This window comes from Streptomyces sp. NPDC049541, assembly GCF_044465725.1.
Classification (GTDB): Bacteria; Actinomycetota; Actinomycetes; order Streptomycetales; family Streptomycetaceae; genus Streptomyces.
On record NZ_JBITLY010000009.1, the window covers coordinates 115,343 to 170,317 of the forward strand.

The 54,975-nt window shown below is 70.1% G+C and carries 59 protein-coding genes, 3 pseudogenes and 1 riboswitch (2 of these 63 only partly in view); of the genes and pseudogenes, 18 read left to right on the forward strand and 44 right to left on the reverse strand.

The features are described from left to right. The 5 genes and pseudogenes from ACIBW9_RS30460 to ACIBW9_RS30480 all read right to left on the reverse strand — a co-directional run. Positions 1-751 carry the 5' portion of an ABC transporter permease gene (locus ACIBW9_RS30460; RefSeq protein ID WP_398960255.1) on the reverse strand. It extends 50 nt beyond the left edge of the window, so the window shows 751 of its 801 coding nt (coding positions 1-751); its start codon is at positions 749-751; its stop codon lies beyond the left edge, outside the window. Continuing rightward, on the reverse strand, positions 752-1,681 hold the full coding sequence (locus ACIBW9_RS30465; protein ID WP_398960256.1) for an ABC transporter permease: 930 nt from the start codon (positions 1,679-1,681) through the stop codon (positions 752-754). It lies immediately after the preceding gene. Continuing rightward, positions 1,681-2,826 (reverse strand): ABC transporter ATP-binding protein, encoded by a 1,146-nt coding sequence (locus ACIBW9_RS30470; protein WP_398960257.1) that lies wholly within the window; start codon positions 2,824-2,826, stop codon positions 1,681-1,683. Before ACIBW9_RS30470 ends, ACIBW9_RS30465 begins: the two co-directional genes overlap by 1 nt. A gap of 5 nt (positions 2,827-2,831) precedes the next feature. Then, a complete protein-coding gene (locus ACIBW9_RS30475; RefSeq protein ID WP_398960258.1) occupies positions 2,832-4,079 on the reverse strand; it encodes a PotD/PotF family extracellular solute-binding protein in 1,248 nt (415 codons plus the stop codon). Between the two features lie 53 nt (positions 4,080-4,132). Continuing rightward, positions 4,133-5,667 (reverse strand): annotated as a pseudogene (locus ACIBW9_RS30480) (gamma-aminobutyraldehyde dehydrogenase). Positions 5,668-5,878: 211 nt separating this feature from the next. On the opposite strand from ACIBW9_RS30480, the gene ACIBW9_RS30485 reads away from it, so the two are divergent. After that, positions 5,879-6,463 (forward strand): NADAR family protein, encoded by a 585-nt coding sequence (locus ACIBW9_RS30485; RefSeq protein WP_398960259.1) that lies wholly within the window; start codon positions 5,879-5,881, stop codon positions 6,461-6,463. Positions 6,464-7,115: 652 nt separating this feature from the next. On the opposite strand, the gene ACIBW9_RS30490 is transcribed toward ACIBW9_RS30485, so the two are convergent. Then, positions 7,116-7,814 carry a DUF4190 domain-containing protein gene (locus ACIBW9_RS30490; RefSeq protein ID WP_398960260.1) on the reverse strand — a complete coding sequence of 233 codons (699 nt, stop codon included), beginning with the start codon at positions 7,812-7,814 and terminating at the stop codon, positions 7,116-7,118. Between the two features lie 109 nt (positions 7,815-7,923). Here ACIBW9_RS30490 and ACIBW9_RS30495 point away from each other — a divergent pair. Beyond that, positions 7,924-9,080: pseudogene (locus ACIBW9_RS30495) on the forward strand (adenosine deaminase); the annotation flags it as partial. A 34-nt stretch (positions 9,081-9,114) separates the two neighbouring features. Beyond that, positions 9,115-9,816 carry a glycerophosphodiester phosphodiesterase gene (locus ACIBW9_RS30500; protein WP_398960261.1) on the forward strand — a complete coding sequence of 234 codons (702 nt, stop codon included), beginning with the start codon at positions 9,115-9,117 and terminating at the stop codon, positions 9,814-9,816. Here the strand turns inward: ACIBW9_RS30500 and ACIBW9_RS30505 are convergent. Next, positions 9,805-11,484 carry an RNA polymerase sigma factor gene (locus ACIBW9_RS30505; protein ID WP_398960262.1) on the reverse strand — a complete coding sequence of 560 codons (1,680 nt, stop codon included), beginning with the start codon at positions 11,482-11,484 and terminating at the stop codon, positions 9,805-9,807. The genes ACIBW9_RS30500 and ACIBW9_RS30505 overlap by 12 nt on opposite strands. Positions 11,485-11,837: 353 nt before the next feature. Between ACIBW9_RS30505 and ACIBW9_RS30510 the strand changes: the two genes are divergently transcribed. Further along, a complete protein-coding gene (locus tag ACIBW9_RS30510; RefSeq protein ID WP_398960263.1) occupies positions 11,838-12,974 on the forward strand; it encodes a serine hydrolase domain-containing protein in 1,137 nt (378 codons plus the stop codon). On the opposite strand, the gene ACIBW9_RS30515 is transcribed toward ACIBW9_RS30510, so the two are convergent. The 5 genes from ACIBW9_RS30515 to ACIBW9_RS30535 form a co-directional block, all read right to left on the reverse strand. After that, on the reverse strand, positions 12,953-13,477 hold the full coding sequence (locus tag ACIBW9_RS30515) for a hypothetical protein (protein WP_398960264.1): 525 nt from the start codon (positions 13,475-13,477) through the stop codon (positions 12,953-12,955). The two genes, ACIBW9_RS30510 and ACIBW9_RS30515, sit on opposite strands and share 22 nt — an antisense overlap. A 46-nt stretch (positions 13,478-13,523) precedes the next feature. Next, on the reverse strand, positions 13,524-13,979 hold the full coding sequence (locus ACIBW9_RS30520; RefSeq protein WP_398960265.1) for a hypothetical protein: 456 nt from the start codon (positions 13,977-13,979) through the stop codon (positions 13,524-13,526). Continuing rightward, a complete protein-coding gene (locus tag ACIBW9_RS30525; protein WP_398960266.1) occupies positions 13,963-14,454 on the reverse strand; it encodes an RNA polymerase sigma factor in 492 nt (163 codons plus the stop codon). The genes ACIBW9_RS30520 and ACIBW9_RS30525 overlap by 17 nt, the downstream gene beginning before the upstream one ends. 99 nt (positions 14,455-14,553) lie before the next feature. After that, the gene (locus tag ACIBW9_RS30530; RefSeq protein WP_398960267.1) at positions 14,554-15,168 is read right to left on the reverse strand and encodes a class F sortase; all 615 of its coding nucleotides are present in this window, start codon (positions 15,166-15,168) and stop codon (positions 14,554-14,556) included. After that, positions 15,165-15,542, reverse strand: a complete 378-nt coding sequence (locus ACIBW9_RS30535; protein WP_398960268.1) for an LPXTG cell wall anchor domain-containing protein — start codon at positions 15,540-15,542, stop codon at positions 15,165-15,167. The genes ACIBW9_RS30530 and ACIBW9_RS30535 overlap by 4 nt, the downstream gene beginning before the upstream one ends. Before the next feature lie 221 nt (positions 15,543-15,763). On the opposite strand from ACIBW9_RS30535, the gene ACIBW9_RS30540 reads away from it, so the two are divergent. Beyond that, positions 15,764-16,423 (forward strand): YceI family protein, encoded by a 660-nt coding sequence (locus ACIBW9_RS30540; RefSeq protein ID WP_398960269.1) that lies wholly within the window; start codon positions 15,764-15,766, stop codon positions 16,421-16,423. 36 nt (positions 16,424-16,459) lie between these two features. On the opposite strand, the gene ACIBW9_RS30545 is transcribed toward ACIBW9_RS30540, so the two are convergent. Together ACIBW9_RS30545 and ACIBW9_RS30550 are read right to left on the reverse strand one after the other, a co-directional pair. Then, positions 16,460-17,650 (reverse strand): spermidine/putrescine ABC transporter substrate-binding protein, encoded by a 1,191-nt coding sequence (locus tag ACIBW9_RS30545; protein ID WP_398960270.1) that lies wholly within the window; start codon positions 17,648-17,650, stop codon positions 16,460-16,462. 138 nt (positions 17,651-17,788) lie between these two features. After that, the gene (locus ACIBW9_RS30550; RefSeq protein ID WP_398960271.1) at positions 17,789-19,228 is read right to left on the reverse strand and encodes a gamma-aminobutyraldehyde dehydrogenase; all 1,440 of its coding nucleotides are present in this window, start codon (positions 19,226-19,228) and stop codon (positions 17,789-17,791) included. 176 nt (positions 19,229-19,404) lie between these two features. On the opposite strand from ACIBW9_RS30550, the gene ACIBW9_RS30555 reads away from it, so the two are divergent. The 7 genes from ACIBW9_RS30555 (at position 19,405) to ACIBW9_RS30585 (ending at position 26,148) form a co-directional block, all read left to right on the forward strand. Continuing rightward, positions 19,405-19,923 (forward strand): Lrp/AsnC family transcriptional regulator, encoded by a 519-nt coding sequence (locus tag ACIBW9_RS30555; RefSeq protein WP_389078908.1) that lies wholly within the window; start codon positions 19,405-19,407, stop codon positions 19,921-19,923. Positions 19,924-19,942: 19 nt separating this feature from the next. Continuing rightward, a complete protein-coding gene (locus ACIBW9_RS30560; protein WP_398960272.1) occupies positions 19,943-21,307 on the forward strand; it encodes an aspartate aminotransferase family protein in 1,365 nt (454 codons plus the stop codon). A 198-nt stretch (positions 21,308-21,505) separates the two neighbouring features. Next, positions 21,506-22,246 carry an ABC transporter ATP-binding protein gene (locus ACIBW9_RS30565; protein ID WP_398960273.1) on the forward strand — a complete coding sequence of 247 codons (741 nt, stop codon included), beginning with the start codon at positions 21,506-21,508 and terminating at the stop codon, positions 22,244-22,246. After that, entirely contained in the window at positions 22,228-23,625 is a 1,398-nt protein-coding gene (locus ACIBW9_RS30570) for a hypothetical protein (RefSeq protein WP_398960274.1), read from the forward strand. The genes ACIBW9_RS30565 and ACIBW9_RS30570 overlap by 19 nt, the downstream gene beginning before the upstream one ends. Positions 23,626-23,722: 97 nt before the next feature. Continuing rightward, positions 23,723-24,130 carry a VOC family protein gene (locus ACIBW9_RS30575; RefSeq protein ID WP_398960275.1) on the forward strand — a complete coding sequence of 136 codons (408 nt, stop codon included), beginning with the start codon at positions 23,723-23,725 and terminating at the stop codon, positions 24,128-24,130. A gap of 38 nt (positions 24,131-24,168) precedes the next feature. Beyond that, positions 24,169-25,290, forward strand: coding sequence for an LOG family protein (locus ACIBW9_RS30580; RefSeq protein ID WP_398960276.1), 1,122 nt, complete (start codon positions 24,169-24,171; stop codon positions 25,288-25,290). A gap of 171 nt (positions 25,291-25,461) precedes the next feature. After that, a complete protein-coding gene (locus tag ACIBW9_RS30585; protein ID WP_398960277.1) occupies positions 25,462-26,148 on the forward strand; it encodes an LAETG motif-containing sortase-dependent surface protein in 687 nt (228 codons plus the stop codon). A gap of 62 nt (positions 26,149-26,210) precedes the next feature. Here ACIBW9_RS30585 and ACIBW9_RS30590 read toward each other — a convergent pair whose 3' ends face one another. From ACIBW9_RS30590 to rlmN, 5 genes are all read right to left on the reverse strand, one after another. Beyond that, positions 26,211-26,999 (reverse strand): maleylpyruvate isomerase family mycothiol-dependent enzyme, encoded by a 789-nt coding sequence (locus tag ACIBW9_RS30590; RefSeq protein ID WP_398960278.1) that lies wholly within the window; start codon positions 26,997-26,999, stop codon positions 26,211-26,213. A 24-nt stretch (positions 27,000-27,023) separates the two neighbouring features. Further along, positions 27,024-28,043, reverse strand: coding sequence for an ABC transporter ATP-binding protein (locus ACIBW9_RS30595; protein WP_398960279.1), 1,020 nt, complete (start codon positions 28,041-28,043; stop codon positions 27,024-27,026). Continuing rightward, positions 28,044-29,645: an ABC transporter permease gene (locus ACIBW9_RS30600; RefSeq protein ID WP_398960467.1), complete on the reverse strand. Its 1,602-nt coding sequence runs from the start codon at positions 29,643-29,645 to the stop codon at positions 28,044-28,046. 44 nt (positions 29,646-29,689) lie between these two features. Beyond that, complete coding sequence (locus tag ACIBW9_RS30605; RefSeq protein ID WP_398960280.1) at positions 29,690-30,769, reverse strand: thiamine ABC transporter substrate binding subunit; 1,080 nt, start codon at positions 30,767-30,769, stop codon at positions 29,690-29,692. A gap of 87 nt (positions 30,770-30,856) precedes the next feature. Beyond that, positions 30,857-30,964: riboswitch (TPP riboswitch) on the reverse strand. A 23-nt stretch (positions 30,965-30,987) separates the two neighbouring features. Next, positions 30,988-32,094 carry a 23S rRNA (adenine(2503)-C(2))-methyltransferase RlmN gene (rlmN, locus tag ACIBW9_RS30610; protein WP_398960281.1) on the reverse strand — a complete coding sequence of 369 codons (1,107 nt, stop codon included), beginning with the start codon at positions 32,092-32,094 and terminating at the stop codon, positions 30,988-30,990. Positions 32,095-32,277: 183 nt separating this feature from the next. On the opposite strand from rlmN, the gene ACIBW9_RS30615 reads away from it, so the two are divergent. Next, entirely contained in the window at positions 32,278-32,622 is a 345-nt protein-coding gene (locus tag ACIBW9_RS30615; protein WP_398960282.1) for a hypothetical protein, read from the forward strand. A 155-nt stretch (positions 32,623-32,777) separates the two neighbouring features. Here the strand turns inward: ACIBW9_RS30615 and ACIBW9_RS30620 are convergent, their stop codons facing one another. Beyond that, the gene (locus ACIBW9_RS30620; RefSeq protein ID WP_398960283.1) at positions 32,778-32,975 is read right to left on the reverse strand and encodes a hypothetical protein; all 198 of its coding nucleotides are present in this window, start codon (positions 32,973-32,975) and stop codon (positions 32,778-32,780) included. Between the two features lie 50 nt (positions 32,976-33,025). Then, a pseudogene (locus ACIBW9_RS30625) lies at positions 33,026-33,229 on the reverse strand (hypothetical protein); the annotation flags it as partial. Positions 33,230-33,333: 104 nt separating this feature from the next. Here ACIBW9_RS30625 and ACIBW9_RS30630 point away from each other — a divergent pair. From ACIBW9_RS30630 to ACIBW9_RS30645, 4 genes are all read left to right on the forward strand, one after another. Beyond that, on the forward strand, positions 33,334-33,786 hold the full coding sequence (locus ACIBW9_RS30630; protein ID WP_398960284.1) for a hypothetical protein: 453 nt from the start codon (positions 33,334-33,336) through the stop codon (positions 33,784-33,786). A gap of 491 nt (positions 33,787-34,277) precedes the next feature. Then, entirely contained in the window at positions 34,278-34,517 is a 240-nt protein-coding gene (locus ACIBW9_RS30635) for a hypothetical protein (RefSeq protein ID WP_398960285.1), read from the forward strand. Between the two features lie 198 nt (positions 34,518-34,715). Next, complete coding sequence (locus tag ACIBW9_RS30640) at positions 34,716-34,994, forward strand: hypothetical protein (protein ID WP_398960286.1); 279 nt, start codon at positions 34,716-34,718, stop codon at positions 34,992-34,994. A gap of 110 nt (positions 34,995-35,104) precedes the next feature. Next, positions 35,105-35,374 (forward strand): hypothetical protein, encoded by a 270-nt coding sequence (locus ACIBW9_RS30645; RefSeq protein WP_398960287.1) that lies wholly within the window; start codon positions 35,105-35,107, stop codon positions 35,372-35,374. 353 nt (positions 35,375-35,727) lie between these two features. Here ACIBW9_RS30645 and ACIBW9_RS30650 read toward each other — a convergent pair whose 3' ends face one another. The 6 genes from ACIBW9_RS30650 to rpsB all read right to left on the reverse strand — a co-directional run bounded on the left by ACIBW9_RS30650 (position 35,728) and on the right by rpsB (position 40,993). Next, a complete protein-coding gene (locus ACIBW9_RS30650) occupies positions 35,728-36,177 on the reverse strand; it encodes an SRPBCC family protein (RefSeq protein WP_398960288.1) in 450 nt (149 codons plus the stop codon). 153 nt (positions 36,178-36,330) lie between these two features. Next, the gene (locus ACIBW9_RS30655; RefSeq protein WP_398960289.1) at positions 36,331-37,467 is read right to left on the reverse strand and encodes a phosphatidate cytidylyltransferase; all 1,137 of its coding nucleotides are present in this window, start codon (positions 37,465-37,467) and stop codon (positions 36,331-36,333) included. Then, the gene (frr, locus tag ACIBW9_RS30660) at positions 37,467-38,024 is read right to left on the reverse strand and encodes a ribosome recycling factor (RefSeq protein ID WP_030943211.1); all 558 of its coding nucleotides are present in this window, start codon (positions 38,022-38,024) and stop codon (positions 37,467-37,469) included. Before frr ends, ACIBW9_RS30655 begins: the two co-directional genes overlap by 1 nt. Positions 38,025-38,171: 147 nt before the next feature. Continuing rightward, the gene (pyrH, locus tag ACIBW9_RS30665) at positions 38,172-38,933 is read right to left on the reverse strand and encodes a UMP kinase (protein WP_398960290.1); all 762 of its coding nucleotides are present in this window, start codon (positions 38,931-38,933) and stop codon (positions 38,172-38,174) included. A gap of 185 nt (positions 38,934-39,118) precedes the next feature. Beyond that, a complete protein-coding gene (tsf, locus tag ACIBW9_RS30670) occupies positions 39,119-39,955 on the reverse strand; it encodes a translation elongation factor Ts (RefSeq protein ID WP_398960291.1) in 837 nt (278 codons plus the stop codon). 156 nt (positions 39,956-40,111) lie between these two features. Continuing rightward, the gene (gene rpsB, locus ACIBW9_RS30675; protein ID WP_398960292.1) at positions 40,112-40,993 is read right to left on the reverse strand and encodes a 30S ribosomal protein S2; all 882 of its coding nucleotides are present in this window, start codon (positions 40,991-40,993) and stop codon (positions 40,112-40,114) included. Positions 40,994-41,266: 273 nt separating this feature from the next. Here rpsB and ACIBW9_RS30680 point away from each other — a divergent pair, with 273 nt between their 5' ends. Continuing rightward, complete coding sequence (locus tag ACIBW9_RS30680; RefSeq protein ID WP_398960293.1) at positions 41,267-41,833, forward strand: M23 family metallopeptidase; 567 nt, start codon at positions 41,267-41,269, stop codon at positions 41,831-41,833. Between the two features lie 415 nt (positions 41,834-42,248). Here ACIBW9_RS30680 and ACIBW9_RS30685 read toward each other — a convergent pair whose 3' ends face one another. From ACIBW9_RS30685 to ACIBW9_RS30765, 17 genes are all read right to left on the reverse strand, one after another. Beyond that, a complete protein-coding gene (locus tag ACIBW9_RS30685; protein ID WP_115905632.1) occupies positions 42,249-42,806 on the reverse strand; it encodes a TetR/AcrR family transcriptional regulator in 558 nt (185 codons plus the stop codon). A 74-nt stretch (positions 42,807-42,880) separates the two neighbouring features. Continuing rightward, a complete protein-coding gene (whiG, locus tag ACIBW9_RS30690; RefSeq protein WP_344404831.1) occupies positions 42,881-43,723 on the reverse strand; it encodes an RNA polymerase sigma factor WhiG in 843 nt (280 codons plus the stop codon). A 272-nt stretch (positions 43,724-43,995) separates the two neighbouring features. Beyond that, positions 43,996-45,156 (reverse strand): DNA-processing protein DprA, encoded by a 1,161-nt coding sequence (dprA, locus tag ACIBW9_RS30695; RefSeq protein WP_398960294.1) that lies wholly within the window; start codon positions 45,154-45,156, stop codon positions 43,996-43,998. Then, the gene (locus ACIBW9_RS30700; protein ID WP_398960295.1) at positions 45,153-46,778 is read right to left on the reverse strand and encodes a YifB family Mg chelatase-like AAA ATPase; all 1,626 of its coding nucleotides are present in this window, start codon (positions 46,776-46,778) and stop codon (positions 45,153-45,155) included. Before ACIBW9_RS30700 ends, dprA begins: the two co-directional genes overlap by 4 nt. Then, on the reverse strand, positions 46,778-47,182 hold the full coding sequence (locus ACIBW9_RS30705; protein WP_398960296.1) for a YraN family protein: 405 nt from the start codon (positions 47,180-47,182) through the stop codon (positions 46,778-46,780). Before ACIBW9_RS30705 ends, ACIBW9_RS30700 begins: the two co-directional genes overlap by 1 nt. Before the next feature lie 87 nt (positions 47,183-47,269). Further along, complete coding sequence (locus ACIBW9_RS30710) at positions 47,270-47,578, reverse strand: DUF2469 domain-containing protein (protein WP_003965949.1); 309 nt, start codon at positions 47,576-47,578, stop codon at positions 47,270-47,272. A gap of 56 nt (positions 47,579-47,634) precedes the next feature. Then, positions 47,635-48,168: an NUDIX hydrolase gene (locus ACIBW9_RS30715; protein ID WP_398960297.1), complete on the reverse strand. Its 534-nt coding sequence runs from the start codon at positions 48,166-48,168 to the stop codon at positions 47,635-47,637. Continuing rightward, positions 48,158-48,934 carry a signal peptidase I gene (lepB, locus tag ACIBW9_RS30720; RefSeq protein WP_398960298.1) on the reverse strand — a complete coding sequence of 259 codons (777 nt, stop codon included), beginning with the start codon at positions 48,932-48,934 and terminating at the stop codon, positions 48,158-48,160. The genes ACIBW9_RS30715 and lepB (ACIBW9_RS30720) overlap by 11 nt, the downstream gene beginning before the upstream one ends. 91 nt (positions 48,935-49,025) lie before the next feature. Continuing rightward, a complete protein-coding gene (gene lepB, locus ACIBW9_RS30725) occupies positions 49,026-50,033 on the reverse strand; it encodes a signal peptidase I (RefSeq protein WP_398960299.1) in 1,008 nt (335 codons plus the stop codon). Then, positions 49,921-51,036 carry a signal peptidase I gene (lepB, locus tag ACIBW9_RS30730; RefSeq protein WP_398960300.1) on the reverse strand — a complete coding sequence of 372 codons (1,116 nt, stop codon included), beginning with the start codon at positions 51,034-51,036 and terminating at the stop codon, positions 49,921-49,923. Before lepB (ACIBW9_RS30730) ends, lepB (ACIBW9_RS30725) begins: the two co-directional genes overlap by 113 nt. Continuing rightward, positions 51,029-51,757 carry a signal peptidase I gene (lepB, locus tag ACIBW9_RS30735; RefSeq protein ID WP_398960301.1) on the reverse strand — a complete coding sequence of 243 codons (729 nt, stop codon included), beginning with the start codon at positions 51,755-51,757 and terminating at the stop codon, positions 51,029-51,031. The genes lepB (ACIBW9_RS30730) and lepB (ACIBW9_RS30735) overlap by 8 nt, the downstream gene beginning before the upstream one ends. A gap of 45 nt (positions 51,758-51,802) precedes the next feature. Beyond that, the gene (rplS, locus tag ACIBW9_RS30740; protein WP_030866123.1) at positions 51,803-52,153 is read right to left on the reverse strand and encodes a 50S ribosomal protein L19; all 351 of its coding nucleotides are present in this window, start codon (positions 52,151-52,153) and stop codon (positions 51,803-51,805) included. A 133-nt stretch (positions 52,154-52,286) separates the two neighbouring features. Then, positions 52,287-53,120: a tRNA (guanosine(37)-N1)-methyltransferase TrmD gene (gene trmD, locus ACIBW9_RS30745; RefSeq protein WP_398960302.1), complete on the reverse strand. Its 834-nt coding sequence runs from the start codon at positions 53,118-53,120 to the stop codon at positions 52,287-52,289. 3 nt (positions 53,121-53,123) lie between these two features. Then, positions 53,124-53,666 (reverse strand): ribosome maturation factor RimM, encoded by a 543-nt coding sequence (gene rimM / locus ACIBW9_RS30750; protein ID WP_398960303.1) that lies wholly within the window; start codon positions 53,664-53,666, stop codon positions 53,124-53,126. A 94-nt stretch (positions 53,667-53,760) separates the two neighbouring features. Next, the gene (locus tag ACIBW9_RS30755; RefSeq protein ID WP_003973401.1) at positions 53,761-54,000 is read right to left on the reverse strand and encodes an RNA-binding protein; all 240 of its coding nucleotides are present in this window, start codon (positions 53,998-54,000) and stop codon (positions 53,761-53,763) included. 2 nt (positions 54,001-54,002) lie between these two features. Further along, a complete protein-coding gene (gene rpsP / locus ACIBW9_RS30760; RefSeq protein WP_398960304.1) occupies positions 54,003-54,422 on the reverse strand; it encodes a 30S ribosomal protein S16 in 420 nt (139 codons plus the stop codon). A 378-nt stretch (positions 54,423-54,800) separates the two neighbouring features. After that, positions 54,801-54,975 carry the end of a hypothetical protein gene (locus ACIBW9_RS30765; protein WP_030943152.1) on the reverse strand. The gene runs 422 nt beyond the window's last position, so only the last 175 of its 597 coding nucleotides appear in the window; its start codon lies beyond the right edge, outside the window — the gene reads right to left on this strand; the stop codon is at positions 54,801-54,803.

Sequence of the window (54,975 nt, forward strand, 5' to 3'; positions counted from 1 at the left end):
CGAAGAACACGGCGACGAGGAACATCGTCGTACCGATGACATTGATCTGAACGGGCGTGCCGCGCTGTGCCGAGCCCCAGACGAACATGGGGAAGGTGACGGTCGAACCCGCGTTGAAATTGGTGATGATGAAATCGTCGAAGGAGAGCGCGAAGGAAAGCAGCGCACCCGCGGCGATTCCGGGGGCCGCGATGGGCAGGGTGACGCGCAGGAAGGTCTGCGCCGGGCCGGCGTAGAGGTCCTGTGCGGCCTGCTCCAGACGCGGGTCCATGGACATCACGCGCGCCTTGACGGCGACGACGACGAAGCTGAGGCAGAACATGATGTGGGCGATCAGGATCGTCCAGAAGCCCAGCTGGGCACCCAGGTTGAGGAACAGGGTGAGCAGCGAGGCCGCCATGACGACCTCGGGCATCGCCATCGGCAGGAAGATCAGCGAGTTCACGGTGCCCCGCGCGCGGAACCGGTAGCGGACCAGCGCGAAGGCGATCATCGTGCCGAGGACGGTGGCGCCGATCGTCGCCCAGAGGGCGATCTGGAGGCTGATCGACAGCGAGCCGCACATGTCGGCGACACCGCAGGGATCCTTCCAGGCGTCCGTGGAGAACTGCTGCCACTGGTAGTTGAAGCGCCCCTTCGGCTTGTTGAAGGAGAACACCGTGACAATGACGTTCGGGAGCAGGAGATATCCGAGCGTCAGCAGTCCCGCGATGACGACGAGATGGCGCTTGAGCCAGTTGAGGACGGACATTTAAACCAGATCCTCCGTCCCGGACTTGCGAATGTAGAGGGTGACCATGAGGAGAATCGCGGCCATCAGGATGAAGGAGAGGGCCGCCGCCGTCGGATAGTCCAGAATGCGCAGGAACTGGGTCTGGATGACGTTTCCGATCATGCGGGTGTCGGTCGAACCGAGCAGTTCGGCGTTGACGTAGTCGCCGGCCGCCGGGATGAAGGTCAGCAGCGTGCCGGAGACCACGCCCGGCATCGACAGCGGGAAGGTGACCTTGCGGAAGGTGGTCCAGGGTCTGGCGTACAGATCGCCCGCCGCCTCGTGCAGCCGCCCGTCGATGCGCTCCAGCGAGGTGTAGAGCGGCAGGATCATGAACGGCAGGAAGTTGTACGTCAGTCCGCAGACGACGGCGAGCGGGGTGGCCAGGACGCGGTCGCCGGAGGTCCAGCCGAGCCAGTTGGTGACGTCCAGGACGTGCAGCGTGTGGAGGGTGCTCACCACCGGGCCGCTGTCCGCGAGGATCGTCTTCCAGGCGAGGGTGCGGATCAGGAAGCTGGTGAAGAACGGCGCGATCACCAGCACCATGATCAGGTTCCGCCAGCGGCCCGCACGGAAGGCGATCAGATACGCCAGCGGGTAGCCGAGGAGCAGGCACAGGACGGTCGCGGCGGCCGCGTAGGCGACCGAGCGCAGGAACTGCGGCCAGTACTCGGACAGCGCGTCCCAGTAGGTGACGAAGTGCCAGGTGACCTTGTAGCCCTCCTCCAGGGAGCCCGTCTGCACGGAGGTGGAGGCCTGGTAGATCATCGGCAGCGCGAAGAAGACGATCAGCCAGAGGATGCCGGGGAGCAGGAGCCAGTACGGCACCAGGCGGCCGCGTTTGCGCGGGGGCTTCTTCTCGGGGGCGGTCGGGGAGAGAGGCGGCGGCGCCTCGGTGAGGGTCGCCATCAGACCGTCGCCTCTTCCTCGATGCCGGCGTCGATGTCCTGGGCGGCATCCAGGCCAAAGGTGTGGGCCGGATTCCAGTGCAGGACGACCTCGGCGCCAGGCACCAGCCGGGCGTCGCGGTCGATGTTCTGGGCGTAGACCTCGAACTCGGGGCAGACGGGGCTGTCGATGACGTACTGCGTGGAGACACCGATGAAGCTGGAGTCGGCGATCTTCCCGGTGATGCGGTTGCGGCCCTCGGCGATCTCACCGGCGTCGTCGGCGTGGGTGAGGGAGATCTTCTCCGGGCGGACGCCGACCAGGACCTTGCCGCCGGTCGTCGTGGGTGCGGAACATCGCGCCTCGGGCAGCACCAGCTTGCCGCCACCCGCCTTGAGGACGATGTCGTCGCCGTTCTTGGTGTCGACCTCGGCCTCGATCAGGTTGGAGGTGCCGAGGAAGTTGGCGACGAAGGTGGTCTTCGGGTTCTCGTAGAGGTCGGTGGGCGAGCCGAGCTGCTCGACACGGCCCGCGTTCATCACGGCGACGGTGTCGGCCATCGTCATGGCCTCCTCCTGGTCGTGCGTGACATGGATGAAGGTGATGCCGACCTCGGTCTGGATGCGCTTGAGCTCCAGCTGCATCTGGCGGCGCAGCTTGAGGTCGAGGGCGCCGAGGGGCTCGTCGAGGAGGAGCACCTTGGGGTGGTTGATCAGGGCGCGGGCCACGGCCACGCGCTGCTGCTGGCCGCCGGAGAGCTGGTGCGGCTTCTTGCGGGCCTGCTCGCCGAGCTGGACCAGCTCCAGCATGTCCTCGACCTGCTTCTTCACCGACTTGATGCCGCGACGGCGCAGACCGAAGGCGACGTTCTCGAAGATGTCGAGGTGCGGGAAGAGGGCGTAGGACTGGAAGACCGTGTTCACCGGCCGCTTGTACGGCGGCAGATGCGTCACCTCCTGGTCGCCGAGGTGGACGGTGCCACCGGAGGGCTCCTCCAGCCCGGCGATCATGCGCAGGGTGGTGGTCTTGCCGCAGCCGGAGGCGCCGAGCAGGGCGAAGAAGGAGCCCTGCGGCACGGTCAGGTCGAGCGGGTGTACGGCGGTGAAGGAGCCGTAGGTCTTGCTGATGCCCGAGAGGCGGACGTCACCGCTGTTGTCTGTCGTCATCTTCGTCACGCCCCTGTGAGCTTCGCGAACTTCTGCTGGTAGGCCGTCTCTTCCTTCGAGCTCAGCGAGCGGAAGGCGTGGGACTTCGCCTGCATGGCCTGGTCGGGAAGGATCAGCGGGTTGCTCGCCGCCGACTTGTCGATCTTGGCAAGGTAGGGCTTCACGCCCGCGACCGGGCTCACGTAGTTGATGTACGCGGCGAGTTCGGCGGCCGGCTCCGGCTCGTAGTAGTAGTCGATGAGCCGCTCGGCGTTGGTCTTGTGGCGCGCCTTGTTGGGGATCAGCATGTTGTCGGTCGACGTCATGTAGCCGCTGTCGGGGATGACGTAGCCGACGTCCGGGTTGTCCGCCTGCAGCTGGACGATGTCGCCGCCCCAGGCGACACACGCGGCGAAGTCGCCCTTGGTGAGGTCGGAGGTGTAGTCGTTGCCCGTGAAGCGGCGGATCTGACCCTTGTCGACGGCCTTCTGCAGACGGGCGATCACCGCGTCGAAGTCGTCGTCGGTGAACTTCGCCGGGTCCTTGCCCATGTCGAGCATCGTCATGCCGATGCTGTCGCGCATCTCGGTCAGGAAGCCGACCCGGCCCTTCAGCTTGGGGTTGTCGAGCAGATCGGAGATCGACTTCACCTCGACGCCGTCGAGAGCCTTCTTGTTGTACGCGATGACGGTCGAGATGCCCTGCCAGGGGTACGAGTAGGCGCGCCCGGGGTCCCAGTCGGGGCTGCGGAACTGGTCCGAGAGGTTGGCGAAGGCGTGCGGCAGGTTGGAGGCGTCCAGTTTCTGGACGTAGCCCAGGCGGATCATGCGGGCGGCCAGCCAGTCGGTGAGCACGATGAGGTCGCGTCCGGTGTCCTGGCCCGCGGCGAGCTGCGGCTGGATCTTGCCGAAGAACTCGTCGTTGTCGTTGATGTCCTCGGTGTACTTGACCGTGATGCCGGTCCGCTCGCGGAACGCGTCCAGCGTGGGGCGGTGCTTGCCGCTGTCGTCCACGTCGATGTACTCGGGCCAGTTGGAGAAGTTGATCACCTTCTCCTTCGCCGAGTGGTCGTCGGCGGACACACCGCCCTGTGTCTTGCCCGCCGCGGGGATCCCGCAGCCGCTCAGCGCCGCGAGTCCCCCGACGGTGAGCGCGCCGCCCGCGGAGGCGCGCATCAGGGACCGCCGGGTCATCGCCGCGCGGCCGTTGCTCAGGCTGCGCCGCATCGCGGCCGCCACGGCCGGTGTGGGGCGGTCGGGCTCGTACTGCTCCATGCGCGTGGTTGCCCTTTCGGGAGTGTGGCCGCCGGTCGTGCGGCACGGTTCGGCTAGCGGTCCCCGAAGACGGTGCGGTGCCAGTCCTTCCTGGCCACCGCCGTATTGTCGAACATGACGTGCTTGATCTGCGTGTACTCCTCGAACGAGTACGCGGACATGTCCTTGCCGAAGCCGGACGCCTTGTACCCGCCGTGCGGCATCTCGCTGATGATCGGGATGTGGTCGTTGATCCACACGCAGCCCGCCTTGATCTCGCGGGTGGCGCGGTTCGCGCGGTAGACGTCGCGGCTCCAGGCGGAGGCGGCGAGTCCGTACGGGGTGTCGTTGGCGAGCCTGATTCCATCGTCATCGCTGTCGAAGGGCAGGACCACCAGAACCGGTCCGAAGATCTCCGACTGGACGATCTCGCTGTCCTGCGTGGCGTCGGCGACCAGGGTGGGCCGGTAGTAGGCGCCGTTCTCGAGCTCGCCCTTGGGGGCCTCACCGCCGGTCACCACGCGCGCGTAGGCACGCGCCCGGTCCACGAAGCCGGCGACGCGGTCGCGCTGGACGTGCGAGATGAGCGGCCCGAGGTCGGTGCCGGGGGCGAAGGGGTCTCCCAGCCGTACGGTCTCCATCAGGGCGGCGGTCCGCTCGACGAACGCCTCGTAGAGCGGGCGCTGCACGTCGCGCGCGTGGCGGCCGTGCAGTCCTGCCCGGTGTTGATGAGCGCGCCCGCGACCGCGCCGTGGACGGCGGCCTCCAGGTCCGCGTCGTCGAAGACGACGAAGGGCGCCTTTCCGCCGAGCTCCAGGTGGAGGCGCTTGACGGTGGCGGTGGCGATCTCGGCCACGCGCTTGCCGACGGCGGTGGAGCCGGTGAAGGAGGTCATGGCCACGTCGGGATGGCCGACGAGGCGCTCACCGGCCTCCTTGCCGGTACCGGTGACGATGTTGATCACACCGTCCGGGATTCCGGCGTCGGTGGCGGCCTGCGCGAACAGCAGGGAGGTGAGCGGGGTCAGCTCGGCGGGCTTCAGCACGATGGTGTTGCCCGCGGCGATCGCCGGGAGGATCTTCCAGGCGGCCATCTGGAGGGGGTAGTTCCAGGGCGCGATGGACCCGACGACCCCGATGGGCTCCCGTCGCACGTACGACGTGTGGTCCCCGGAGTACTCACCGGCCGACTGCCCCTGCAGATGCCGGGCGGCGCCCGCGAAGAAGGCGGTGTTGTCGATGGTGCCCGGGACGTCGAACTCGCGGGTCAGCTTCAGCGGCTTGCCGCACTGCAGGCTCTCCGCGCGGGCGAAATCCTCGGCGCGTTCGGCGAGTACGGCGGCGAAGCGGTGCAGCGCGTCGGAGCGCTCGCCGGGGGTGGTGGCGGCCCAGCCGGGGAAGGCCTCGCGCGCGGCGGCCACGGCGGCGTCGACGTCGTCGGGGCCGGCCAGTTCGTACGTGTACACCTCCTCGCCCGTCGACGGGTCGACGACCGCGTGCGTACGGCCGGAGGTGCCCTTCGTCAGGCGGCCCGCGATGAACTGCGCGCCGTCCGCGAAGCGGTCCTGTGCGGGGAATCGTTCCGGGGTGGCGGTGCCCGGGTTCTGCATGTCGCTCTCCTCCGCCGTCGCCCCGCGGCTCCAGGGGGCGGGTGGCGTAGCTCCAGCTCGATTTGAGTGCCGATCCTGACAGAGCTATGGCACTCCTACAAGGGATTCCGTTGTTGCCTTTCGGTTACGCGACGGAATCTGTCGACCAGGTGTCGAGTGAGCTCGGAAAAGGGGGGACGGAGTGTCAGTGGTGGCTGCGAGACTCGCATGCATGGAAGAGATGACGGGGGAGTTCACCACCGGGAGGATCGGCTCGCGGGAGGCACTGGTCAGGGCGGTCAGCGCGGGGGCCCGGGTCAAGTACCTGCACTTCTGGGGCCACCGGGCGCGGGCGGACGGCCGGGTGGGGCCGAGCTGTCTGAGCCAGTGGTGGCCGTCCCCGTTCACGGTGGACGGGGTGGACTACGCGACCGCCGAACACTGGATGATGGCGGCCAAGGCGCGGCTGTTCGACGACCCGGAGGCCGAGCAGCGGGTGCTCTCCGCGGGCCATCCGTCGCAGGCCAAGAAGGCGGGGCGGCTGGTGCGCGGCTTCGACGAGGCGGCATGGCAGCGCGAGCGCTTCGGAATCGTGGTCGAAGGCAGCGTCCACAAGTTCGCCGCGCACACGGATCTGCGGGAGTTCCTGGTGAGCACGGGCGATCGGGTCCTGGTCGAGGCGAGCCCCGTGGACCGGGTGTGGGGCATAGGCCTCAGGGCGGACGACGAGGCGGCAACCGACCCGACCCGCTGGCGGGGCCCGAACCTGCTGGGCTTCGCCTTGATGGAGGCCCGGGAGCGACTGCGCGAGCAGTGAGCGGGCCGACCTGCACCCCGCCCGCGCCGGGGCGGGGGCCCAAGCTGGGGGCGAGGCGGGCGACCGGGCTGCACGGGCCACGGCAGGCGAGCGCCCGCGCGAGGCGAGCCGGACCAGGCAGGCGGGACGAGACGGGTCAGGCAGTCCGCCGGACCAGGCCAGAGGGACGAGCCGGGCCGGACCGGACGAGACGAGCCAAGCCGAGAGAGGCAGGCGGGCGACGCGAGCCGGACCCGGTCGGCGGGTCCAGCCGGGCCGGACGAGGCAGCCGAGCCGAGCGGGCGACCGGACGACACGAGCCACGCCAGGCGGGCGCGCGACCGGACCAGGCAGGCGGGACGAGAGGGACTCGGCAGGCCGCCGGACCAGGCCAGAGCAGCGCCGAACCAGCCGAGCCGAGCGGGCGACCGGACGACACGAGCCAAGCCAGGCGCGCCAGGCGGGCAGCCGAGCGGCACTTGCCAAGCCGGGCCGGGCGAACGGGCGAACTAGCCAGGGGAGGCAGCCGGGCAACACTGGCCAAGCCGAGCCGGGCAAGCGGACGGGCGGCGAGCGGACGACACGAGCCAGGCCAGGCGCGCCAGACCCGGCCGGTGGGACGAGGCGGGTCGGCGGGCGAGGCAGGGGGACTGGACGGGCCGAATCGGGTGGGTCAGGTGCCGGTCACCTGTGGGGCCGACAGCGTGGGGGCGGAGTTGTAGGAGGGGCCCTCGTCCACGTTGTTCCGCTCGTTGTGCACGGTGGCGACGAGCGCGATGATCATCAGGGTCATCGTGGCGATGCCGAGGACGATCCCGACGATGCCCGTGATGAAGCCCGCCTGGGCCTGGCCGCGGTTGTTGGCCTCGCCCCGGTCCGCCCGCCGCTTCCCCTTGACGCCGAAGACGACCGCGAGGACACCGAGGACCAGGGAGACGATGCCGTAGAGGCAGAACAGGCAGCAGGACAGGATGCCCAGCACCATCGCCGCGGTGCCCATGCCGTTCTGCGGGTACGGCTGCATACCGGGCCAGCCGTAGCCCTGCGGGTAGGCGGGGTAGCCGTATCCGCCGGGTGCCGCCGGGCCCTGCGGGCCGAAGCCGGGGCCGGTCGGCGCTATCGGCGGGGGCGGTACGGCGGACTCGGACCAGCCGCCGGGGGCGCCGAACCCGGGCGGGGCGAAGCCGTCGCCCGGCAGGGACGTCACCGTGGCCTGGTCGTGCACCTGCGGCGGCTGCTGGTCCTGCGGGAGGGGCTGCTGCCCGGCCGCGGCCGGCTGCCCGCCCTTCTCCAGCGAGGTCTTGTGCTCGGGCGGCGCCCACGGGTCGTGGTCTGCTCCTGCGCCCCCGCGCGGCTGTATCTGGTCCGCCACGTCCCTGTCCCCCTCGGTCGACCGTCACGCCATCGTAAAGCCTCGTCGTGGCGGCTTTGCCGCCTGCCCCGGCACCGGCTTCCCCTCCGGCGGCACCCCCGCCCCGGACCCGGCCTACGATGATCCCGATCCACCGATCAGCCGATCACCCGCGTCCCGCTCGGGCCAGCCGCCCCGGGGCGCCGTTCCGGGGAGGAACCCTTGACCCAGCACCTGGGCGCTTTCGCCGCCGCGCCGCGCGACCTGCACACCTTCATCGCCGGACTGCCCAAGGCCGAACTGCATGTGCACCACGTCGGCTCCGCCTCCCCCCGGATCGTCTCGGAGCTCGCCGCCCGGCACCCCGACTCCAAGGTGCCCACCGACCCCGAGGCCCTGGTCGACTACTTCACCTTCACAGACTTCGCGCACTTCATCGAGGTGTACCTGTCCGTCGTGGACCTCATCCGCACCCCGGAGGACGTACGGCTGCTGACGTACGAGGTGGCCCGGGACCTGGCCCGGCAGCAGGTGCGCTACGCCGAGCTGACCGTCACCCCGTGGTCCTCCACCCGCCGCAACATCGAAGAGCGCGCCTTCATGGACGCCATCGAGGACGCCCGCAAGGCGGCGGAGGCCGAGTTCGGGACGGTGCTGCGCTGGTGCTTCGACATCCCCGGCGAGGCAGGTCTCGAGGCCGCCGAGGAGACGACGCGGCTCGCCACCGACGACCGGCTGCGGCCGGAGGGGCTGGTGTCGTTCGGGCTCGGCGGGCCCGAGATCGGGGTGGCGCGACCGCAGTTCAAGCCGTATTTCGACCGGGCGATCGCGGCGGGGCTGCGCTCCGTGCCGCACGCCGGCGAGACCACAGGACCGGAGACGGTGTGGGACGCGCTCACCCATCTGCGGGCCGAGCGCATCGGGCACGGCACCAACTCCTTCCAGGACCCGAAGCTCCTCGCGCACCTCGCCGAGCACCGGATCCCGCTGGAGGTCTGCCCGACCTCCAACATCGCCACCCGCGCGGTCCGCAGCCTCGACGAGCACCCGATCAAGGAGTTCGTGAAGGCCGGGATCGTCGTCACGATCAACTCCGACGATCCGCCGATGTTCGGCACCGACCTCAACAACGAGTACGCCGTCGCCGCCCGCCTGTTGAACCTCGACGCAGAGGGCATCGCCGCGCTCGCCAAGAGCGCCGTCGACGCCTCCTTCCTCGACGAGGCCGGCAAGGCCGCGATCCAGGACGAGATCGACTCCTACACCTCGGCCTGGCTCGCCCCCTGACCCCCTTCGGCAGGACGACCTCCACAATGGGGCCATGCAGAACGTGACCGCCGTGGCCCATCGCGGCGACCCCTACCGCGTCCGCGAGAACACGATCGACTCGCTGCGTTCCGCGCTCCGGCAGGGCGCGGACGCGGTCGAGATCGACGTACGGCTCACCAAGGACGGCGTGCCCGTGCTGCTGCACGACGAGACGCTGAAACGGCTGTGGGAGCACGAGCGGCCGCTGCGCTCGCTGTCCGCGGCCGAGGTGCGCGGCCTCACCGACGGCGGGGTGCCGACACTCACCGAGGCGCTCGCCGCCACCGACGGCACCCGGCTGATGCTGGACCTGCCGGGGCTGCGGGACGAGCGGTCGGCGCGCCGCATCGTGGACGCCGTGCGGGAGGCGGGGGCGGCCGACCGCGTGTACTACACCGCCGACGCCACCGCGATGCTCGCCGTCCGCGCCGCCGACACATCCGCCGAGATCGCGCTGACCTGCACCAGTCTGGCGCCGCCGCGCCCCGCGCTGCTCGCGGCGGTGAAGCCGCGCTGGCTCAACTACCGCTTCTCCCTGGTGGATCGCGACCTGGCCGCCCGGGTCCACCACGACGGGTATCTGCTGTCGGTCTGGACCCCGGACACCCGCCGCTCCATGCGCCGCCTCATCGGCCTCGGCGTCGACTCGATCACGACCAACCGGGTCGACGTCCTGTGCGCCCTGCGGGGCGGCGGCGGACGGCTACACCCGTGAGCGCTGGGCCACCGTCGCCGGGTCGGACGGGGTCGCGCGGGTGACGTACTGCGGGACCGGGGTGTCGTCCTTGCCGGTGTCGCGGACCAGGCCGTACCGGATCGCCCCCTGGGCGGGGCCGGTGGTGATGTCCTTCTCGACGGCGTCCCAAGTGGTCGGGGAGACGTACAGGTTGTAGTCGGCGCCGCGTTCGTTCACGGTGAGCGTGACGCTGCCGTCGACGTAGAAGTACTCGTTCTGCCACATCTGCTGGGTGCCGGGCGGCAGGACGTCGAAGCCGGTGGCCTTGCTGCCCATGCCGGTGGCCGTGAGGTCGGTGCTGCTGACACGGTCGTCCATACGGCGGCCGCCGCCCGAGGCCACGTGGAAGAGCCTGCCCTTCAGGCCGGTCCAGCTCGGCGGGACCAGGGCGCCGGGCCGGTACTGCGGTGCGATCTGCCAGCGGACCTGGACATAGCCCTGGCCGGTGAGCGTCACGCTGTCGCCGCGGTGGTTCAGCTGGGCGTGCGCTCCGCCGGTGCTCGTGATGCCGGACGCGGGCCGGTGCGGGAGGGCGGCGGGCGGTCTGTCCGGAGCGGGCGCCGTGTCGACGGCGTCGACGACGCTGCCGTAGAGCGCGGGCTTCTGCTTCGTCCTCGTCGCCGAGGGGGACGGGGAGGGCGTGGGCGGGGCGGACGGGGGCGGAGGGCGGTGGGTGCTCGACGCCGTGGGGGTGCCGGAGGCGCGCGGGGGCGGGGTGTGCGGGGTCTGGGTGACGACGTAGGCGCCGCCCGCGACGATGGTCGCGCTCGCCGTGACGGCGACGGCGGGCTTGGTCAGGACGCCGAGCACCTTGGCGGACCAGCCGACCGAGCCGGCGGCCACGGTCGTCTTGCCGCCGAGGGCCAGGGAGAGCGTGAAGCCGACCGGGACCGGTACGAGCGCGATGCCGGCCAGCAGCCGCTCCGCCGGTACGACCGACTCGCGGGCGTCGCCGCAGTAGGCGCAGCCCCTGATGTGCCGGGCCAGCCGCTTGCGCCAGACCGAGTCGGGCCGCCCGTCCCAGCGGCCGGTCAGCTCCCGCAACTCCGGGCACGCCCCGTCCAGCGCGCGCACGATCCCGCGGGAGGTCTCCAGGCGCTCCTTCATCCGCTGGACGCGTACGGCGGCGTGCTGCCGGCTGACACCGACGGCCGCGGCCAGCTCCCGCCGGGTCAGCTCGCCCGCGACCTCCAGCCACCACAGCGACAGCAGCTGCCGGTCCTCGTCGTCCAGCCAGCGCACCGCCTCCGCGACCTCGCGCCGCTGCCCCTCCAACTGCAGCCGCAGCACGGTGAGTTCCGCGAAGTCGGTGGCCTCCCGGGCGGCGCCCTCGTCCAGTTGCCGGGGGGACCTGCGGCGCGCCCGGTCCCGTATCTGCCGCATGGCGATCGCCATCAGCCAGGACCGGAAGCTGTCCGGGTCACGGAGCGAGCCGAGGTTGTCGACGGCGCGCAGCATGGTCTCCTGGACGACGTCGTCGACGTCGGCATGGCCGTTCAGGGCCCGCCCGACGACGTTGTAGACCAGCGGCAGCCAGCCCGCGACGAGATCGTCCAGCGCTTGCCGGTCACCGGCCTGTGCCGCCGCGATGGTGGAGCGCCACTGATGCCCGGCCCTCTCGTCCACGTCCGTCCTCTCCCGGGTCATATGCCGCCGGACCGCACCTTCTCAGCCGTACCGGGGGTGCCGGCTATGTCGGGGATCACAGTGGGCGCCGGGTGCGGGCGGGGCATGTGGGGCTCCCGGGTGTGGGGGGAATGGGGGACGCGAGAGGAGACGCGGTGGAGAGGGGCGGGATAACACTTTTTCGGCGAGCCGCGCCCGACGGGCCGGTGACCGTCAGTGCCCGTAAGGGTGATCCCCCGCAACGCCCGCACTCCGTAAGGGACTTGCTCCGGGACCGGTCAGGGATTCATGCCCTCCTCAACGACGATCCGTGCCGCCTCCGCCACCCCGAGGATGATCTACGACCCCTGCCACCGAGCCCTCAGGAGCAGCCGATGCGCGCCCGCACCTCGACGATCCTCGCCGCCTCCCTCGTCCTCGCCCTGACCGCCGGTCCGCTGGCCGCGCCCGCGTTCGCCGCGACCGCGCCAGGCTCCGTGTCCGCCCCCGCCGCCACCGGCCCCGACACCGACGCCCTGCGTGCCGCCATCGCGGGGCTGCCCGACACGGACGCGACCTCCGCGGCCATCCGCGTCGGCGGCAACGGGACGTGGCACGGCACGTCCGGCGTGCGGGACGTCGGGACCGGGGCACCGGCGCTGGAGAACGGGCGCTTCCGGGCCGGTTCCGTGACGAAGGTGGTCACCGCGGCGATCGTGCTGCAACTGGCCGCGGAGGGCCGTATCCACCTGGACGGCACCGTGCAGCAGTATCTCCCCGGCCTTCTCACCGAGGAGTTCGAGCCCGTCACCGTACGGGAGTTGCTGAACTACACCAGCGGTCTGCAGTCGGGCGCCTCCCTCGGGGACACGGTCGAGGACGGGTACCCGCACCGTTTTGAGACGCTGACCCCGCGGCAGGTCGTGGCGGCCTCCGTCGCCAAGGGGCCGGCGTACGCACCCGGCACACGGCAGGACTACGACAACATCCACTACACGGTCCTCGGCATGCTCATCGAGAAGGTGACCGGCGACTCGCACGCGCACCAGGCCGCGGTACGGATCTTCCGGCCGCTCGGCATGCGGGACAGCTCGTTCCCCGTCGGCGCCGACCCCCGCATCCACGGTCCGCACAACCGCGGGTACGACTGGATCGACGGCAGGCTGGTGGACGTGACCGACTGGAACATGTCCGACCGGTTCGCGGCCGGGGACCTGATTTCCACGACCGCCGATCTGCAGCGACTGCTGGTGGGGCTGTTCCGTGGCAGGGTCGTGCCCGAGCCGCAGCTCAGGGAGATGTTCACGCTTCCCGACGTGCCCGGCGCACGGTACGCGGCGGCGCTGGAGCGGTTCGAGCTGAACGGCAAGGTGATCTGGGGCAAGACCGGCTCGCGGCCCGGCTACGCCACGGTGATCGCCGCCACCCCCGACCTCTCCCGCACCCTGGTCTACTCGGTCACCTCGACCGACGCCAAGGGCGACGGCCAGGGGACCGCCGAGCGTTTCGCCTACCCCGCCTTCAACCGCTGAGACGCCCCCACACCCAGCCCCTCCAGCCGCTTGATCTTCTTCCGTACGACGTACAGCGGGAGCACCCCGAAGACCCCGAACGACATGTCGATCACCGACCACCAGAAGGGGATTCCCCGGAGCGGTCCGCAGATCAGGGCGAGCGGAATGATGCCGGCGCAGGCGATCATCGCGAACTCGACGACCCAGATGTTGCGGACCGGGTCGCGGTAGGGGCCGTAGAAGGCGACGGCGATGACGAGGTGGGCGAAGGCGAGCCAGTCCGTGCCGTAGAGCAGGAAGGGGTAGTCGGCGTCGGCGGTGTCGAGTCCGTGCCGGACGCGCTCGATCCAGTCCATGAGGGCGGGGACGTGGTCCGGGACGGACAGCGCCCTCAGCAGGTCCTCGGTCCAGCGCAGTTCGTGGACCAGGGGGAAGGCCGTGGCGCCGCTGAGCACCAGGCAGACGACGAAGAAGGCCAGCCAGGCGCGGATGCCCTTCAGCAGGGCGGCTCTGTCGCTCATGGCAGCAGCGTACGCCGTTGTTGAACGTGTTCAAAACCGCTGTCGGTCATCTGCTGGAGGGGATGGCACCTCCGGTACGGGCCGACTGCGCGAACGTCGGCACGGAGCTTGCCGACGGCTGGGCGGTGCGGGGGGTCGAGGGACGGTGGGGGACGGTGGAGGGGCTGTCGCTGGGAGTGGGAGTGTCCGGGGCCGGGGCCGGGGCCGTCGTCGAGGGCGGCAGCGTCGAGGGGCTGCTCGCGGGCGGCGGGGCGAGCGGGACCACCGGGGAGGCCGGGCCGTCGGAGGCGGTCAGATGCAGGGGCAGCGCTACGAGAACGGCGACACCGCAGGTCAGGGCCGCTCCGGCGGCCGCGCGCAGAAGACGGCGGCGGGAGGCACCTCGGCGGATCTCCTCGTAGCGGCCGGGGGGTGCGCCGAGATACTCCGCGGGAGGCCGCAGGAGAACGGTGAGCGGGTCCTCGGGGTCGAAGTCCGGGCCCTCGTCAGAGTGTGTGATCAAGGCTTCTCCTCAGGTGGGCGCGGAGCAGTTCGCGGGCCGTGTGGAGGTCGGCCTTGACGGTTCCTTCCTTGCGTCCGGTCAGCACGGACACCTCCCGGATCGGCATGTCAGCGTAGTAGTGCAGCAGGATCGGGACGCGCAGTCGTTCCGGGAGGGACTGCACGAGCAGCCGTACCGAGGGGTCCGTCTGTTCGGGATGCGGGGCCACCGCGGCCTCCGAGGTCGCCCGGCGCACGGCTCTGCGTTCGCGCTCCAGCTTGCGCCAGTGGTCGCGGACGAGGTTGGCCGCGGTGACGTAGAGGAAGCCGCGCGGCTCCGCGACGGACGTCCAGCGGGCCCAGAGCCGGGTGAACGCCTCCGAGGCGATCTCGTGCGCCGTCTCGTCGTCGTCGACCAGCCGGCGACACCAGCCGGCGAGACGCGGATAGAGGGCGGCGAACAGCTCGGACGCGGCCTTCTCACGGGACCGTTTCAACGTTCTCCAGGGTCGTGGGGGCACTGGTAGGGGCGCTTGTGGAGGAAGACCCCGAGCCGGCGGCGTACGTTCCGCCGGCCCGGGTTCCGGGTGGCCGGGTCAGGGGCCGGCGGAGCTCAGCGTCGCGAAGACGATCACGTTGTCGAGGTAGCCGTCACCGGTCCGCTTGCCGCCGCAGGTGATGAGCCGCAGCTCCGGCCGGTTCACGTTCCCGTAGACCTCGGCCGACGGGAAGTGGGCCTTGGCCACCGTGCGGACTTCGGTCACGGCGAACACCGCAGCCGTGCCGTTCTCCAGGCGCGTCACGATCTTCTCGCCCCGGTGCAGCTCCCCCAGGCGCCGGAAGACTCCGTCCCCGTAGGCGCCGACCGTGACATGGCCGAGGATCACCGACGGACCGGTCTGGCCCGGCGTCGGGGAGTGCTCGTACCAGCCCGCCCGGTCGTGCGCCGCGATCGGCGGCACCTGCACGCTGCCGTCCGCCGCCAGGCCCAGCTTCATCACCGGGGTGTCCACCCCGATGGCCGGTATCCGGAGCCCGACCGGGATCGATCGCCCCACCGCGGACACCGACTTGGCGGACTTGGCCGGGGGCGGCGCGGAGGCGGACGGCGGGCTCGCGGAGGTCCCGGTCGTGGCGCCGGGGCCGCCGCAGGCGACGAGCAGCGCGGCCAGCGCCATGACGGCGAGGGCGCGCCCGGAGCGCGGGCTCATGCCCCGTTCGCCTGCCGGCGGCGTACGAGGAACACGGCACCGCCGCCGAGGACGACGGCCGCGGCGGCGCCCCCGCCGACCAGCGCACCCGTGTGGGAGGAGTCCGAAGTCGTCGGCGGCACACCGGTGTTGGGCGCACCGCTCGGCACGACGGAGACCTGGCCCGAGGACGGCACCCGGGTCGGAGCCGCGCTCGGCACGTCACTCGGCGCGGTACTGGCGCTGGGACGCGCACTGGGAGCGGAGGTGGGCGCCTGGCTGGCGCTGGGGACGGGGCTCGGGCTCGTCTTCGCCCCGTCGGCGAACGCGGGCACCGCGCCCGCCAGCACGGCGGTGCACGCAAGTGCCATGGCACTGAGGCCGGTTCGGCGCATGAATCGCTCTCTTTCGTCGGTTCCGCCCGGTGGTCGACCGGCGGGCTGTGTGACTGATCGAGCGGAGAGACGAGGCAGCGCGGAGGCCGGTTGTAAAGAGATGGCAAAGCCGCTCGGGGGTGTGGGATCCGGCCTTTTGATCGGGGAATCGGTGACGACCGTGTGCGCGGGTCTTGAAGGTGTCTTGCGGCCGTTCTTGTCATGACGTAGGTACGTGAATCATGAACCTGTTCACCCGTGCTGCGTCTCTGCGCCGCCCGGCTCCCCCCACCGCCCCGCAACACCCCCTCGGACCCCCCGCGTTCGCCCCCACAGCGAACCGTGCGGATCCCGCTCTCGCGGCGCTGACCGGAGAGTGGCTGATCGACCCGGCACACAGCCGCATCGGCTTCTCCGTCCGCCATGCCATGGTGACCACCGTGCGCGGGTCATTCACCGAGTACCAGAGCCGGCTCTACTTCGACGGCCGCGATCCCTCCCGCTCCCGCGCCGAGATCGTCCTGTCCACGGCGTCCGTCGACACCGGCGTGGAACAGCGCGACGCGCACCTGGTCGGCCGTGACTTCCTGGACGCGGCGAACCATCCGCGGATGCGCTTCGTCAGTACGACGGTGCAGCTCGTGGAGCCCGACGTCTACCGCATGAACGGCGAGCTCACCATCAAGGACATCACGCGCCCCGTCGACCTGGAGCTCACCTACATCGGGCATGTCGTCGACGCGTTCGGGGACGAGCGGGTGGGTTTCGACGGCACGACCACCATCAACCGCTCCCAATGGGGCCTGACATACAGCCAGAAACTGGCGGAGGGCGGCGCCATGGTGAGCGAGAAGGTGCGCCTCCAGTTCGACATCGCAGCCATCCGAACGCTGCCCGCCTGACCGGCGGGCGGTGCCGCTGCCGCCCGCCCCCGCGCCTCACAACCCCACGATCTTGTTCCACCGCTTCGCGAACTCCACCCGCTCCGTCGACGTGATGTCCCGGGCGATCACGAGCCGTTTGCGCATCTCGGCGTCCGGGAAGATCAGCGGGTTCTCGGCGAGGGCCGCGGTGTCCTTGTCCTTGGCGGCCGCGAGGACGTGCTGGGCGGCGGGGACGGGGCAGACGTAGTTCACCCAGGCGGCGAGTTCGGCGGCGACCTCGGGCGCGTAGTAGTAGTCGACGAGCCGCTCGGCGTTCCTTTTGTGCGCCGCGCGGTCCGGGATCATCAGGGAGTCGGCCCACAGCTCCGCGCCCTCCTCGGGCACGACGAAGCGGATGTGCGGGTTGTCGGCCTGGAGCTGGATGACGTCACCGGAGTACGCCTGGCAGGCCAGGACGTCGCCGCTGACCAGGTCCTTGGTGTAGTCGTTGCCGGTGAAGCGACGGATGTGGCCCCGCGCGACGTACTTCTCGACCTGGTCGCAGACCTTGTGGAAGTCGGCCGCCGTCCACCTGGTGATGTCGACGCCGTCGCCCTGCATCAGCAGCGCGAAGGCCTCGTCCAGGCCGGACAGCAGGGTCACCCGCCCCTTGAGGTCGCCCGCCCACAGGTCCGAGACATGGCGGATCTCGCGGCCGAGCCTGCGGCGGTCGTACGCGATGCCGGTGATGCCCGACTGCCACGGCACCGAGTACCTGCGGCCCTGGTCGAAGGCGGGCGAACGCAGCTGCGGGTCGAGGTACTCGGCCACGTTCGGCTGCCTGGCCCGGTCCATCTCCTGGACCCATCCGAGCCGCACGAACCGCGCGCACATCCAGTCGCTCATGACGATCAGATCGCGGCCCGTGCGCTGATGGTTCATCAGGGCGGGGCTGATCTTGCCGAAGAACTCGTCGTTGTCGTTGATCTCCTCGGTGTACTCGACGGAGATCCCCGTGCGCTTCTCGAAGGCCTCCAGCGTGGGCCGCCGGTTCGGGTTGTCGTCGTCGGTGTCGATGTACAGCGGCCAGTTCGCCCAGGTCAGCCGCTTGTCACGGGCGGACAGATCGGCGCCGGCACGCTCGCCCGGCCGCACATACGCGGCGGGCACCCCGCAGCCGGCCAGGCCGCCGAGCACCGCACCACCACCCAGCGCGCGCAGCAGGGACCGACGGGAGGGGGCGGAGGTCTTCGGCGTGAGGGGCATGGGCGCAGCATGCCGTCCCTGCCTGTACGCCGACAATCGACGCAGCGTCGAGTACGCCCTCACCCGCCGGACACCCTGTCGAACGGCGCGGCCCCGGACGGTGGTTGATCCGTCCGGGGCCGCGTCACGGGGTGGGGACTAGGCGTCCAGCGAGGTCATCACGTGCTTGATCCGCGTGTAGTCCTCGAACCCGTACCCCGACAGGTCCTTGCCGTAGCCGGACTTCTTGAACCCGCCGTGCGGCATCTCCGCGACCAGCGGGATGTGCGTGTTGATCCACACGCAGCCGAAGTCCAGCTTCTTCGACATCCGCATCGCACGGCCGTGGTCCTTGGTCCACACCGAGGAGGCGAGCGCGTACTCGACGCCGTTGGCCCACTCCACGGCCTGGTCCTCGTCCGTGAAGGACTGGACGGTGATGACGGGACCGAAGACCTCCTTCTGGATGATCTCGTCGTCCTGCTTCAGCCCGGAGACCACGGTCGGCGCGTAGAAGTAGCCCTTGTCGCCGACCTGGTGGCCGCCGGCCTCGACCTTGGCGTGCGCGGGCAGCCGCTCGATGAAACCGGCCACCTGCTTGAGCTGGTTGGGGTTGTTGAGCGGGCCGAACAGCACGTCCTCGTCGTCCGGCTGCCCGGTCTTCGTCTCGGCGGCCGCCTTGGCGAGCGCGGCGACGAACTCGTCGTGGATGCCCTCCTGCACGAGGACGCGGGTGGCCGCCGTACAGTCCTGGCCGGCGTTGAAGAAGCCCGCGACGGAGATGTCCTCCACGGCCTTGGCGATGTCGGTGTCCTCGAAGACGACGACCGGCGCCTTGCCGCCCAGCTCCAGGTGGACCCGCTTGAGGTCCTTGGACGCCGACTCGGCGACCGACATGCCCGCCCGCACCGAGCCGGTGATGGAGGCCATCGCCGGGGTGGGGTGCTCGACCATCAGCCGGCCGGTGTCACGGTCGCCGGTGATGACGTTGAAGACGCCCTTGGGCAGGATCGACCCGATGATGTCGGCGATCAGGACGGTGGACGCCGGGGTGGTGTCCGACGGCTTCAGCACGACCGTGTTGCCCGCCGCGATCGCCGGCGCGAACTTCCACACGGCCATCATCATCGGGTAGTTCCACGGCGCGACCTGCGCGCAGACGCCGACCGGCTCACGGCGGATGATGGACGTCATCCCGTCCATGTACTCACCGGCGGAGCGGCCCTCCAGCATCCGGGCCGCGCCCGCGAAGAAGCGGATCTGGTCGACCATCGGGGGGATCTCCTCGGACCGCGTGAGCCCGATCGGCTTGCCGGTGTTCTCCACCTCGGCCGCGATGAGTTCCTCGGCCCGCTCCTCGAACGCGTCCGCGATCTTCAGCAGGGCCTTCTGGCGCTCGGCGGGGGTGGTGTCGCGCCAGCCCGGGAAGGCGGCGGCGGCCGCGGCCATGGCGGCATCCACATCCGCCTGGCCCGACAGCGGCGCGGTCGCGTACGCCTCGCCCGTCGCGGGGTTGACCACCTCGGTGGTCCGTCCGTCGGCGGCGTCCCGGAACTCACCGTCGATGTAGTTGCGCAGACGACGCAGCTCGGTGCTCACTGCCGGCCCTCCAAGTTCGAGTGGATCCAACGTGTCCATTGAATGAGACACCCACACTAATCCGATCGCCCACGTTTTCAACACCCCCAGTCGCACCAAGGCTGCGAAATCCGCAGGTCTCGCTCATGTAAACAACGAATTTCATCGGTCTGCCCTTGCGGAACCGTCGAGACGTCGTGCACAGTGAGGTCGTGGCCAGTCGAAGCGCAGAGCAAAGGGACTCGTCCCGCGAGTCCAGGAACGGCAGTCCCCATCTGGACGCCGTCTCCCTCGCCATCATCGAACAGCTCCAGGAGGACGGCCGCCGGCCGTACGCCGCGATCGGCAAGGCCGTGGGCCTGTCCGAGGCGGCCGTGCGCCAGCGCGTCCAGAAGCTGCTCGACCAGGGAGTGATGCAGATCGTCGCCGTCACGGACCCGCTCACCGTGGGCTTCCGCCGGCAGGCGATGGTCGGCGTCAACGTCGAGGGCGACGTGGAGAAGATCGCCGAAGCGCTGACTGACATGTCGGAAGTCGAGTACGTGGTGATGACCGCGGGCTCGTTCGACATCCTCGCCGAGATCGTCTGCGAGGACGACGACCACCTGCTGGACGTCATCAACAAACGCATCCGGGCGCTGCCCGGCGTGCGCTCCACCGAAAGCTTCGTCTATCTGAAGCTGAAGAAGCAGACATACATGTGGGGAACCCGATAACCGTGAGGACCCGATAACCGTGAGCTCCAAGGACCTCAGCAAGACCGCGTACGACCACCTGTGGATGCACTTCACCCGCATGTCCTCGTACGAGAACTCCCCCGTGCCGACGATCGTGCGCGGCGAGGGCACCTACATCTACGACGACAAGGGCAAGCGCTACCTCGACGGTCTCGCGGGCCTGTTCGTGGTCCAGGCCGGTCACGGCCGCACGGAGCTGGCCGAGACCGCCTTCAAGCAGGCGCAGGAGCTGGCGTTCTTCCCGGTGTGGTCCTACGCCCACCCGAAGGCCGTGGAGCTGGCCGAGCGTCTCGCCGACCAGGCCCCGGGCGACCTGAACAAGGTCTTCTTCACGACCGGCGGCGGCGAGGCGGTCGAGACCGCCTGGAAGCTGGCCAAGCAGTACTTCAAGCTGGTCGGCAAGCCCACCAAGTACAAGGTCATCTCCCGCGCGGTCGCCTACCACGGCACCCCGCAGGGCGCCCTGTCGATCACCGGCCTGCCGGGCTTGAAGGCCCCCTTCGAGCCGCTGGTCCCGGGCGCGCACAAGGTCCCGAACACCAACATCTACCGCGCGCCGATCTACGGCGACGACCCGGAGGCCTTCGGCCGCTGGGCCGCCGACCAGATCGAGCAGCAGATCCTCTTCGAGGGCCCGGACACGGTCGCCGCGGTCTTCCTGGAGCCGGTGCAGAACGCGGGCGGCTGCTTCCCGCCGCCGCCCGGGTACTTCCAGCGGGTGCGCGAGATCTGCGACCAGTACGACGTGCTGCTGGTCTCGGACGAGGTCATCTGCGCCTTCGGCCGCCTGGGCACCACCTTCGCCTGCGACAAGTTCGGCTACGTCCCGGACATGATCACCTGCGCCAAGGGCATGACCTCGGGCTACTCCCCGATCGGCGCCTGCATCGTCTCCGATCGCCTGGCCGAGCCGTTCTACAAGGGCGACAACACCTTCCTGCACGGCTACACCTTCGGCGGCCACCCGGTCTCGGCCGCGGTCGGCCTCGCCAACCTCGACCTGTTCGAGCGCGAGGGCCTCAACCAGCACGTGCTCGACAACGAGGGCGCCTTCCTCTCCACCCTGCAGAAGCTGCACGACCTGCCGATCGTCGGCGACGTCCGCGGCAACGGCTTCTTCTACGGCATCGAGCTCGTGAAGGACAAGGCCACCAAGGAGTCCTTCAACGACGAGGAGACCGAGCGCGTCCTGTACGGCTTCCTCTCCAAGGCCCTCTTCGACAACGGCCTGTACTGCCGTGCCGACGACCGCGGCGACCCGGTGATCCAGCTCGCCCCGCCGCTGATCTCCAACCAGGAGACCTTCGACGAGATCGAGCAGATCCTGCGCGCCACCCTGACGGAGGCCTGGACGAAGCTCTGACCTCCCGGCGGTTCAGCCGTTTATACGGCCCGGGGTGCACCCGTTCGAGTGAGAAGGGTGCATGCCGGGCCGCGTGCTGTCCGGCGTCGGCGCCACCGCTCCTTAGCGTGCCTGGTAACCGATCGGCCCTGTCCTCGTTCCCCCGCACGGGGGAACAAAGATCACGGGAACCACAGATCCGAACCGAGGTGTACGCCCATGGAGGCCCCGCCGGACAACGACGTGCTCTGGGCACGCTCACTGCATTTCCAGCACAGTGACGGCTCGCCCGCGCTCAGCGGCGTCTCGTTCGGTGTCCGGGAGGGCGAGATCCTCGCCGTCAGCGGCCCCCGGGGCAGCGGGAAGACGACCCTGCTGCGCTGTCTGTCCGGTCTGGTGACGGCCCAACGGGGCGAGGTCTGGTTCAACAGCGTGCCGGTGCACACCATGTCCCAGCCGGCCCGGGAGCGGCTGCGCCGCGACCGCTTCGGCTGGATCGACCCGGCCCCCGTGCTCGTACCCGAACTGAACGCCTGGGAGAACGCCGCCCTCCCGCTGATGCTCCGCGGCACCAGCCGCGAGCGCGCCAGGACGGCCGCCCTGGAGTGGCTGGAACGCCTCGACGTCGGCGACCTGTCCCGTCGGCGCCCGCACGAGATGAAGCAGGCCGAGCGGCAGCGCGTGACGATCGCCCGGGCCCTGGCCCTGGGTCCCACAGTCCTGTTCGCCGACGAGCCCACGGCCCCCCTGCACCGCGCCGACCGCGCCCACGTCCTGCGCACCCTCACCACGGCGGCCCGCTCGCACGGCATCACGGTCGTCGTCGCCACCCACGACCAGGAGACCGCGGCCATCGCCGACCGCACGCTGTCGCTGCTGGACGGCCGCTGCGTGAACACGGTCCACCTGCCGCCGGTGGCCGAGACGGAAGGCCGGGCCCCGTGCTCGCTCTCCGTCTGACCCGCGGCGCCCACCCGGCCGTACAACTGCGCCGCCTCCTGGTGGCGGTGGCCTCGGCCGGCACGGGCTTCCTGCTGCTGTGCGCCCTCGGTTACGCGATGAGCCACCCGGGCAACCCCGGCGGCTCGGCCCTCCGTCTCGCCTGGTGCCTGACTCCCCTCGCCGCCACCGCGCACTTCGCGGTCGCGGTGGCCCGCACGGACCCGGGCACGAAACCCCGCAGCGGCCTCTCGGCCATCGGTCTGGGCCCCTTCCGCCTGATGGCGGTGTCGGCCACGACGACGGCCTTGTCCTGCACGCTCGGCTCGCTGCTGGCCCTGCTCGTCTTCCTCGACCTCCGGGGCGACCTCACGGGCGCCCCCTTCGACGGCGCGGCCTCGGTGTTCCTCGCCGCCGACCAGCCACTGCCCGTCCCCGCGGCCCTCACCCTGCTCGCGCTGGTCCCGGCGACCGCGTCGGCAGCGGTGGCGCTGGTCCTCCTCCCCCGGGACGCGCGGCCGGCCGCGGCGCGGGCGGTGGCACGGCACTACGGCCGCTTCGGGGCATACGGCCGGACGGTGGCACGGGAGACCTTCGGGACGTACGGCCGCTTCGGCGCACGCTCCCGTACCCGGCCCACGGACAGTCGTACCGGCGGCGCGGCTGGTGAGCCGAAGACAGGCGGCACCCCGCACGCGCGGGCAAGCGAACCCACCCCCACGACACCGCCTACCGGCGACGACTCGGCCGCTGCTCAGCCGAACCCCGTCGCTGATCACTCCCCCGCACCCAGCACCGCCCCCGCGGGCCTCCCCTGGGGCGTCTCCGTCCTCACCGCGGGCCTGGCCGTGCAGGCCTACGCCACCCGTGCCTCGGCCACCCCCGCCCCCCGCCTCCCCGGCGGCCTTGCCGTCGGCGCCCCCGCGGTCCTGCTCGGCTGGGTGCTCACCACCCTCGGCCTCGCGGTCGCCGGCCCCGGCCTCGCGCATCTGTGCGGCCGGCTCCTCCAGGCGGGGCGCCCCGGCGCCCTCCGGCTGCTGTCCGGTCGGGTCCTCATGGAGGAGGCCACCCGCATCGGCCGCCCCCTCGGCATCGTCTGCGCGGTCGCCTCCGGCACCTACGCCATGGCCGCCCTGTACGAGACGAGCACCCCCGTCTTCGGGCCGCTCACCACCCTCGGCACGCTCCTCGTGTCCGGCTGCACCGTCGCCACGCTGCTCACCGCGGCCGTGGAGGCCAAGCACGCCCGGGCCGACACCACGGCAGCGCTGCTGCGCCTCGGCGCCCCCGCCACGATGCTGCGCAGCGCCGCCGCCCTGCGCGTGGGCGCACTGCTCGCCCTGTTCGTCCCGCTGACCCTGATCGTGGCGGAGCTCGCGGCCCTGCCACTGGCCCGCTGAAAATTCGTACGACCAGTTTTCCCGCGAGCCGATGAGTTCCGCGCGGGCCCCCGGTCTACCCCTGCGAACAGCACGCATCCGATGGGAGAGACCGCACATGTACCAGCAGATGATCTTCGTGAACCTGGCCACCGACGACGTCGAGGCGTCGAAGAAGTTCTTCACGGAGCTCGGCTACACGATCAACCCGCAGTTCAGCGGCGACGACTGTGCCTGTGTCGTGATCAGCGACACCATCGTCACGATGTTGCTCAGCAAGCAGCGCTACGCGGACTTCACGAAGAAGGAGATCGCGGACTCGACGAAGACCAGCGAGGTGCTGATCTGTCTGAGCGCAGAGAGCCGCGAGAAGGTCGACGAGCTGGTGGGCAAGGCGGTCGCGGCCGGCGGCACCGCAAACGACGACGTCCAGGACCACGGCTACATGTACGGCCGTTCCTTCGACGACCTCGACGGCCACAGCTGGGAGGTCGTGTGGATGGACCCGGCGGCGGTCCAGGGCTGACCGGAAACCTGGGGGAACGGCGTGCCTAGCATGGGCCCGTGCAGACGAGCCCGGCCCATGCGGCCCACCACGACGAGCGTGAGATCGAGACGCTGGAGGACTTCGACGCGACGGTGTCGGCCCGCGGCACCCTCGCCGGCTACCGCGTACAGGCCGTCGATCTGACGGACCGTACAAGGGAGTTGCTCACCACCGACACCGCCGAGGCGGTCTTCCTCGGCTGCCCGATGCGGGAGGAGGCGGCGACGAAGGTCCGCGCCGACGGGGCACTGGTCTTCCCGCCGGTCCCGCATCTGCCCTTCGATCCGTACCGCGGGCACCTGTACACGCCCGACGAGCTGTTCGCCTCGCTGGAGAAGGGGTACGAGCAGACACCGGACGCCCTGGCCTACGCCTGGTTCCAGCGCACCAAGGCCGACGGCGACATATTCGCCTCGATGCTGCGTGCCGTGCATGACGACTCCATCTCCGACGCCCTCGACGAACTGCTGCGCGGCGCACGGGTGGTGGGTGTGATGGGCGGCCATGCGATGGCGCGCGGAACGGACGCGTACGCCGGGGCGGCGCGCCTCGGCCGGGAGCTGAGCCGCGCCGGTTTCGTGGTCGCGACCGGCGGCGGGCCGGGCGCCATGGAAGCGGCGAACCTTGGCGCGTACGCGGCGCCGTACGAGGACGGCATGCTGGAGGAGGCCTGCCAACTCCTCGCGAAGTCACCGTCGTTCGTGCCCTCGATCACCGAGTGGGCCCGCGCCGCCTTCGAGGTGCGCACCCGCTGGCCGAAGGGCAACCACTCCATCGGCATCCCCACCTGGTTCTACGGCCATGAGCCGCCGAACCCCTTCGCCTCCCACATCGCCAAGTACTTCGCCAACGCCACCCGCGAGGACGGCCTGCTGGCCCGCTCGAACGCGGGTGTGGTCTTCCTGCCGGGCGCCGCCGGGACCGTACAGGAGATCTTCGACAACGCGACGCCCAACTACTACGAGTCGCGCGGCGAACCGACGCCCATGGTGCTCGTCGACCACACGCACTGGACGGAGCACCTGCCGGCCTGGCCCCTCTTGCAGTCACTCGCCCGGGAACGCTCGATGGAGTCCCGTATCGCCCTCGTTGACCGGATCGAGGAGGCTCCGGCGGCGCTGAAACGTCTCGGCGGTTAATAAGAGTGTAAAGCCAACGACCCTGGCACGCGTGTGCATTGACACTACTTATCGAACGCTTATAAACCTTTGAGTCTCCTGGGGAGTGTGAGGCTTCACCTCCACTGTCGCTTCACGTCCCTCCCGGCCAGGACTCCCCCGCCGCAGTTGCACCTCCCGTGAAGGGCAAACGTGTCCATATCTCGCCGTACCGCACGTCGTTCCGTGCAGATCCTGGGCGTCGCCGCCGCGTCCTCCGCGCTCGCCCTGAGCGCCGCGGGCTCCGCGCTCGCCTGCAACATCAATGAGTTCTCCGCCGAAGCCAAGTGCGAAGGCGGCAAGGGCAGCATCGTCGTCACCGACGTGGACGCCTCCGGCACCCCGGCCACCATCACCGTGTTCCTGAAGGGCCCCGCCGGCAACGAGACTCCGGTCGGCCAGGCGCAGGAGATCAAGGGTTCGGCGAAGGGGGCGACTGTCTCCTTCGACGACGACTGGAAGGCGAACGCGACCTACCGGGTCCACGTCGTGGTCGACAGCCGCGGGATCAACATCGACAAGGACATCCCGCTGCTGACCACCCCGGCCGAGGGCTGCGCGAAGGACGAGTCGACCCCGCCTGCGACCCCGTCGCCGTCGGAGTCCGCCTCGACCCCGGCCGAGTCCCCGAGCCCGACCCCGTCGGCCTCTGACAGCACCCCCCCGGCGGACACCTCGTCCAACGCCCCGTCCCCGGCAGCCGGTGACTCCAACCTCGCCGAGACCGGTGCGAACTCCAACACCGGCCTGATCGCCGGTATCGCGGGCGCGCTGGTCGTGGTCGGCGGCGGCGCCGTCTTCTTCGGCATGCGCCGTCGTGGGGCGAACAGCAGCCGCTGACGCCTCCCGCAGAACAACATCGCGGCCCGTCCCCGTATCCCCGGGGGACGGGCCGCGGTCGTTCACCCGAAGCTCGCCCGCTCCAGCCAGAACTCCAGCAGCTTGCGGTCGCCGAGAATCTCCAACTCGGGACTGTCCAGGGGCAGTCGGCGGTAGAAGGCGAGCAGCAGCGAGGTGAGCGGTCCGCGCAGGGCGACGGCTGCCTTCTCGTGGCCGCGGCGCCAGGCGAAGCCGTCCTCAGTGCCCTCGATCACCCACTCGGCATTCGACTCGGGCGTGGTGTCGGTGGCGTGGAGGTGAATGCTTTCTCCGGCGCCGACCGGCGCTTCCTTCCTTTCCTCCTGCCCCACCCACCCCACGATCTCCAGCCACTCGTCGATCGCGTCCGCGGCGATCTCGGGGACCACTTCGTACGGCAGCCCCGCGGCAAGCGTGGCGTCGGCACGGTGCACGGTGATCTCGTGGGCCATGCGGCGGGCCCAGAAGCCTGCGGTCCGGGACCCGGCCCAGCCCCACACCTTCGCGTCGGGCCCGGCCTCGCGCAGAGCGCCCACGGCCAGCTCGCCGGCCTCCGCCAGCCAGGCGTCGAGGGCGGCGGCGTCACCCGGGGTCTCGGGGCCGTCGCCGCGCGGTACGTCCTCGTCGGGGATGTTCTCCTGTGCCCGGGTGCGCACCAGCGTCCCGGACCAGCGCAGGGCTCCGCCCATGTGCAGGACGAGCATCTCCAGGGTCCAGTCCGGGCAGGTCGGCACGGTCGCGGTCAGATCGGCGCCGCTCGTCACCACCGCCCTCAACTGCTCCACCTGGTGGGCGATTTCCTCGCAGTAGCGATCATGCTCAAGAAGTGTCATCCCGCGCACCCTAGACGGGATGCCTCAACCGAGCACCACGATTTCCGCCGCGTCGAACTCCACCCCGACCGCGTCCCCGACCTCCGGCGCCTCCCGCAGCGCCACCGCCGCCTCCAGCCGCGGCGCCTCCTCCGGCTGCACCTGTACGGCGACATGAGTGCCCTTGAAGGTGCGGGCGGCCACGGTGCAGCGCAGGCCCTCGTCGGCGGGGACGAGCCGGACGCCGGCGGGCCGCACGAGCAGTGTGCGGGTGCCCTGCGGGGCGTCCTGGGGCACCGGCAGCTTGCCCCAGGGGGTGTCCGCGGCCTCTCCGCCCACCATGCCCTCGACCACGTTGTCGAAGCCGAGGAAGCGGGCCACGAACTCGTCCGCGGGACGCTGCCACACCTCCAACGGCGTACCGGACTGGGCGATCCTGCCGTCACGCATCACCACGACCCGGTCGGCGAGCGCGAAGGCCTCGCCCTGGTCGTGCGTCACGGCGAGCACCGTGGTCCCCAACTGCCCGAAGAGTTCCCGGAGTTCGACGACGAGGCGCTCCCGCAGCGAGCGGTCGAGCTGACCGAGCGGCTCGTCCAGCATCAGCAGCCGCGGGCTGGGCGCGAGCGCACGGGCGAGTGCGACGCGCTGCTGCTCACCTCCGGAGAGCGAGGCGACGGCGCGGCGTGCGGCGCCCGGCAGCCCGACGAGTTCGAGCAACTTCCGTACTCGCTCGTCCTGTTGAGGGCGCGTGGCGCCGTGCATCCGCAGCCCGAAGGCGACGTTGCCGCCCACGTCCCGCTGCGGGAACAGCTGATGGTCCTGGAACATCAGGCCCACCTCCCGCTTGTGCGCGGGCACCCCCGTCTGGTCGCGTCCGTCGAGCAGCACCCGCCCGGAGGACAGGGGCTGGAGCCCGGCAACCGCCCTCAGGAGCGTCGACTTGCCGCTGCCGCTGGGCCCGAGCACGCACACGATCTCGTGTTCGGCGACATCGAGGCCGACGGCGTCGAGCACGGCCCGCCCGCCGAACCGCACGGTCGCGTCCTCAAGACTCAGCAGCATCTAGAACTCCCCGCTCCGGTCGGTGCGCAGCCGCTCGAGGACCAGCAGCGCCACCGCGCACACCACCATCAGAATCGTCGAAAGGGCCATCGCCTGGCCGTAGTTGAGATCACCCGGTCGGCCGAGCAGCCGCGCCACCGCGACCGGCAGCGTCGGATTGTCCGGCCGCGCGATGAACACGGTCGCCCCGAACTCCCCCAGGGACACCGCGAACGCGAACCCGGCCGCGACCAGCAGCGCCCGCCGCACCATCGGCAGATCGACCTCCCGCCACACCCGCCACGGCGACGCCCCGAGCACGGCCGCCGCCTCCCTGAGCCGCGCGTCCACGGCACGCAGCACGGGCAGCATGGTCCGTACGACGAAGGGGGCGCCCACCAGCGCCTGCGCGAGCGGCACCAGAATCCACGAACTGCGCAGATCGAGCGGGGGCTTGTCCAGCGCGATCAGGAACCCGAAGCCGACCGTCACGGCGGAGACCCCCAGCGGCAGCATCAGCAACGCGTCGAAGCCACGGACCAGCCGTCCCGCGTCCCGCCGCGCGAGCGCCGCGGCGGCCAGACCGCCGATCGCCACGGCGATGGCGGTCGCGGCGAGGGCGTACTGGAGCGAGTTGCCGACGGCCTGGATCGGCGGCACGAGGAAGGTCCCGCCGTCGTCATGGGTCAGGGCCCGGTAGTAGCCGAAGCCGGAGGCACCGAGGGACCGCTGCACCAGCACGGCCAGCGGCAGGACGAGCAGCACGGCGACGGTGCCGAGGACCCCGGCCAGCAGCGCCCACTGCCCGGCCCCGCGCGGCCGTCGCGCCGTGATGTTCGCGTCCACGAGCCGCAGGGCGCTCTCCCGCCGCCGTACGGTCCAGGCGTGCACGACGAGGATCGCGCCGACGGCGACGAACTGGACGATCGTGAGCACGGCGGCGGTGGACAGGTCGAAGATCTCCGAGGTCTGCCGGTAGATCTCCACCTCGAGGGTGGAGAAGGTCGGGCCGCCGAGGATCTGCACCACGCCGAAGGAGGTGAAGGTGAACAGGAAGACCATCAGCGCGGCGGCGGCGACGGCGGGCCCGAGCGCCGGCAGTGTCACCTTCCGCCAGGCCCTGAACGGCGAGGCGCCCAGCATCCGCGCCGCCTCCTCCTGCCGTGGGTCGAGCTGCCCCCACAGGCCGCCGACGGTCCGTACGACCACGGCGTAGTTGAAGAAGACATGCGCCAGCAGGATGGCCCACACGGTGGTGTCCAGCCGTACGCCCCACAGCTCGTCGAGCAGTCCCCCGCGCCCGACCAGCGCCAGGAACGCCGTACCGACGACGACCGTCGGCAGCACGAAGGGGACGGTGACGACGGCCCGCAGCACCTGCTTGCCGGGGAAGTCGAGGCGCGCGAAGACATACGCGCCGGGGAGCGCGACCAGGAGCGTGAGCGCGGTGGAGGCGAGCGCCTGCCAGGTGGTGAACCACAGGACGTGCCGGATGTCGGACTGCGTGACGACGTCCACGATCCGCCCGAACTGCCACACCCCGTCCACCTTGAGCCCGCGCGCCACGATCGCGGCGACGGGCCAGGCGAAGAAGACGGCGAAGAACGCGACCGGCACGGCCATCAGACCGAGCCGCACCGCGCTCCCCGTCCGCCTTGCGCGGACGGCTACTTCAGTACGAGTGACGTCCACGACTTGACCCACTGGTCACGGCTGGCGGCGATCTTGTTCGGGGCCATGGTCTCGGGGTCCTTGGCCGGCTGCCCGAACTTCACGAACTCCGGCGGCACCTGGGCGCCCTCGATCACCGGGTAGACGAACATGTTGAGCGGCATGTCCTCCTGGAACTCCTTGCCGACCAGGAAGTCGATGAACGCCTTCCCGCCCTTGGTGTTCCGGGCGTTGCTGAGCAGCCCGGCGTACTCGATCTGCCGGAAGCAGGTGCCGTACGAGGTTCCGATCGGCGCGGTCTTCGGCTTCGGGTTGCCGTAGATGACCTCGGCGGGCGGCGAGGAGGCGTAGGAGACGACGAGCGGCCGGTCCGCCTTGGCCTTCTTGCCGCCCGCGGACCCCGAGAACTCCTCGTTGTAGGCCTGCTCCCAGCCGTCGACGACCTTCACGCCGTTCGCCTTGAGCTTCTTCCAGTAGCCCTGCCAGCCGGTGTCGCCGTACTTGGCGGCGGTGCCGAGCATGAAGCCGAGGCCTGGCGAGGAGGTGGAGGCGTTCTCGGTGACGAGGAGGTTCTTGTACGCGGGCTTGACGAGATCGTCGAACGACTGGGGCGGTGCCAGCTTGTGCTTGCTGAAGTACGCCTTGTCGTAGTTGACGCAGATGTCACCGGAGTCGATCGGGGTGACCCGGTGCTCGGCCTGGTCGACCCGGTACTGCGCCTGGATCCGGTCTGCGCCCTTCGCCTCGTACGACTGGAACAGCCCGTTGTCGAGGGCCCGCGAGAGCAGGGTGTTGTCGACGCCGAAGAAGACGTCGCCCTGCGGGTTGTCCTTGGTGAGGATGGCCTTGTTGACGGCCTGACCGGCGTCGCCGCTCTTGAGGACCCTGACCTTGTATCCGGACTGCTTCTCGAAGTCCGCGAGGACGTTCTTCGAGACGGCCCACGAGTCGTGGCTGACGAGGGTGACGGTCTTGGAGCCGCCGGAGTCCTCGCTGCCGGACGACGACGAACCGCACGCGGCCAACGTGACGAGACCGAGGCCGACCGCGGCGGCCACGAACGTCTTGGTGTGCACTGAATTCCTCCTGGCTGACCAGGAAGAGACGCGGCCCTGCCCGGGAGTGCCGGAGCATTCCAGCGGCTCCCGGGCAGGGCGCAACAGCTCGAGTGAAGACCGAACTTCCTACCCAGAATGACCTGGGCAAGGTTCAGAGGGTCTGCGGCCCGGTTGCCGCACTCTCAGCGCTGTGGCGCTCCCCTGTCGGAATATGAAGATGTACGTACGGGCTCAGGTTACCGCTCGGTGGCCGCGAGCTGGCCGCAGGCCCCGTCGATCTCCTGCCCCCGGGTGTCCCGGATCGTCACCGGCACACCGTGCGCGGCGATGGCTTCGACGAAGGCCTTCTCGTCCTCGGGCCGGGAGGCGGTCCACTTCGAGCCGGGCGTCGGGTTCAGCGGGATGAGGTTGACGTGGACGGGCTTGCCGCGGAGCAGCCGCCCGAGCCGGTCACCGCGCCAGGCCTGGTCGTTGATGTCGCGAATGAGCGCGTACTCGATGCTGAGCCGCCGCCCGCTCTTCTCGACGTACTCGAACCCGGCGTCGAGGACCTCGCGCACCTTCCACCGCGTGTTGACGGGGACGAGGGTGTCGCGCAGCTCGTCGTCCGGCGCGTGCAGCGAGATGGCGAGCCGGCATTTGAAGCCCTCGTCGGCGAACCGGTGGATCGCGGGCACCAGACCGACGGTCGACACGGTGATGCCGCGCTGCGACAGCCCGAGCCCGTCGGGGGCGGGATCGGTGAGCGCCCGGACGGCCCCGACCACACGCTTGTAGTTGGCGAGCGGCTCACCCATCCCCATGAAGACGATGTTGGAGAGCCGGGCCGGGCCGCCGGGCACCTCTCCGTCCCTGAGCGCCCGCATCCCGTCGACGATCTGGTGCACGATCTCGGCGGTGGACAGGTTCCGGTCGAGCCCGGCCTGCCCGGTCGCACAGAACGGGCAGTTCATCCCGCACCCGGCCTGCGAGCTGATGCACATGGTCACCCGGTCCGGGTAGCGCATCAGCACCGACTCGACGAGCGTCCCGTCGAACAGCCGCCACAAGGTCTTGCGCGTCGTCCCCTGGTCGGTCGACAGATGCCGTACGACCGTCATCAGCTCGGGAAGCAGCGCCTCCTGCAGCTTGCCGCGCGCACCGGCCGGGATGTCGGTCCACTCCGCCGGGTCGTGCGCATACCGCGCGAAGTAGTGCTGCGACAGCTGCTTGGCACGAAACGGCTTCTCGCCGATCTCGGCCACCGCTTCCCTGCGCTCGGCGGGCGTGAGATCGGCAAGATGCCGCGGCGGCTTCTTGGCTCCGCGGGGGGCGACGAAAGTGAGTTCTCCGGGCTTAGGCATGGCTGTACCAGTGTCGCAGATCAACTCATGTGACCTGCGACTGTGAGCGAGGACACCTGCCGTTGGTGGTCGTCATGCGTCACCGCTGAGCGGCCTCGGACGGCCCAGAGACGGCCCGAAACTCTCGGATCATCCATGGTCTGACCAGCTAGCATCGCTGCCATTCCAGGGGACGGGGGCGTCATGGCAATCGGCCGCAAGGGCTCGCGACGCATCGTCGTCGACGGCACGACTTACCACTGGCGCCTGCGCCGCCGGCCCACGTACGACCAGGCTCTCTGTGATCGACCGTGCACGTACGCGGTGCAGCACGCGGACACCCCTGGCACGACCCTGGTCGTCACCACGAATCAGCCTCATGCCAGCAACTGGTTCGGTGCGCCAAGTGTCCCGGTTCTGCCCAGCGACGTCGCCGCCGCTATCGCGTCGGCTCTCCGTCAGGGCTGGTCCCCTACGCAGCAGGGCTCACCTTTCCACCTGGACCAGTCCGAAGGCTTCGCCGTCGGCCCCGGCGCTGCACACAGCTGAGCCACTCTTGGCCGACGGGAAGCCAAGCGCTTGGAAGGCGCTTGGAAGGCGCTTGAACTGACCACCGGATGAGTGGGCCGGACCTGGCAGGTTCCGGATGCTGAGCGCGGAGGTCCGGCGACTTCGACACGCATTCGACGTGACCCGGCGTGGGTCTACGGCCGCCGGTAGGCCGAAGGGGCGACACCCGCTTCCGGCTTCCTGCTGAAGGACACGTAGGCGGGGTGCTCTGGATCGCCGATCTGCATGAGGGCGAAGAGATCAAGGTCATGGTTCGCGAACCTGTGGAGGTACTGGAGGAACAGCTCCAACTCCTCGTCCGACAGCCGCTCATCGTGCCGCTCGTTGCGCATGACGTCACGATACGAGCCGAGGGCCTACGGCATGAGGCGGCTCTGTCCCGTCAGCGGTTGATCGGGATCTCGTAGACGATCTCGCAGTGAGCGGCGGGCACGACGATGTCCGCTGTCTCGACGGGCCGTCCCCGCCTGCCGTCCGCCAGGAACTCGTACGTCGTAGGGACGCACAGCTCGCCTTCGGTGATGCCCAGTCGCGCCGCGATCTCCGCCGGGGCCAGCACCTTGGCGTCCCAGTCCCCTTGCCTGCCGGGCAGACTGGTCCCCTGGCCCCGCCGAATTCCCCCGGGCGGGGCCCCAACCATGTCCGGCGTGGCACCATGCCCCCTCCGGCACACCGCTTCATGGGGGACACATGCGTACCCGCGCCACCATCACACTCACCATCTCCCTGCTCGCCATCCTCACCGCCTGTTCATCGTCCAGCGATGACAAAGCCGACACCCCGAACAGCAGCCCCACCACGGCCGCCGAGACGCCGACCACCACCCCGACGCCGCCCGGCACCGTCGAACTGGAGCGCGTCGCGGACACGTACGTGAACCTCTACTTCGGAGGGGCTGGGGAGGGGGCGTACGCCTTCCTGTCGAAGCGCTGTCGCGCCAAGGCAGACCCGGCCACGTACGCGGCTACCGTGGATCAGGCCGCGAAGGATTACGGGCCCGACCACCCGGCGACGGACGTGCACGCGACGGTCTCAGGGGGCATGGGCCGCGTCTCGTACAAGGTGAAGGGCCTGCCGAAGTTCGACCAGCTGGGGCAGCCGTGGACGGTTGAGGGCGGCGCCTGGAAGTACGACGCCTGCTGACCCTGCGCGCCATCCGGGCCCCGTCGACCAGCGTCGGCTGGGCCCCTGTCGTGCCCGGCGGAGTGCAGCCCTCAAGATCCTGCCGCGCCCGGTGATGACGAGGCATCCGTGATAGCTCTGGCCGCCCTCCGCAGCGGCGCCCCCCACTCGGTGGAGGAGCGGGTACAAGCCACTGGCGCGCATGCCGGAGTCCTCAGTCGCCGACTTCAGCGCATGCGGATGCGCGGATTCGAACACCTTGGCCTGGAGCGAGCAAGCGAGGGGGCGATCACGAGCCTGACCTGCGGATTCCCCACGTTGGACACTGTCCGGTGGAACTCGCCCCTGCGAACCTTGGTCCCCGTGAGTTCCCGTCAGTTCTGACACGGGAGTGGCACGGCCCGCGGGCAGCACCGGTCCCCTCTAGGCGAACCACTCCATGGTCGCCGCTCAACTCATTTGACCGGAGGAGCCTCAGTTGCTCTACTGCGATGCCGGACCGGGGAGGACATGTGGCAGAAGGGCCGGATGTAGATCGCGACATTCTGGAGGGGCGCACAATCCTCGCGGTGAAGGCGATTCGTGAGGCACAAGGATGCCCGCTCCAAGAAGCGGTTGATCTTTACCATCAGCGCTACGGCGAGCTTCATCCTGAGCCGGACTCAGCCCAGAAATCCTCCCGGCCCCGCGTGCTGCGGTTCGAGCGGGATGGCTCTTTGGTTGTGTTTGAGGGACTGCAAGACGGTCAGTAGCCCGTCTACTGATCACCGGTCTCGCTGACCAGCGAGACTGAAGACCGCACGGCTCTGACCAGTTCAGATGCCGTGGGCTTCCGTCTTTGCCGGTCGGCGTCGGGCGCCCTCGCACGGCCCAGGCACGGCCCGGGGCACTGAAGGCTGGCCGGGAACCCGCACTGATGTGGTGTCGTAGGGATCGGCTACGTTGCGCGGATGACTGACACGGATCCGCTCGTGCCGGCACTCACCGGCCTGCTCGTTGACATCGTTTGGTGGCTGGACAGCTGCGAGGACGAGGAAGTGGATCCGGATTCTGCGGTGAAGACGATGGAGAGCGTGGGCTGGGTGCTGCTGCAACTGCCCTCAGACCAACGCGAACGGCTCTTGCACGTGCTTGCGCACTTGGCCGAAGCGGAACAAGATCCGGGACGGCGCGATTTCCTGGAGTCATTTCCCGTCGCCTTCGGCATCGTCGAGGACGAGGAGAGCTGACCCAAGCCTGGCTGCTGGGAGCCAGTTCAGCTACTCCCGAGCGCAGACACGGAGACGGAGCACTCGAGTGGGAGCGCCCGCGTCAACTGGGGCCTATCGCAAAGGAGATCATGAGCTGCGAGGGTGTCGCCGTGCGGATGCCGCTCTATGCCTTGATCTTGTTGCTCGGTGCGGCTTCGGCGATCAACAAGGCACGCAAAGGACAGTGGTATACCGCAGGAGGGATCTTTCTCCCCATCCTCGGTGTGGATGTCATGCTGTTTGGTGGAGTGGAACAGCATTGCTCGCTGTTCTTGTGGCTGGGTGTCGCCCTCGCTGTCGTCGGATTCGGTATGGAGTTCACCGCTTACCGGAGAACTCGTCCATCGGTGCCCCAATAGACGACCGAAGCACCAGTTGGGAAGATCGCTTATGCGGATCCAGCCTGACCTGGCAGAACGTTGACCTGTGTGTTCTCGGGGGGATCGCCGACGTTCCCCGTCGGTACCCGCTGCCTGCTCTCCCATCGGACACGCGAGGGAAACGGGCGGCTGCCTGCAGGCGGGGGATGAGCGGTTCGCGGACTTCCAGCGGATCGCCAACCCCCGACTCCGCAACGCACAGCTTCCTGGTGATCTACGAGCGGGCCTCAAACCGCTGGCCGTAGCCGTCAGTTCTTCGGATCACGGCCCTGGGACGACCCCGGAGCCCCTCAGAGCCCTCTGCCTGGCAGCAGATCCCGCGGTGTGGGCGCCTATGCGGTGGTGTGCTCCAGCTTGTTCTTGAGCAGTTGCTCGTTGCGCGGCATCTCCTTGCGGACCTGCGGGCGGACGACCAGGGGGAGCAGGACCTTGCCGATGCCGTGTCCCTCGAAGTCGAGGTCCATGGTGACGTGGGTACGGCGACCGTCGTCGAGGGGCGTGATCTCGCCGTGGAAGTTGCCCCTGATAGGGCCGTCGATCCCGCGCACGGTCCAGGAGCGCTGCGGTTCGTACTGGGTGCACTCCATGGTCATCGGAATGTCGCGGCGGCCTATGTGCCGCGTGACCCGGACCCGGGATCCGAGTCCGAAGGGGCGGTCGTCGAGCTGTTCGGTGGCGACCGCGCTCAGCTGCCACTCCGGCATGTGGGAGGGGTCGATGATGTACGCCCAGGCGTCCTCGGGACGGCAGTCCACGTCGAACTCCTCGTGGATGGTGGACATGGCGCCTCCTCTTCGGGTTCGGGAGGTTCCCTTTGGGGGCTTACACCGGAATCGTCCCACTCGGCCGGCCGCTCCGCCATCGTCCGAAAAGCCTTCCGAAAAGCGTGGAGCCCCCGCCCTCCAAAGGGCGGGGGCTCCAGGCGTCACGGCCGGTCAGCCGGATCCCACGAACAGCACCATGAGCAGCCACACCACCGGCGCCGTCGGCAGCAGCGAGTCCAGCCGGTCCATGATGCCGCCGTGCCCCGGCAGCAGCGTGCCCATGTCCTTGATGCCCAGGTCCCGCTTGATCATCGACTCGCCGAGGTCGCCCAGCGTGGCGCTGGCCGCGACCGCGAGGCCGAGGATCAGGCCCTGCCACCAGGCGCCGTCGTCGATCAGGAACTGCATGCACAGCGCGCCCGCCACCATCGCGAACGTGACCGCGCCGACCAGGCCCTCGCGAGTCTTGCCGGGGCTGATGCGCGGGGCGAGCTTGTGGCTCCCGAAGCGCCAGCCGACGGCGTACGCGCCCGTGTCGCTGACCACGGTGAGGAGCAGGAAGGTCAGTACCCGCCAGGGGCCGTCCTCGGCCGTCAGCATCAGCGCCACGAACGTCGCCAGGAAGGGCACGTAGAAGGCCGCGAAGACCCCGGCCGTGACGTCCTTGAGGTAGCCCTCCGGTGGCTCCGTCATGCGCCATACGAGGACGGCGAGCGCCGTGAGTGCCATGGCGACCCACGCGCCCTCGGCGCCCCGCACATAGCCGGCGACGACCATCGCTCCGCCGCCGAGTGCCAGCGGGACCAGGGGCGCCTTGATGCCCTTGCGCTCCTGGAGACGGCTGGTCAGCTCCCACAGGCCGACCACGACGGCGACCGCGACGACGCCGACGAAGACGGCCTTGACGATGAACAACGACGCGATGATCACCACGCCGAGCGCGACACCGACCCCTATGGCCGCGCCCAGGTCGCGGCCCGCGCTCTTCTTCTGCGGGCGGGGCGCCGGCTGCGGGGCGTCGGGCATGGGCTCCGGATTCTGCTGCGCCGCCGGGTAGGGCGGCGACTGAGGGGGTTCGTCGCGGAACAAGGGACCGCTCAGCCGAGCGGCCCCCCGGTCGTCATCCTGGTCACCGCCGTACGCGGGTACCTCGGGCACGATGGGCATGGGGCGAGTCTGCTGCGCCTTGGGCGCATCGTACGCGGGACCCGCCGGGGCAGCCCCCTGGACAGGTCCCTGGTCGGACGGCCCCCAGTACCCCGCCTGCGACCCGGTGTGGGGCGGCGTTCCCCAGGAAGAGTCGTTCATCAGACCTCGAGCAGCTCCGCTTCCTTGTGCTTCAGGAGCTCGTCCACCTGTGCCACGTACTTGTGGGTGGAGTCGTCGAGTTCCTTCTCCGCACGGCGGCCCTCGTCCTCGCCGACCTCGCCGTCCTTGATCAGCTTGTCGATGGCGTCCTTGGCCTTGCGGCGCACGGAGCGGATGGACACGCGTGCGTCCTCGGCCTTGCCCTTGGCGACCTTGATGTAGTCGCGGCGGCGCTCCTCGGTGAGCTCCGGGAACACCACCCGGATGATGTTGCCGTCGTTGCTCGGGTTGACGCCCAGGTCGGAGTCGCGGATCGCCTGCTCGATGTTGCGCAGCGCCGTCTTGTCGAACGGGGTCACCACCGCCATGCGCGGCTCCGGCACGGAGAACGAAGCCAGCTGGTTGATCGGCGTCGGCGCGCCGTAGTAGTCGGCCACGATCTTGTTGAACATCGCCGGGTGCGCACGACCGGTGCGGATCGCGGCGAAGTCCTCCTTGGCGACCACGACGGCCTTCTCCATCTTCTCCTCGGCCTCGAGGAGGGTCTCTTCGATCACCACTTGCTCCTGCGTGTCTTGAGTAGGCCCGGCTGCTGTTCCATAAGCGTGGGGGCGGCGGCCGGCTGCGTCGCGTCTTCTTCCTGCACGGTTCCCGACCTGCGGGACATTGTCCATCCCCCGGTCAGGGTCCGTGGGTGTTGCTGGTCAGTCCCGGCTGCCGTGGTCACCCACAAGCGTGCCGATCTTCTCACCCTTGACGGCGCGGGCGATATTGCCCTCCGCGAGGAGCTCGAAGACGAGGATCGGGAGCTTGTTGTCGCGGCACAGCGTGATCGCGGTCGCGTCGGCGACCTTGAGGTCGCGGGTGATGACCTCGCCGTAGCCGAGGGCGTCGAACTTGACCGCGTCGGGGTTGGTCTTCGGGTCGGAGTCGTAGACCCCGTCCACGCCGTTCTTGCCCATCAGCAGCGCCTCGGCGTCGATCTCCAGGGCGCGCTGCGCGGCGGTGGTGTCGGTGGAGAAGTACGGCATGCCCATACCGGCGCCGAAGATGACGACCCGGCCCTTCTCCAGGTGCCGCACCGCGCGCAGCGGGATGTACGGCTCGGCGACCTGGCCCATGGTGATGGCGGTCTGCACCCGGCTGTCGATGCCCTCCTTCTCCAGGAAGTCCTGGAGGGCGAGGCAGTTCATCACGGTGCCGAGCATGCCCATGTAGTCGGAGCGGGCCCGGTCCATGCCGCGCTGCTGGAGCTCGGCGCCGCGGAAGAAGTTGCCGCCGCCGATGACGACCGCGACCTGCGCCCCGTCCCGTACCACGGCCGCGATCTCGCGGGCGATCTTGTGCACCACGTCGGGGTCCACGCCCAGGCCCCCGCCACCGGAGAAGGCCTCACCGGACAGCTTCAGCAGAAACCGGCCGTGTACTTTGCCGTCGTCGCTCTTCTGGGGCTTGGTGGTGGTCATGGAGATCCCGCCTCTTTCACGTGTTGCACATACGAAGAAGGCCATTGCCGCTGGGGTGTTGGCATCCCATGCTCGGCAATGGCCTCCTCGTCAGATCTGCTGTCGTCCGTCACGCGCGTGCGTGCCGGACGGCCGGACGGCTGCACTCGACCCTATCGGGCCGAGACGCCGATCGCGGCACGGACTCAGATGCCGACCTTGATACGCGTGAAGCGCTTCAGGGTGACACCGGCCTCGTCCAGGACCTTCTGGACGGACTTCTTGTTGTCGAGCGCGTACGGCTGGCCCAGCAGCGTGGCGTCCTTGAAGAAGCCGTTGAGGCGACCCTCGACGATCTTCGGCAGGGCGGCCTCGGGCTTGCCCTCGGCGCGGGTGGTCTCCTCGGCGACACGGCGCTCGGACTCGACGACCTCGGCCGGCACGTCCTCCTTGGAGAGGTACTTCGGCGCGAAGGCGGCGATGTGCTGGGCGACGCCCTTGGCCAGCTCGGCGTCGGCCTTGTCCAGCTCGACCAGGACACCGATCTGCGGGGGCAGGTCGGGCATGGTGCGGTGCATGTAGGAGTAGACGAAACCGTCGGCGAACTGCGCGAAGCGGTCCAGGACGATCTTCTCGCCGAGGTTGGCGTTGGCCTCGTCCACGAACGCCTGGACGGTCTTGCCGGCCTCGATCTCGGAGGCGAGCAGGGCCTCGAGGTCGGCCGGGGAGGTCTTGGCGACGTGCTCGGCGATCGCGTTCGCGACGGCCTGGAACTTCTCGCCCTTGGCGACGAAGTCCGTCTCGCACTTCAGCTCGACCAGGACACCGGAGGTGTTGTCGTCGGCGATGAGGGAGACCACTGCGCCGTTCTCGGCGGAGCGGCCCTCGCGCTTGGCGACGCCCTTCTGGCCCTTGATGCGGAGCGCCTCGACGGCCTTGTCGACGTTGCCCTCGGCCTCGTCCAGCGCCTTCTTGCAGTCCATCATGCCGGCGCCGGTGAGCTCACGAAGCTTCTTGACGTCGGCGGCGGTGTAGTTCGCCATGAGTCTGTGAATCTTTCTCGAAGTCTGGAAGATCGAAGATCTACGGGGTCTACGGCCCCCATGTAGCCGGGGGCCGCTGACTCGCCGCTGACCTACGGGTGAACGGCGGGGGCGGACTTCACGCCGCCCCCGCCGTCAACCTCTGACGCTGACGGGTCAGGCCTGCTCGGCGTCCGCGGCCGGAGCCTCGGCGGCAGGGGTCTCGTCCGCGGGGGCCTCGGCAGCGGCCTCGGCCGGCTTCTCGGCGGCTTCCTCGGAGTCGGCCTTCTTCTCGCCCTCGAGCAGGTCGCGCTCCCACTCGGCGAGCGGCTCGCCCGCGGCCTTCTCCTTGCCCTCGGTGGCGACACCGGAGCGGGCGATGAGGCCCTCGGCGACCGCGTCGGCGATCACACGGGTGAGCAGGGTGACGGAGCGGATCGCGTCGTCGTTGCCCGGGATCTTGTAGTCGACCTCGTCCGGGTCGCAGTTGGTGTCGAGGATCGCGACGACCGGGATGTTGAGCTTCCGGGCCTCACCGACCGCGATGTGCTCCTTCTTGGTGTCCACGATCCAGACGGCGCTGGGCACCTTCTGCATCTCGCGGATACCACCGAGGGTCTTCTCCAGCTTGGCCTTCTCGCGCGAGAGCACGAGAAGCTCCTTCTTGGTCAGACCCGAGGCCGCGACGTCCTCGAAGTCGATCTGCTCGAGCTCCTTGAGGCGCTGCAGACGCTTGTAGACGGTGGAGAAGTTGGTGAGCATGCCGCCCAGCCAGCGCTGGTTGACGTAGGGCATGCCGACGCGGGTGGCCTGCTCGGCGATGGCCTCCTGCGCCTGCTTCTTCGTACCGACGAACATGACCGTGCCACCGTGGGCGACGGTCTCCTTGACGAACTCGTAGGCGCGGTCGATGTACGACAGCGACTGGAGCAGGTCGATGATGTAGATGCCGTTGCGCTCGGTGAAGATGAAGCGCTTCATCTTCGGGTTCCAGCGACGGGTCTGGTGACCGAAGTGGACGCCGCTCTCCAGCAGCTCCCGCATCGTGACGACGGCCATGGCCGTATCTCCTTGAGTTTCTCGGTTGTGCCGCGGGGACCGGACGGCTCCCGCGCCTGACGCCCGCGATGCGCCTTGCCACGAGGGACCGAGAGGCGCTGACACCGACCGCGTGGCGGCCCGATGTCGGGGCGTGCGAAGTCGACCCGGTGACCCGGATCGCCAGAAGAAGTGTACGGGACCCGCGAGGCACCGGGTGACGCCGCTGTCCACAACCGGCGAGTAGTCCACAGCTCCCGGCCGTGACCGGGGGCGGCGCGGGAGGCTTCTCGCATGCGAGCGAGGCGATACGTGCAGATGACGTGGGCGGCACTGCTGGGACTGGCGTTGACCGTCGTGTCCCCCTGGGCCTGGGCGGAGGACCCGCCGCCGGCCCCGGACCCACCGGTCCCTGCCGTCGGCCGCACCTGGCCGGTGGGCACCCACCCCAGGGTCCTACGAGGCTGGGAGCCCCCGGCGACGGTCTACGGCCGCGGCCACCGGGGCGTGGACCTGGCGGCCCCGGCCGGAACCCCGGTGAGAGCGGTGGCGGCCGGCCGCGTCTTCTTCGCGGGCCGCGTGGCAGGCCGCGGTGTGATCTCCGTGCAGCTGACGGACACGAACCTGCGAACGACATACGAACCGGTGACGGCGTCGGTGCAGAAGGGCGACGAGGTGAGGCCTGGCGAGGTGGTGGGGACGGTGGAACCGGGATCCGGCCACTGCACGGTCACGTGCGTGCACTGGGGCCTGCTGAGGGGCGACACCTACGTGGACCCGTTGGCCCTGCTCCCACCGTGGCTGCTGCACCGAGGGCCATCGAGGCTGCTGCCGGTCCTGGGAGTGCCGCTGCCTTCGTGACCGGCCCAGTCGGCGGGCAGCCGTGCCGCCGTCCTCGTGGCTGCCCTAGCTGGAGTCGTGCCGTCGTCCTCGTGGCTGCCGTAGCTGCCGGGAGTCGTGCCGCTGCCCTCGTGGATGCCCTAACTGCGGGGAGTCGTGCCGCCGTCCTCGTGGATGCCCTAGCTGCGGGCAGTCGTGCCGCCGTCCTCATGGCTGCCCTAGCTGCCGGCAGTCGTGCCGCCGTCCTCGTGGCTGCCCTAGCTGCCGGCAGTCGTGCCGCTGCCCTCGTGGCTGCCCTAGCTGCCGGCAGTCGTGCCGCCGTCCTCGTGGCTGCCGTAGCTGCGGGCAGTCGTGCCGCTGGGGCGGCACGGGTGGGCGCAGCGGCACCCGGCAAGCGCGGGCAAGCGACACGGCCTCTACAGCAGCCCCACGGCCCTCAGCCGCGAACCCCCCGCAGCGCCATGGCCACCGCAGCCTCAGTGATCGCCGAGGGCTCCTCCGCCGCCCCCAGCTCGATCCGCCGCACCGCCGCGTCCACGACCCCCTGCACCAACATCGCAGCCAGCCGCGGCGAGGAATGCCCCATCTCCCCGAGCGCCTCGACGATCATGGCGACCAGCCCCCCGTGCGCGGCCCGGATCTTCTCCCGGGCCCCCGCATCCAGCTCACTCGCGGAGATCGCCACCACGGCCCGGTGCCGCCGGTCCCCGACCAGCACCAGCTGCTGGCGCACATACGCCTCGACCTTGCCCTCGGCCGACCCCGCCCGCTCCATCGCCGCCGAGACCTCCGCGGCCCACACCGGGAAGTCGACCGCGCACAGTTCCTCGACGACAGCCGCCCGGGAGCGGAAGTACTCGTACACGGACGACCGCGCGAGCCCCGTCCGCTCGGCGAGGGCCGGGAATGTCAGCGCCTCCGTCCCACCCTCGGACAGCAGAGACCGGGCCGCGTCCAGCAGGGCGGCTCGCTGCATCGACCGGTGTTCGGCCACCGAGGCCGCTCGAATCCTTGGCACGTCAACCACTTTACGGACGGACCACCCCCGACGGGAGTGAGTCGGGCCGCTCAGCGTCCGAAGCTCGCCAGCTTCGCCCGCAGCTGCAGCACCGACTTGGTGTGGATCTGGCTCACGCGGCTCTCGGTCACGCCGAGCACGTTCCCGATCTCGGCGAGCGTGAGGCCCTCGTAGTAGTACAGCGTGACGACGGTCTTCTCCCGCTCGGGGAGGGTGTTGATCGCCCGGGCCAGGAACCGCCTGAGCTCGCGGTCCTCGGCCACCTCCACGGGGTTGTCGGCGGCGGTGTCCTCCAGCGTGTCCATCACGCTGAGCCCGTCCCCGCCCTCGCCCCCCACGTGCAGCAGCTCTTCCAGGGCCACCACGTTGGCCAGCGACAACTGGCTGAACACTGCGTGGAGTTCATCGACGGGGATGCCCATCTCGACGGCCACCTCGCCCTCCGACGGCGTCCGTCTCAGACGCGCCTCCAGGGTCGCGTACGCCCGCTCCACGTTCCGCGCCTTCTGCCGCACCGACCGCGGGATCCAGTCCAGGGCCCTGAGCTCGTCGATCATCGCGCCCCGGATCCGGGTGATCGCGTACGTCTCGAACTTGATCTCCCGGTCGATGTCGAACTTCTCGATCGCGTCGATGAGCCCGAAGACCCCGGAGGAGACGAAGTCGGCCTGCTCCACGTTCGGCGGCAGACCGACGCTCACCCGTCCCGCCACGTACTTCACCAGCGGCGAGTAGTGCAGGATCAGCTGCTCCCGCAGCCGCTCGTCGCCCGTGTCCTTGTACGACCGCCACAGCTCGTCGAGCGTCGAGGGAGCGGGCGGCCGCACGCTGCCACCGTCACGGGCGGCTGGGGGGATCGCCGCCCGGTCGGACCCGGAGGTGTGCTGGGGCATTCGTCGCCTTGTGCCGTTCTGCTGTGAAGTGGGGGGTGCCTGGGGGAGCTGTCGGTCTGGTGTCGAGATGCCGGTCTGTGCCGGAATCCTCGTGAGCGTAGCGTGACTGAAGTGTCGCGGTGCGCGAAGACCGACGCGGATCGGGTGCGCAGATACGTTCCGCAGGACGCCCCACAGAGTCATGGCGATCGCTGTGCGTGACTGCCGGGAGACGCCAACTACGCGCATTTGCACAGGTGTCAGGCTTCCCCCGGACGGCCGAACACGCTCGGTCAACACGGACTGCGACCCCCGCGGACGGAGATCATCGCCTGGCGTGTCAACTTCCAGCCGTCGCCGTGTCGTTCGACGTAACCGAGTGATCGGAGTTCGTACAGTCTCGCGATCGCGTCGTCCTGCGTGGTCTGCGCGCCCCGCGCGATGTCACCGGGCGCAGCCGCCCCGCGGCCGGGCAGTGCGGCCAGGACGCGGCGGGCGCCGGGCTCCAGCAGATCGCGGGGCAGTACGGGTCCGCGCCGGTCCGGGGCCAGCTCGCCCATGTCGCCGACCAGCTCGACGACTTCCGCGGCGTCGGTGACGAGCACGGCGTCGCCCCGCAGAAGCTCGTGCACTCCGGCGGACAGGCCGCTGGTGGCCGGCCCGGGCACGCCCATGGTGTGGCGCCCCAGCCGCTGCGCGGCCCGTGCGGTGACCAGCGAGCCGCTGCGGTGTGCGGCCTCGACGACCACGGTGCCCCTGGTCAGGGCGGCGATCACCCGGTTGCGGACGATGAATCTGCTCGGCGTCGGATGATCGCCGGGTGGCAACTCCCCGATCACCAGTCCCTGTCCCGCGATCCTGCCGAGCAACTCGGTATGACCGCGCGGGTAGGCCCGGTCGACGCCGCAGGCCAGCACCGCGACGGTGGCACCACCGGCGCCGAGGGCACCCCTGTGGGCGGCGCCGTCGACCCCGTAGGCCCCGCCGGACACCACCACCCACCCGTGCTCGGCGAGCCCCGCGCCGAGCACGGCCGCCATGTGCGCCCCGTACTCGGTGCAGGCCCGTGCTCCGACGACGGCGACGGATCTGAGCGCCCACATCCGCAGGCTGGCCCGCCCGCGCACCCACAGCCCCACCGGCCGCGCGTCCCCCAGGTCGTCGAGCTGCCCGGGCCACTCGCCGTCCCCGGGCGCCACGAACCGCATGTCGGCCTCCTGGGCGGCGGCGAGATCCCGCTCGGGCTCGGCCTGCGCGGCCCGGTCCAGCAGCCCGGCCCACCGCTTGTCGGTGATCCCGACCAGCTGCGGCCCGCCCTCGCGCAGCCGTCTCGCCACCTCCACCGCGCCGAGCTCCCGCAGCCACCGCCCGCCGACCTCGTCCCCCGGTTCGAGCACACGGCTGAGAAGGACACGGGCGAGCAGCTCGTCGGCCGGATCCGCACCGGGGCTCATGTCAGCGCCCCGATGGCCATGGGCACCCCGCGCGGCACGCCGGTACGCAGTTGCAGCGCCAGGGCGACGTCGGTCGCGTCGGGCCGGTCGTGGCCCACGAGGTCCGCGACGGTCCAGGCGACACGCAGCACGCGGTCCAGCCCGCGGGCGGTCAGCACGCCCCGCTCCAGATTCCGTTCCGCCTCGTCCATCGCACCGGCCGCGGCGTGCCAGCGGCTGCGCAGCTCCCGCCCGGGGACTTCGCTGTTGGTCCGCCACGGCGTACCCACCAGCCGGGCCGCCGCACGCTCCCTGGCCGCCCGCACGCGGTGGGCGACGGTCGTGGTGGACTCGCCGCCGGCGCCCCGCTGGGCCAGTTGGGCGCGGGTCACCCGGTCGACCTCGACCCGCAGGTCGACCCGGTCCAGCAGCGGGCCGGACAGCCGCGCCTGGTAGCGACGGATCGCCGAGGGCGGGCACTCGCAGAAGTCGTCCGCCTGGGAGAAGCGGCCGCAGGGGCAGGGATTCGCCGCGAGCACCATCAGGAATTTCGCCGGGAACCGCACCACACCCGCACTGCGCGCGATCACCACGTGCCCCGCCTCCAGGGGCTGCCGCAGCGCGTCAAGCGCGTGGCTGCTGAACTCGGGCGTCTCGTCGAGGAAGAGCACGCCCCGGTGGGAGAGCGAGACGGCGCCGGGCCGCGCGATGCCCAGGCCGCCGCCCACGAGCGCCTGCATGGTGGCCGAGTGGTGCGGGGCGCAGTACGGCGCGACGTCGATCAGGGGTTTGCCCGGGGGCAGCAGACCTGCCACCGAGTGCACCGCCGTGACCTCCAGCGACTCCTGCCTGCCGAGCAGCGGGAGGATCGCCGGGAGCCGCTCCGCGAGCATGGTCTTGCCGGCGCCGGGCGGGCCCTCCAGGAACAGGTGGTGGCCGCCCGCCGCGGCGACCTCCACCGCCGTCCGCGCCGAGATCTGGCCCACCACGTCGGCCAGGTCATGACCCTGGTCGTGCTGGGCGGCGCCCAGGCTGTGCATCCCCGTGGCCGCGCCCGTGCCGGGCACCCGCAGACCGGCCAGCAGCGGATCGGGACGGCCCTGCTCGTCCGCTTCCTCCACGGGTACCGGCTCGTCCGCCAGGACGGCGATCAGCTGGCGCAGGCTGCGCACCCCCAGGACGGAGACACCGGGCACCAGCGAAGCCTCGGCGGCCGCGCACTCGGGCACGACCACCTGCTCGTAGCCCGCGTCCGCGGCGGCCAGCACCGCCGGCAGAATGCCCCGCACGGGCCGGACGCGGCCGTCCAGACCCAGCTCCCCGATCATGACGATGTCGGCGAGCACCCGCGGGTCGATCCGCTCGCAGGCGCCGAGCACGGCGCAGGCGACGGCCAGGTCGAAGCCGCTTCCGGCCTTCGGCACCGAGGCCGGGCTCAGCCCCACCGTCAGCTTCTTCTGCGGCCATTCGCCGCCCGAGTTGACGACGGCCGCCCGCACCCGGTCCCGGCTCTCGCTCAGGCTCTTGTCCGGCAGCCCCACCAACGTGAACGCCGCCACCCCCGGCTCCAGATCCGCCTGGACCTCGACCACCACGCCCTCGACACCGACGAGCGCCACCGCGCACGTACGCGCGAACCCCATCAGGCCACCCCCCGCGCGTGTTCGACCAGGGGTGCGCCGCGGTCGGGGAGCAGGACGCCCACCAGGTCGATACGGACGCCGCCCGGCGGGGCCCCGCCGTGTTCCTGCGCCCAGCGCTCCGCCAGACCGCGCAGGCGCTGCGCCTTCGTCGGTGTGACCGCGGCCATGGGGTGCTGGAAGATGCCCGCCCTGCGGGTCTTCACCTCGCAGACCACCAGGACGTCCCCGTCCCGGGCCACGATGTCGATCTCACCCGTCCTGCCCGAGCGCCAGTTGCGCTCCAGGACCGTCATACCGGCGTCCGCCAGCCGCCGCGCGGCCAGATCCTCGCCGTACCTGCCCATGGCACTGCGTTGTGCGTTGCGTGTCCTCATGTCGGCACCACCTCCGGCGCCAACCGTCACGCATCCGCTCCCACCGAGTGGATCTTGGTGGAGTACTCGGTGGTTGTGGACAAACTCGTCACCCGCACGAGCGACCTACCGTGGCCGTCAGCCGCCCGGCAGCTCGAGATCGCTCTTGTTCAGCTCCTCGATGTTCACGTCCTTGAACGTGAGTACCCGCACCTGCTTCACGAACCGAGCCGGCCGGTACATGTCCCAGACCCAGGCGTCCGCCATCGACACTTCGAAGAACACCTCGCCCTGGACCGAGTGCACCTGCATCTCGTAGTCGTTGGTCAGGTAGAAGCGCCGCTCGGTCTCGATCACGTATTTGAACAGACCGACGACATCGCGGTACTCCCGGTAGAGCTTCAGCTCCATCTCGGTCTCGTACTTCTCGAGGTCCTCGGCGCTCATGGCAGCTTCCCCTTCAGCCGTGCGATCCCACCATTGTGCGCCAGTCCCGTGAGCCCCTAGACGATTTCGGGGTCAAGGGTCACGGGTCCGGCCGGGGGACCTTCGTCGAGCAGCCTGTGCAGCAGCTCGGCGAGTCTGGTCGGGTACACGGTCTCATGTGCCCGGGCAAGTTCCCGACACGTCCACCAGCGTGCTCCGGCGACGCTGCGCCGCTCCAGTTCCGTGAGGCCCGTGGCCCCGGGCACCACCGGGGACGTGTCCGTCGTACGGGCCAGGTAGTACCACTCGTCCTGGTCCCAGCGGCGGCCCGCGAACGGGAAGGAGCACATCCGCCGCCAGACCACCGGGCCGAGTTCGACATCGGTGATGCCGGTCTCCTCGGCGAGTTCCCTGAGAGCGGCCTCCTCACGACTCTCGTCGCCCTCCAGTCCGCCGCCGGGCGTGAACCACCAGTCGTCGGCCGGATCGTCCGGCTCATGGCCGTGCAGGAGCAGGATGCGGTCCTCGGGGTCGAGCAGAACCACCCGGGCCACCTTGCGCAGCCCGCCCCGGTACGAGTCCTCGCACCCGCCCGCGGCCTCAGCGGGCACCCACGGGCTCCGTCCGCGCCCGGGCGCGGCGCCCGCCCATCCGCTTGGCGATCGGGCCGTACGCGCCGCCGCCGAGGACCAGCACGGCGCCGGCCACGATCAGGGTGACGATGATCCGCAGCGGGCCCGGCTGGGAGAGCGCGCCGAGGGTCTCGAAGCCGGTGGGGCGTTCCAGCATGCCCTTCATGGGCCAGACGACGGCGTCCACGCGAGCCGTCACGGCGGAGCGCGCGACGGTGCCCTGGGCGGCGTCACTGAGGTGGGCGGAGGAGTCCAGCGACCCCTGGCGCTCGTCGCCGAGCAGGAACAGGCGGCCCTGGGGGACCGTCACGGTCGGGATCTTCTTGTCCTCGACGACGCTGCCCTTGAGATAGCCCTCGTCGATCTGCTTGCCGTTCACGGTCAGCTTGCCGTTCGTGCAGCAGGAGACCGTGTCACCGCCGACCGCGACCACACGCTTGACCACGGAGGCGTTGGTCACCCAGGACTTGTCGTTGAAGACGACGACGTCGCCCCGGCGGATCTCACTGCCGTCGACGCGCTGGGCCAGGACCCGGTCGCCGGCGTCGATCGTCGGCGTCATCGAGGTGGTCGGCACGGTGTACGGCCGGTAGACCACCGCTGCCCAGCCGAATCCACCGAGGAACAGCACAATGCCCAGTGCGACCGCCAGTCCGGACAGTCGCTGTCCGGCCTTGCTGCCCACCGGGCCCGTGCTCTTGCCACCGCTGCGCGGGGCCGTACGCGTAGTGCTCTCGCCACCCATGGGTCCGCACCCTACCCGGCAGTACCTGACGCGGTCAGCCCCTCATGGCCGACCGGGGTCACAGCTGCACCAGGGCTTCACCAAGGCACGGTCAGGCGGAGTGCTCCGAGCTCTCATTGCGGGTCCCGGCCGCCGCGATCTTCCTACGACGCCACAGGGCCACCGGCACCAGCCCGGTCAGGGCGAGCGCGCTCGGGGCAGCCGTCAGGGCGGCGGACGCCGAGGACTGCTCGTTCAGTCCCGCCTGGTCGAAGGTGTCGGGGATGGGGAGGGTGTCCCAGCGGGTGACGGGCCAGGCGATGACGATGGCGCGTCCGACGACCTTGCTCACCGGAACCATGCCGTTGTGCTTGTCGCTCTGGTTGTAGCGCGAGTCCCGCGAGTTCTGACGGTGGTCGCCCATGACCCAGATGTAGCCCTTGGGGACCTTCACCGTGAACTGGCCGCCCTGGTCGTCGACGCTGCACGGGGTGTTGCCCGCGTACACGAACGACGTGTCGTTGAGCGCATGGCCGTTGACCCTGAGCGGGCCGGAGCCCTTGCAGGAGACGGTGTCGCCGCCGACGCCGATGACGCGCTTGATGAGGTCCTTCTCCTCGGCGGACGGCATCAGGCCGATCCAGCTGAGGGCCTTCTGCAGCGGGTTCGGATTGGCCGTGGGCTCGCCCGCCAGCCAGTTGTCCGGGTCGTGGAAGACGACGACCTCGCCGCGCTCCGGCTTCGAGCCGAACCAGGGAGTGAGTTTGTCGACCAGGACCCGGTCGCCCTGCTGAAGGGTGTTCTGCATCGAGTCCGAAGGGATCGAGAACGCCTGCACCAGGAACGTCTTGATCAGCAGCGCCAGCACGAGCGCGATGCCGATCAGGATGGGCAGCTCCTTCAGGAAGGAGCGTTGCTTCTTGGACTTGGGGGGTGTCCCGTCCGACCCCTGTGCCTCGGTCCGGTCCTGCTCGCCCGACCTCCTGCCGTCGTCGGTCGCCCCGGAGTCACTCCCGGAGGTCACGGCGCTGTCCGCGGCCGGGACGGCTGCGGAAACCCCTTGGACGGGCTGTCCGCGGTGCTCCTCGCCGTCGTGTCCGGACCGTGCGCCAACCGCCACATCCCCCACGCCAACTCCTTACTCTGTGCCGCTGCCTGCCCCAGACGCGGTGCAGGCCCACCACTCCCATAACGAGCGGGAGTTCCGCAGGGCTCGGGAGTTGGACCGTTCCGTTGAAATGGTCAGGGACAACCCTATGCGACACCTGCGGGGACGCGGTCGTCCCCGACACGGAGTTGGAGACGGAGGAGAAAGTTTTAGGTTCTTTCAAGGAGGTCCAGTGGCCGAAGGGCCAGGCGATGACCATCGCCCGTCCCACCACGGAGTCCTCGGAGACCGTGCCACCGTAGGGCGTGTTCTGATGCGCGCGGGAGTCCGCGGAGTTGCCCCGGTGATCGCCCATCACCCACAACCGCCCCTTGGGGACGGTGATGTCGAACGGCTGTGTGGAGGGAGCGTTTCCGGGATACAGATAGTCGCCCTCGGTCAGGGGGACGCCGTTGACGGTCACCCGCCCCTGGGTGTCACAGCACTTGACGTGGTCGCCGCCGACGCCGATGACCCGCTTGATGAGGTCCTTCTCGTTGTCGGACGGCAGCAGGCCGATGAAGGTGAGGCCCTCCTTGACCTGCTTGACGACGACGGGGTCGCTCTTCTTGGCCGTAGTCTGCTCGCCCGCGAGCCAGCCGCCCGGGTCCTTGAACACGACGACGTCCCCGCGCTTGGGCTTCGAGCCGAACCACGGGGTGAACTTGTCGACGAGGACACGGTCGCCGATCCGGATCGTCTGCTCCATGGAGCCGGACGGGATCACGAACGCCTGGACGAGGAACGTCTTCAGGACCAGAGCTATGAGGACCGCGACGCCGACGAGAAGGGGTATCTCCTTGACCGCGCTGCGCCGGCGCTTTCGTTTGACCTTGCGCTGCAGCTTGCGCCGCTCGGCGCGGGTGCGGCCGCCGCCCCCCGCCAGCACCGGGCCGGAGGCGCGGCGGGTGCCGGTGGGCAGCAGCCCGTCGGCCGGGCCGCCCACGGCACCGCGCGGTTTGCCACGGTTACCCATGCGCACCGTCCGCGGCGGGCACGCGCGCGTAGGCGCCGGGACGCTGCAGGCGGGTCCAGTGGGCGCTGGGCCAGACGATCCAGTCGGCGCGTCCGATGACGTCCGAGACGGGGATCATGCCGCCGCCGGGCGAGCCCAGGTGGTCGCGGGAGTCGCTGGAGTCGCTGCGGTGGTCACCGAGGACGAAGAGGGTGCCGTCGGGCACGACGACGGTGAAGGGCACCGTGGAGGGGCTGTCACCGGGGTGGAGGAACGTCGACTCGTCGACCGACCGGCCGTTCACCTCGATCCTCCCCTCCCTGTCGCAGCAGACCACATGGTCGCCCCCTACACCCACGACGCGTTTGATGTAGTCGGCGTTCCCGAAGTACCCGGTGCCGTCGAACACGACGACATCGCCGCGCCGCGGCTCAGCACCGAAACGGTACGCCAACTTATTTACGAGAACGCGGTCACCGATCCTCAATCCGTTTTCCATGGATCCGCTGGGGATCTGGAACGGTTGGACCACGAAAGTGTTGAGGATCAGCAAAAACACCAGGCAGACGAGGAGCGTCAGACTGATCCGCCCGCCGGGCAGCCAGTCGGCGACCCGCGCCACCCACGCGAAACGCGACCGTCCCTCCGGCCCCTCTGTGTCCGAGATCTCCTGGGAGACGTCCTCGGAACCGGAGGGGCGGGAGGAGCGGTCGCGCTCCGTGTGCTGTGCTTCGGTGTCCATCGGGGCCAGATGCTATCCGGCCCCGGTATGAACGCCTGCGCGAGCTCAGCTGTCGCGCTTCTCCTTGATCTTCGCGGCCTTACCGCGCAGCTCGCGCAGGTAGTAGAGCTTGGCGCGACGCACGTCACCGCGGGTGACGAGCTCGATCTTCTCGACGATCGGGGTGTGCACCGGGAAGGTGCGCTCGACGCCGACGGAGAAGGAGACCTTGCGGACCGTGAAGGTCTCGCGGACACCGGCGCCCTGGCGGCGGATCACCACGCCCTTGAACTGCTGCACACGGGAGCGGTTGCCCTCGATGACGCGGACGTGGACGTTGACGGTGTCACCCGGGCGGAAGGCCGGGACGTCGCTGCGCAGCGACGCGCTGTCGACGGAGTCGAGCAGGTGAGACATTTCGTCTGCTTTCTTCGCCCATGCCACAGGTCATAGGCGGGAACTAGGTTTTCCAGAGGATGCTGTCCGTGTCGGGGCGGGCGTCGTGTCCCCCTGTGGCAGGGGCGCACGCCGGACGACGCACAACAGCGGTCTATTCTTCCACGCCCTCGGTCCTGCGCCAAAATCGTCCGTACGGCTCCCCCTCCGGGTCCGGGGCCCAGCCCAGGATGGAGAGCATCTCGCGGTCCTTCTTGTCGAAGGCCTTGGGGTCGCAGCGCTCGATCAGGTCGGGCCGGTTGGCCGTCGTACGCCTGAGGGCCTCGTCGCGGCGCCAGCGGGCGATCCTGCCGTGGTGGCCGCTGAGCAGCACCTCGGGGATGCCGCGGCCGCGCCACTCGGGCGGCTTGGTGTAGACGGGGCCCTCCAGAAGGTTGGCCATGGCGCCGGGCGCGAAGGAGTCGTCGCGGTGGGACTCGGCGTTGCCGAGGACGCCGGGCAGCAGCCTTGCCACGGCCTCCGTGATCACCAGCACGGCTGCTTCCCCGCCGGCGAGGACGTAGTCGCCGATGGACACCTCGTAGACCGGCATCCGGGTGGCGTACTCGTCGATCACCCTGCGGTCGATGCCCTCGTAGCGCGCGGGCGTGAAGATCAGCCAGGGCCGCTCGGAGAGCTCTACGGCGAGTTCCTGGGTGAAGGGGCGGCCGCTCGGGGTGGGGACGATCAGCGCGGGCGCGTGCGAGCCGGTCTCGTAGCCGTCGGCGAGGGCGGAGTCCAGGGCGTCGCCCCAGGGGTCGGTCTTCATGACCATGCCGGGGCCGCCGCCGTACGGGGTGTCGTCGACGGTGTTGTGGCGGTCGTAGGTCCAGGCGCGCAGGTCGTGGACGTGGACGTTCAGCTGTCCACGCGCGCGTGCCTTGCCGACGAGGGAGACGTTCAGGGGCTCCAGGTACTCGGGGAAGATCGTGACGACGTCGAGGCGCATCGCTTACGACTCTTCCCGTGCGGAGGCGATCTCTGCGCTGTCGTCGATGAGGCCGGGCGGCGGATCGATGACCGCCTTCTGCTCCTCGAGGTCGATCTCCGTGACGATCTCCTGGACGAAGGGGATCAGGACCTCGCTGCCGTCCGGGCGCTCCACGATGAACAGGTCCTGGGAGGGCAGGTGCGAGATCTCGGTGATACGGCCGACCTCGACGCCGTCCTTGGTGACCACGTCCAGGTCCATCAACTGGTGGTCGTAGTACTCGTCCTCCTCCTCGGGGAGCACCTCCGGGTCCACCTCGGCGATCAGGAGGGTGTTGCGCAGTGCCTCGGCCGCGTTGCGGTCGCGTACGCCCTCGAAACGCAGGAGCAGGCGGCCGCTGTGGACGCGGCCCGTCTCGATGGTGAGGGGGCCCGCCGAGGCGGGATCGGTGGCCAGTACGGCGCCGGGTGCGAGCCGCAGTTCGGGCTCGTCGGTACGGACCTCGACGGTGACCTCGCCCTTGATGCCGTGGGCACGGCCGATCCGTGCGACTACGAGCTGCACTTCCCAGGATCTCCTGTCGTAACGACTGGTAACGACTACGGGCCGGGGACGGCGCAGTGGCCCTCCCCGGCCCGAGCCGGTGTTGCGTTTGGCGTCAGCGGACGTGGTCCACGTCGACGAGGTCGACGCGGACACCGCGGCCGCCGATGGCGCCCACGACGGTACGCAGAGCGCGCGCGGTGCGGCCGTTGCGGCCGATCACCTTGCCGAGGTCGTCGGGATGGACCCGGACCTCGAGCACACGGCCGCGGCGCAGGTTGCGCGAGGCGACCTGCACATCGTCAGGGTTGTCGACGATGCCCTTCACGAGGTGCTCGAGAGCCTCCTCGAGCATGCTCAGGCCTCGGTCGACGCGGACTCGGCAGCAGCCTCGTCCTTCTTCTCAGCCTTCTTCTTCTGGGTGATGGCCTCACCCTTGCCCTCGTCGTCGCCGCCAAGGGCCTCGAACGACGGGCGCGTGGCCTTCTCGGCCGGCTGCAGCAGCGGCGCCGGGGCGGGCTCGCCCTTGAACTTCTGCCAGTCGCCGGTCTTCTTCAGGATGGCGAGCACGGGCTCGGTCGGCTGGGCGCCGACACCGAGCCAGTACGCCACGCGCTCGGCGTTGACCTCGATGCGCGAGGGGTTCTGCACCGGGTGGTACAGACCGATCTCCTCGATCGCACGGCCGTCACGACGGGTGCGGGAGTCGGCGACGACGATGCGGTAGTGAGGCGAACGGATCTTGCCCAGACGCTTCAGCTTGATCTTGACTGCCACGGGAGTGGGTTCTCCTGGATTTGACGTGGTTGGGCACGGCGAGATTGCCGCGTGGGGTTGCGGTACCCGAGTGCCCGATGGACGCGTCAGCCGGAGGAGAGAGGGGTCCTGTGCGGCTGTCGAGTACAGCTAGCCATTGTGCCACACCCTGGGGGTCGCTTCTGGCCGAGGGGGCGCGGTACGGGTGTCCGGGCATGACTGAGGGGCGCCGGGCGCTTCAGTGCCGTCACGGCGGTGCGCGACCCGGCGCCGCGGGGTGCCGTCTGCGTCCACCCGTGCCGCCCCAGCGGCACGACCGCCCGCAGACGGCGGTCGGCTCCCCGCGCGCGGTGTCCGGATTCCGGCAGCCACGAGATGCCGGTGCTCCAGGATCCGCGCCTATGCAGCCCCCACGACCTCCGGGATCCGGAACGGCTTGCCGCAGCCGCCGCAGACGATCGGCGCCTGGGCCAGCACCGACGGGACGACCCGTACGTTACGGCCGCAGTCGCACACCGCCTTCACCCGCACCCCGCCCCCGGACGAGCCGTGCCGGGCCGCCGGGCCACGGAAG

Bases quoted from the DNA above. Each gene is read 5' to 3' on its own strand.
- ACIBW9_RS30680 (WP_398960293.1), top strand. From the start codon at position 41,267: ATGCGAGCGAGGCGATACGTGCAGATGACGTGGGCGGCACTGCTGGGA.
- ACIBW9_RS30755 (WP_003973401.1), bottom strand. From the start codon at position 54,000: ATGCTCGAGGAGGCTCTCGAGCACCTCGTGAAGGGCATCGTCGACAAC.
- whiG (WP_344404831.1), bottom strand. From the start codon at position 43,723: ATGCCCCAGCACACCTCCGGGTCCGACCGGGCGGCGATCCCCCCAGCC.
- ACIBW9_RS30530 (WP_398960267.1), bottom strand. From the start codon at position 15,168: ATGAGCCCGCGCTCCGGGCGCGCCCTCGCCGTCATGGCGCTGGCCGCG.
- ACIBW9_RS30470 (WP_398960257.1), bottom strand. From the start codon at position 2,826: ATGACGACAGACAACAGCGGTGACGTCCGCCTCTCGGGCATCAGCAAG.
- pyrH (WP_398960290.1), bottom strand. From the start codon at position 38,933: ATGACCACCACCAAGCCCCAGAAGAGCGACGACGGCAAAGTACACGGC.
- ACIBW9_RS30600 (WP_398960467.1), bottom strand. From the start codon at position 29,645: ATGGCCGTGCCGGTCGCGTTCTTCGCCGTCTTCTTCGCCTGGCCCGTC.
- ACIBW9_RS30650 (WP_398960288.1), bottom strand. From the start codon at position 36,177: ATGTCCACCATCCACGAGGAGTTCGACGTGGACTGCCGTCCCGAGGAC.
- rpsB (WP_398960292.1), bottom strand. From the start codon at position 40,993: ATGGCCGTCGTCACGATGCGGGAGCTGCTGGAGAGCGGCGTCCACTTC.
- trmD (WP_398960302.1), bottom strand. From the start codon at position 53,120: ATGCGCCTCGACGTCGTCACGATCTTCCCCGAGTACCTGGAGCCCCTG.
- ACIBW9_RS30590 (WP_398960278.1), bottom strand. From the start codon at position 26,999: ATGACACTTCTTGAGCATGATCGCTACTGCGAGGAAATCGCCCACCAG.
- ACIBW9_RS30515 (WP_398960264.1), bottom strand. From the start codon at position 13,477: ATGAGCGACAGAGCCGCCCTGCTGAAGGGCATCCGCGCCTGGCTGGCC.
- ACIBW9_RS30485 (WP_398960259.1), top strand. From the start codon at position 5,879: ATGGAAGAGATGACGGGGGAGTTCACCACCGGGAGGATCGGCTCGCGG.
- ACIBW9_RS30615 (WP_398960282.1), top strand. From the start codon at position 32,278: ATGGCAATCGGCCGCAAGGGCTCGCGACGCATCGTCGTCGACGGCACG.
- ACIBW9_RS30540 (WP_398960269.1), top strand. From the start codon at position 15,764: ATGAACCTGTTCACCCGTGCTGCGTCTCTGCGCCGCCCGGCTCCCCCC.
- rlmN (WP_398960281.1), bottom strand. From the start codon at position 32,094: ATGCCTAAGCCCGGAGAACTCACTTTCGTCGCCCCCCGCGGAGCCAAG.
- ACIBW9_RS30575 (WP_398960275.1), top strand. From the start codon at position 23,723: ATGTACCAGCAGATGATCTTCGTGAACCTGGCCACCGACGACGTCGAG.
- ACIBW9_RS30630 (WP_398960284.1), top strand. From the start codon at position 33,334: ATGCGTACCCGCGCCACCATCACACTCACCATCTCCCTGCTCGCCATC.
- ACIBW9_RS30645 (WP_398960287.1), top strand. From the start codon at position 35,105: ATGAGCTGCGAGGGTGTCGCCGTGCGGATGCCGCTCTATGCCTTGATC.
- lepB (WP_398960300.1), bottom strand. From the start codon at position 51,036: ATGGGTAACCGTGGCAAACCGCGCGGTGCCGTGGGCGGCCCGGCCGAC.
- lepB (WP_398960301.1), bottom strand. From the start codon at position 51,757: ATGGACACCGAAGCACAGCACACGGAGCGCGACCGCTCCTCCCGCCCC.
- ACIBW9_RS30500 (WP_398960261.1), top strand. From the start codon at position 9,115: ATGCAGAACGTGACCGCCGTGGCCCATCGCGGCGACCCCTACCGCGTC.
- tsf (WP_398960291.1), bottom strand. From the start codon at position 39,955: ATGGCGAACTACACCGCCGCCGACGTCAAGAAGCTTCGTGAGCTCACC.
- ACIBW9_RS30505 (WP_398960262.1), bottom strand. From the start codon at position 11,484: ATGACCCGGGAGAGGACGGACGTGGACGAGAGGGCCGGGCATCAGTGG.
- ACIBW9_RS30655 (WP_398960289.1), bottom strand. From the start codon at position 37,467: ATGAACGACTCTTCCTGGGGAACGCCGCCCCACACCGGGTCGCAGGCG.
- ACIBW9_RS30700 (WP_398960295.1), bottom strand. From the start codon at position 46,778: ATGGGGTTCGCGCGTACGTGCGCGGTGGCGCTCGTCGGTGTCGAGGGC.
- ACIBW9_RS30620 (WP_398960283.1), bottom strand. From the start codon at position 32,975: ATGCGCAACGAGCGGCACGATGAGCGGCTGTCGGACGAGGAGTTGGAG.
- ACIBW9_RS30510 (WP_398960263.1), top strand. From the start codon at position 11,838: ATGCGCGCCCGCACCTCGACGATCCTCGCCGCCTCCCTCGTCCTCGCC.
- ACIBW9_RS30465 (WP_398960256.1), bottom strand. From the start codon at position 1,681: ATGGCGACCCTCACCGAGGCGCCGCCGCCTCTCTCCCCGACCGCCCCC.
- rplS (WP_030866123.1), bottom strand. From the start codon at position 52,153: ATGTCTCACCTGCTCGACTCCGTCGACAGCGCGTCGCTGCGCAGCGAC.
- ACIBW9_RS30545 (WP_398960270.1), bottom strand. From the start codon at position 17,650: ATGCCCCTCACGCCGAAGACCTCCGCCCCCTCCCGTCGGTCCCTGCTG.
- ACIBW9_RS30535 (WP_398960268.1), bottom strand. From the start codon at position 15,542: ATGCGCCGAACCGGCCTCAGTGCCATGGCACTTGCGTGCACCGCCGTG.
- ACIBW9_RS30475 (WP_398960258.1), bottom strand. From the start codon at position 4,079: ATGGAGCAGTACGAGCCCGACCGCCCCACACCGGCCGTGGCGGCCGCG.
- ACIBW9_RS30595 (WP_398960279.1), bottom strand. From the start codon at position 28,043: ATGCTGCTGAGTCTTGAGGACGCGACCGTGCGGTTCGGCGGGCGGGCC.
- dprA (WP_398960294.1), bottom strand. From the start codon at position 45,156: ATGAGCCCCGGTGCGGATCCGGCCGACGAGCTGCTCGCCCGTGTCCTT.
- ACIBW9_RS30565 (WP_398960273.1), top strand. From the start codon at position 21,506: ATGGAGGCCCCGCCGGACAACGACGTGCTCTGGGCACGCTCACTGCAT.
- lepB (WP_398960298.1), bottom strand. From the start codon at position 48,934: ATGGGTGGCGAGAGCACTACGCGTACGGCCCCGCGCAGCGGTGGCAAG.
- ACIBW9_RS30710 (WP_003965949.1), bottom strand. From the start codon at position 47,578: ATGAGCGCCGAGGACCTCGAGAAGTACGAGACCGAGATGGAGCTGAAG.
- ACIBW9_RS30640 (WP_398960286.1), top strand. From the start codon at position 34,716: ATGACTGACACGGATCCGCTCGTGCCGGCACTCACCGGCCTGCTCGTT.